General features: G+C 69.7%; 28 protein-coding genes and 9 pseudogenes (2 of these 37 cut by a window edge). 19 read left to right on the top strand and 18 right to left on the bottom strand.

Annotated features, from left to right (window positions below; translation table 11 throughout):
* The 5 genes and pseudogenes from secG to QEG98_RS14800 all read right to left on the bottom strand — a co-directional run.
* Window positions 1-398, bottom strand: the 5' portion of a protein-coding gene (secG, locus tag QEG98_RS14820) for a preprotein translocase subunit SecG (protein WP_316567147.1). Its footprint begins 91 nt before the window's first position; only the first 398 of its 489 coding nucleotides appear in the window; its start codon is at window positions 396-398; the stop codon falls past the left edge of the window.
* A 95-nt stretch (window positions 399-493) separates the two neighbouring features.
* Window positions 494-1,264 (bottom strand): triose-phosphate isomerase, encoded by a 771-nt coding sequence (gene tpiA, locus QEG98_RS14815; protein WP_316567146.1) that lies wholly within the window; start codon window positions 1,262-1,264, stop codon window positions 494-496.
* 39 nt (window positions 1,265-1,303) lie between these two features.
* Window positions 1,304-2,491 carry a phosphoglycerate kinase gene (locus tag QEG98_RS14810; RefSeq protein ID WP_316567145.1) on the bottom strand — a complete coding sequence of 396 codons (1,188 nt, stop codon included), beginning with the start codon at window positions 2,489-2,491 and terminating at the stop codon, window positions 1,304-1,306.
* A gap of 39 nt (window positions 2,492-2,530) precedes the next feature.
* A complete protein-coding gene (gene gap / locus QEG98_RS14805) occupies window positions 2,531-3,541 on the bottom strand; it encodes a type I glyceraldehyde-3-phosphate dehydrogenase (protein ID WP_011552882.1) in 1,011 nt (336 codons plus the stop codon).
* Between the two features lie 94 nt (window positions 3,542-3,635).
* Window positions 3,636-6,501, bottom strand: a pseudogene (locus QEG98_RS14800) (N-acetylmuramoyl-L-alanine amidase).
* A gap of 78 nt (window positions 6,502-6,579) precedes the next feature.
* Here QEG98_RS14800 and mprA point away from each other — a divergent pair.
* Window positions 6,580-7,233 carry an MprA protease, GlyGly-CTERM protein-sorting domain-containing form gene (gene mprA / locus QEG98_RS14795; protein ID WP_090488818.1) on the top strand — a complete coding sequence of 218 codons (654 nt, stop codon included), beginning with the start codon at window positions 6,580-6,582 and terminating at the stop codon, window positions 7,231-7,233.
* Between the two features lie 133 nt (window positions 7,234-7,366).
* Here mprA and QEG98_RS14790 read toward each other — a convergent pair whose 3' ends face one another.
* Window positions 7,367-7,570: a hypothetical protein gene (locus tag QEG98_RS14790; protein WP_244171607.1), complete on the bottom strand. Its 204-nt coding sequence runs from the start codon at window positions 7,568-7,570 to the stop codon at window positions 7,367-7,369.
* Window positions 7,571-7,872: 302 nt separating this feature from the next.
* Here QEG98_RS14790 and QEG98_RS14785 point away from each other — a divergent pair, with 302 nt between their 5' ends.
* The 5 genes and pseudogenes from QEG98_RS14785 to QEG98_RS14765 all read left to right on the top strand — a co-directional run bounded on the left by QEG98_RS14785 (window position 7,873) and on the right by QEG98_RS14765 (window position 14,642).
* A complete protein-coding gene (locus QEG98_RS14785; RefSeq protein ID WP_090488822.1) occupies window positions 7,873-9,468 on the top strand; it encodes an NAD(P)/FAD-dependent oxidoreductase in 1,596 nt (531 codons plus the stop codon).
* A 22-nt stretch (window positions 9,469-9,490) separates the two neighbouring features.
* Window positions 9,491-9,859 (top strand): hypothetical protein, encoded by a 369-nt coding sequence (locus QEG98_RS14780; protein WP_090488824.1) that lies wholly within the window; start codon window positions 9,491-9,493, stop codon window positions 9,857-9,859.
* A gap of 158 nt (window positions 9,860-10,017) precedes the next feature.
* Window positions 10,018-11,157, top strand: a complete 1,140-nt coding sequence (locus tag QEG98_RS14775; RefSeq protein WP_090488826.1) for a class I SAM-dependent rRNA methyltransferase — start codon at window positions 10,018-10,020, stop codon at window positions 11,155-11,157.
* Window positions 11,158-11,204: 47 nt separating this feature from the next.
* A complete protein-coding gene (locus tag QEG98_RS14770; protein ID WP_316567144.1) occupies window positions 11,205-12,653 on the top strand; it encodes an OB-fold nucleic acid binding domain-containing protein in 1,449 nt (482 codons plus the stop codon).
* A gap of 8 nt (window positions 12,654-12,661) precedes the next feature.
* Window positions 12,662-14,642 (top strand): annotated as a pseudogene (locus tag QEG98_RS14765) (HD domain-containing phosphohydrolase).
* Here the strand turns inward: QEG98_RS14765 and QEG98_RS14760 are convergent.
* The 3 pseudogenes from QEG98_RS14760 to metG form a co-directional block, all read right to left on the bottom strand.
* Window positions 14,629-15,404: pseudogene (locus QEG98_RS14760) on the bottom strand (TatD family hydrolase). The pseudogenes QEG98_RS14765 and QEG98_RS14760 sit on opposite strands and share 14 nt — an antisense overlap.
* Window positions 15,401-16,376 (bottom strand): annotated as a pseudogene (locus tag QEG98_RS14755) (HEAT repeat domain-containing protein). Before QEG98_RS14755 ends, QEG98_RS14760 begins: the two co-directional pseudogenes overlap by 4 nt.
* 1 nt (window position 16,377) lies before the next feature.
* A pseudogene (metG, locus tag QEG98_RS14750) lies at window positions 16,378-18,488 on the bottom strand (methionine--tRNA ligase).
* A 115-nt stretch (window positions 18,489-18,603) separates the two neighbouring features.
* On the opposite strand from metG, the gene QEG98_RS14745 reads away from it, so the two are divergent.
* Entirely contained in the window at window positions 18,604-19,404 is an 801-nt protein-coding gene (locus QEG98_RS14745; protein ID WP_316567143.1) for an NRDE family protein, read from the top strand.
* Between the two features lie 24 nt (window positions 19,405-19,428).
* On the opposite strand, the gene QEG98_RS14740 is transcribed toward QEG98_RS14745, so the two are convergent.
* Genes QEG98_RS14740 through holB form a run of 3 tightly spaced genes read right to left on the bottom strand, consistent with a single transcriptional unit; the run spans window position 19,429 to window position 22,264 of the window.
* Window positions 19,429-19,887 carry a hypothetical protein gene (locus QEG98_RS14740; protein ID WP_316567142.1) on the bottom strand — a complete coding sequence of 153 codons (459 nt, stop codon included), beginning with the start codon at window positions 19,885-19,887 and terminating at the stop codon, window positions 19,429-19,431.
* 11 nt (window positions 19,888-19,898) lie between these two features.
* Window positions 19,899-21,233 carry a DNA polymerase III subunit delta gene (holA, locus tag QEG98_RS14735; RefSeq protein ID WP_316567141.1) on the bottom strand — a complete coding sequence of 445 codons (1,335 nt, stop codon included), beginning with the start codon at window positions 21,231-21,233 and terminating at the stop codon, window positions 19,899-19,901.
* On the bottom strand, window positions 21,230-22,264 hold the full coding sequence (holB, locus tag QEG98_RS14730; protein ID WP_316567140.1) for a DNA polymerase III subunit delta': 1,035 nt from the start codon (window positions 22,262-22,264) through the stop codon (window positions 21,230-21,232). Before holB ends, holA begins: the two co-directional genes overlap by 4 nt.
* Window positions 22,265-22,347: 83 nt before the next feature.
* On the opposite strand from holB, the gene QEG98_RS14725 reads away from it, so the two are divergent.
* From QEG98_RS14725 to QEG98_RS14685, 8 genes and pseudogenes are all read left to right on the top strand, one after another.
* Window positions 22,348-23,841, top strand: a complete 1,494-nt coding sequence (locus QEG98_RS14725; protein ID WP_228557861.1) for a mechanosensitive ion channel family protein — start codon at window positions 22,348-22,350, stop codon at window positions 23,839-23,841.
* A 127-nt stretch (window positions 23,842-23,968) separates the two neighbouring features.
* Window positions 23,969-26,809 carry a type I polyketide synthase gene (locus QEG98_RS14720; RefSeq protein ID WP_316567139.1) on the top strand — a complete coding sequence of 947 codons (2,841 nt, stop codon included), beginning with the start codon at window positions 23,969-23,971 and terminating at the stop codon, window positions 26,807-26,809.
* Window positions 26,788-27,882, top strand: a pseudogene (locus tag QEG98_RS14715) (SDR family NAD(P)-dependent oxidoreductase); the annotation flags it as partial. The gene QEG98_RS14720 and the pseudogene QEG98_RS14715, both read left to right, overlap by 22 nt.
* Window positions 27,883-28,079: 197 nt before the next feature.
* A pseudogene (locus QEG98_RS14710) lies at window positions 28,080-29,758 on the top strand (thioesterase domain-containing protein); the annotation flags it as partial.
* Window positions 29,759-30,001: 243 nt separating this feature from the next.
* Window positions 30,002-30,229: a hypothetical protein gene (locus QEG98_RS14700; protein WP_316568094.1), complete on the top strand. Its 228-nt coding sequence runs from the start codon at window positions 30,002-30,004 to the stop codon at window positions 30,227-30,229.
* Window positions 30,230-30,315: 86 nt separating this feature from the next.
* Window positions 30,316-30,678 carry a hypothetical protein gene (locus tag QEG98_RS14695; protein WP_316567138.1) on the top strand — a complete coding sequence of 121 codons (363 nt, stop codon included), beginning with the start codon at window positions 30,316-30,318 and terminating at the stop codon, window positions 30,676-30,678.
* Window positions 30,663-32,405 carry a formyltransferase family protein gene (locus QEG98_RS14690; RefSeq protein WP_316567137.1) on the top strand — a complete coding sequence of 581 codons (1,743 nt, stop codon included), beginning with the start codon at window positions 30,663-30,665 and terminating at the stop codon, window positions 32,403-32,405. The genes QEG98_RS14695 and QEG98_RS14690 overlap by 16 nt, the downstream gene beginning before the upstream one ends.
* On the top strand, window positions 32,402-35,794 hold the full coding sequence (locus QEG98_RS14685) for a MupA/Atu3671 family FMN-dependent luciferase-like monooxygenase (RefSeq protein WP_316567896.1): 3,393 nt from the start codon (window positions 32,402-32,404) through the stop codon (window positions 35,792-35,794). Before QEG98_RS14690 ends, QEG98_RS14685 begins: the two co-directional genes overlap by 4 nt.
* Before the next feature lie 203 nt (window positions 35,795-35,997).
* On the opposite strand, the gene QEG98_RS14680 is transcribed toward QEG98_RS14685, so the two are convergent.
* Window positions 35,998-38,247 (bottom strand): excinuclease ABC subunit UvrA, encoded by a 2,250-nt coding sequence (locus QEG98_RS14680; protein WP_316567136.1) that lies wholly within the window; start codon window positions 38,245-38,247, stop codon window positions 35,998-36,000.
* A 166-nt stretch (window positions 38,248-38,413) separates the two neighbouring features.
* On the opposite strand from QEG98_RS14680, the gene QEG98_RS14675 reads away from it, so the two are divergent.
* Window positions 38,414-39,193, top strand: coding sequence for a TetR/AcrR family transcriptional regulator (locus tag QEG98_RS14675; protein ID WP_316567135.1), 780 nt, complete (start codon window positions 38,414-38,416; stop codon window positions 39,191-39,193).
* A 30-nt stretch (window positions 39,194-39,223) separates the two neighbouring features.
* On the opposite strand, the gene QEG98_RS14670 is transcribed toward QEG98_RS14675, so the two are convergent.
* Window positions 39,224-40,345, bottom strand: coding sequence for a hypothetical protein (locus QEG98_RS14670; protein ID WP_316567134.1), 1,122 nt, complete (start codon window positions 40,343-40,345; stop codon window positions 39,224-39,226).
* A gap of 78 nt (window positions 40,346-40,423) precedes the next feature.
* Window positions 40,424-41,596 (bottom strand): DUF6068 family protein, encoded by a 1,173-nt coding sequence (locus QEG98_RS14665; RefSeq protein WP_316567133.1) that lies wholly within the window; start codon window positions 41,594-41,596, stop codon window positions 40,424-40,426.
* Between the two features lie 433 nt (window positions 41,597-42,029).
* On the opposite strand from QEG98_RS14665, the pseudogene prtB reads away from it, so the two are divergent.
* The 3 genes and pseudogenes from prtB to QEG98_RS14650 all read left to right on the top strand — a co-directional run bounded on the left by prtB (window position 42,030) and on the right by QEG98_RS14650 (window position 45,282).
* Window positions 42,030-42,825, top strand: a pseudogene (gene prtB, locus QEG98_RS14660) (M57 family metalloprotease PrtB).
* Between the two features lie 3 nt (window positions 42,826-42,828).
* Complete coding sequence (locus QEG98_RS14655) at window positions 42,829-43,656, top strand: serine protease (protein WP_316567132.1); 828 nt, start codon at window positions 42,829-42,831, stop codon at window positions 43,654-43,656.
* Between the two features lie 213 nt (window positions 43,657-43,869).
* Window positions 43,870-45,282 carry an MATE family efflux transporter gene (locus QEG98_RS14650; protein WP_316567131.1) on the top strand — a complete coding sequence of 471 codons (1,413 nt, stop codon included), beginning with the start codon at window positions 43,870-43,872 and terminating at the stop codon, window positions 45,280-45,282.
* 9 nt (window positions 45,283-45,291) lie between these two features.
* Here QEG98_RS14650 and QEG98_RS14645 read toward each other — a convergent pair whose 3' ends face one another.
* The 3 genes and pseudogenes from QEG98_RS14645 to hppD form a co-directional block, all read right to left on the bottom strand.
* On the bottom strand, window positions 45,292-45,672 hold the full coding sequence (locus QEG98_RS14645; RefSeq protein WP_316567130.1) for a Rieske (2Fe-2S) protein: 381 nt from the start codon (window positions 45,670-45,672) through the stop codon (window positions 45,292-45,294).
* Between the two features lie 7 nt (window positions 45,673-45,679).
* Window positions 45,680-46,914: pseudogene (gene hmgA / locus QEG98_RS14640) on the bottom strand (homogentisate 1,2-dioxygenase).
* Between the two features lie 132 nt (window positions 46,915-47,046).
* Window positions 47,047-47,926, bottom strand: partial view of a 4-hydroxyphenylpyruvate dioxygenase gene (hppD, locus tag QEG98_RS14635; RefSeq protein ID WP_090488868.1) — the 3' portion only. The gene runs 185 nt beyond the window's last position; 880 of the gene's 1,065 nt are visible here — the last part of the coding sequence; its start codon lies off the right edge, out of view — the gene reads right to left on this strand; its stop codon occupies window positions 47,047-47,049.

Here is a 47,926-nt window from a genome sequence, read left to right as displayed (position 1 = left end):
CTGCGTCGAGGAGCGGACTCACCCGTCGCCGGGTTGCCACCACCCTCGGCGGGCGGAGTCGACTGCTCACCGCGCGGCTGCTCCATGCTGCCCGGCGCCGCGTCACCCGAGGTCGCCGGGGCCGACTGCGCCGGAGGCGAAGCCACCGAGCCACCCGCCGCCACCGAGGAGCGCAGCCCCACGAAGGACAGGCCGAGCGAGCTGAAGAAGAAGAGCGCGGCGAAGACGCCGGTCAGCTTGCTGAGGAACGTCACCGCACCCCGGCCGCCGAAGGCGCTCGTGGCGGCACCACCGCCCAGCGCGGAGCCCATACCGGCGTCCTTACCCGGCTGGAGCAGAATGACGAAGATCATGAACACGCACACCAGGACGTGCACGATCGTGACGAAGGTCAGCATGTGGACTCTTTCAGACGTTCCGTGAAAAGGAGGCGCACCCTACACCAAAGTGGTGGACGGGTGACAACATCTTCCAACCGCCTCCAGGATCAACTCTAAGTGGCCGCCTTGACGATGGCCGCGAAGTCGCCCGCCTTCAGGCTCGCGCCCCCGACAAGCGCCCCATCAACGTCCGGCTGGCCCAGCAATTCCGCGGCGTTGTCCGGCTTCACGCTGCCGCCGTACTGGATGCGCACCCGCCCGGCCGTCTCCCCATCATACAGGCGCTCGATCAGGCCCCGGATCGCCGCGTGGACCTCCTGCGCCTGCGCCGCCGTGGCGTTGCGCCCCGTCCCAATGGCCCACACCGGTTCATAGGCCAGCACGAAGCCCGCCACGTCCTTGGCCCCGAAGCCCTCCAGCGCCCCACGCACCTGACGCTCCACCACCGCCAGCGTCTGGTTCGCCTCGCGCTCGGCCAGCGTCTCGCCCACGCAGATGATGGGCGTCATCCCCGCCGCGCGGACCGCCTTCGCCCGCTTGTTCACCTGCTCGTCCGTGTCCCCGAAGAGCTGCCGACGCTCGGAGTGCCCCACGATGACGTAGGCGCACCCCAGCTCGGCCAGCATCGGCGCGGAAATCTCACCCGTGAAGGCGCCCGAGGACTCCCAGTGACAGTTCTGCGCCGCCAGCGCCAGCGGCGCGCCTTCCAGCGCGACATGCAGCGGCTGCAGCGCCACGAACGGCGGCGCCACCACCACCTCCACGGTGTCCCCCAGGGAAGCCACCTGCCCTCGCAGGTCGCGCACCAGGGCGAGCGCCTCCGGTACCGACTTGTTCATCTTCCAGTTGCCAGCAACGATCTTCCGACGACGCGCGGTGGCCATGGTGTCCCCCAGGGGTGTGTGGTGTGTCGGACGCGGAGCCTACCGCGTCTCCAGCGCCTTGATGCCCGGCAAGTCGCGTCCTTCCAGGAATTCCAAGGACGCACCTCCACCAGTGGACACATGGCTCATCTTGTCCGCGAAGCCCATCTGCTCCACGGCCGCCGCGCTGTCCCCGCCGCCGATGACGGTGGTGGCCTGCGTGTTGATGGCCATGGCCGCGGCGACGGAGCGGGTGCCCTCGGCGAACTTGGGGACCTCGAACAGGCCCATGGGCCCGTTCCACACCACCGTCCTCGCATCGCGGATGTGCTGCGCGAAGATGGCGCGCGTCTTGGGACCGATGTCCAGGCCCATCATGTCCGGCGGAATCGCGTTGTCCGGCGTCTCCGTGGCGGGGCTGTTCTCCGTGGGCTCGGTGCCCACGATGTGGTCCACCGGCAGGACCAGCTGCGTCTTGAACCGGTGCGCCGCCTCCAGCAGGCGCGTGGCCAGCGACAGCTTGTCACCCTCGACGCGGGACTTGCCCACCTCGACGCCCTGCGCCTTCAGGAAGGTGTAGGCCATGGCGCCACCGATGAGCAGCGCGTCCACCTTGGGCAGCAGGCTCTCGATGACCTTGATCTTATCGCTCACCTTCGAGCCACCCAGGATGGCCACGAAGGGCTTGTCCGGGTTCTTGAGCACCTTGCCCAGGTACTCGACTTCCTTCCGCATCAGGAAGCCGGCCGCCTTCTCCTTCACGAAGGGCACCATGCCCGCGGTGGACGCGTGGGCGCGGTGGGCGGTGCCGAAGGCGTCGTTGACATAGACGTCCGCCAGCGCCGCCAGCTCGCGGGCGAACGTCTCGTCGTTGGCCTCCTCTTCCTTGTGGAAGCGGAGGTTCTCCAGGACGACCACCTGGCCTTCCTTGAGCTCCTTCACCTGCTTCTTCACGCCGTCACCGACGCAGTCGTCGGTGAGGATGACTTCGTGCTTGCCGCCGAGCAGCTCGGCGAGCCGCACGGCAACAGGCTCCAGCGACAGCTTCGGGTCCGGTCCCTTGGGGCGGCCGAGGTGGGAGGCCAGGATGACCTTCCCGCCCATTTCGAGCGCGCGCCGGATGGTGGGCATCGCCTCGCGGATGCGGGTGTCGTCGGTCACGCGCCGTCCTTCCATCGGGACGTTGAAGTCCACGCGGACGAAGACGCGCTTCCCGGTCAGCTGCAGATCATCGATGTAACGGATCATCTCGGTCCTTCTCTCTCGGTGCCCTGAACGCCCTTGGGACTAGACGCCCTTGGAGACGAGGAACTTCGCCGTGTCCACCATGCGGTTGGAGAAGCCCCACTCGTTGTCGTACCAGGCCATGACCTTGAGCAGGTTGTCGCCCATCACGAAGCAGTTGGTGGAGTCGAAGATGGCCGAGTGCGGGTTGCCGTTGTAGTCCACCGACACCGTCTGCGCGTCGCTGAACTCCAGCACGCCCTTGAGCGGGCCTTCGGCGGCCTTGCGGAAGGCCTCGATGACGGCCTCGGCGGTGACCTTCTTCTCGGTGTTCACCGTCAGGTCCACCAGGGACACGTTCGGAGTCGGCACGCGGACGGCCAGGCCGTGCATCTTGCCCTTGAGCTGCGGAATCACCTCACCAATGGCCTTCGCGGCGCCGGTGCTGGTGGGAATCATGGAGAGCGCGGCGGCGCGGGCGCGGCGCATGTCCTCGTGGGTGAGGTCCAGGATGCGCTGGTCGTTGGTGTAGCTGTGGACCGTGGTCATCAGGCCCTTCTCGATGCCGAAGTTGTCCACCAGCACCTTGGCGATGGGCGCCAGGCAGTTGGTGGTGCAAGAGGCGTTCGAGATGACGTGGTGCTTGGCCGGGTCGTACTCGTTGTGGTTGATGCCGTAAGCGATGGTGATGTCCGGGCCCTTGGCCGGGGCGGAGATGATGACCTTCTTCGCGCCCGCCTTCAGGTGCTTCTCCGCCGCGTCGCGCGCGGTGAAGCGGCCGGTGCACTCCAGCACCACGTCCACATTCAGGCTCTTCCAGGGCAGCGCCGTCGGGTCCTTCTCCGCGGTGACGGTGATCTCCTTGCCGTCCACCACGATGCCCTTCTCCGTCGCCTTCACCTCACCCGGCCAGGTGCGGTGCACGGAGTCGTACTTGAACAGGTGCGCCAGCGCCGCGGGCTTGTCGAGGTCGTTGATGGCGACAATCTCGAGGTCTTCCTTGCGGCTGAGCACCGCGCGGAGGATGCAGCGACCGATGCGGCCAAAACCATTGATGGCAATCCGGGTAGCCATGTTCGTCGTCTCCTTGAGCAGTGGGTGCCAGGCACCCACGGGTCGTCACGTCAAAATCGAGGGCGGCCGACCGTAGGCATCGCGACCGGCCGAGTCAACGCCCGGCGACATCCCCGCGACGACGCGCACGCCGAAGCTGAACAATCACCCCGAGCAACAGCCAGACGGCGGTGCCCGTTCCCCCACCCGCCCCGCAGCCACAGCCGGAATCTCCCAGCGGATAGAACTGCGGCAGCACCCCCACCACAAGGGGCTCGGGTTCAGGCTCCGGCTCGGGCTCCGGTGGCGGGTGCGGGTCCACGCCCCGCGCCGCCACACAGGCGGTGAGCAGGCTCGCGGCGCCGGATTCCTCGGCCGGCGGCGGAGGCAGCTCCGTGAGCAGGCCCGTCTGCACCAGGAATGAGGACATGAGCCCGGCGCGCTGCACCGGACTGACGATGCCCTCGAAAGGCACGCCCAGCAGCAGCACCCGCCCGTTGGGCGCCGACATCACGCCCGCCGCCAGGTCCGTTCCCAGATAGCGAAGCACGGACGTGCCACCCGACGCGGGCGTCAGCACGTCCGTCACGCCCACCGCGTAGCCGCCCCGCGTGCCGTCATCCAGCGCCACCCCGGTGAGCTGGGCCAGCCAGTCGCCCGGCATGCCCTCCACGGTGAATGGGGGCGTTCCGCTGCCCGGCGCCGCGCGAAGAATGTCCGCCAGGAAGGCCTGGTCCTCCGCCGAGCCCACGGCCAGCGCCGACGTCACGTGGCTGCCCGACAGGAGGAGGTGCCCCCTGCATCACGAACCCGCGCAGGGCGTCCTGCGCCTCACGGGTAGGACGGGCCCCTCCCGCCCCACCCCGGCCGGTGAACCAGTCCACCAGCCGGTACGGCGCGCCCACCGTCACCAGGTTCGCCGCCACCGCCGCGTGCGTCGCGCTGTCGAAGGCGGTGCCCGCGTGCGCCAGCGCGGCGCCGTGGCGGCGCACGTAGGTGCCGTCGTTCATCGCCTCCACCAGCAAGCGGACAGGCGCCTGGAGGTCATAGGCGTCCAGCGGCTCGGCGCACGCCTGGGAGGCATCCAGCCGCTCGAAGCCGTTGACCACCAGCACCGGGGACTCCGCGCCGCCCGGCGTCCGAACGCCCACGGTGACGGACGGGAAGCCCTCTCCGCCCGCGTTGTGCGCGGCCACGCGGAAGTAGCGCACGGTGCCCGGCGCCAGCGTGGTGCGGAAGGACGTGCCCGCTTCATCCGTGCCGTCATCCCAGCCCAGCCCATCCGCGCTCTGGTAGACGCGGTAACCCGTGGGCGCGTCGCGGCCCTCCTCGTCCGGGTTGGCCGGCGGCGCCGCCCAGCGGAACTCCACCGTGCCGCCGCTGCCGTTGAGCGCGGCCACCGCCTCGGGCGCCTCGGGCGGCAGGACGACAGGCACGCTGTCCCGGGCCGCGTAGTACTTGATGAGTCCCTGGAGGATGGCGCGCGCGGCCACCCGGCGGAACGCGGGCTCCTTCAGCCGGTTCGAATCCGTCACGTTGTCGTGGTAGGCGACCTCCAGCAACACGGACGGCATCTCGTTGTTGTGCGTGGGGTTCACCTCGCCCAGGTTCGCCGAGCGCAGGTTGCGCACCCGCCAGCTCGGGTCCACCTCGCGGCGCATGTCCTGCGCCAGTTCGTCCAGCAGCGCCCGCGCCAGCACGTCACTGCCCGGAAAGCCGGTGAAGTTGAGCGTGCCGTCCACCGGGTTGGGCCCGTACACGTAGGCCTCCGTCCCCGACACGTTGCCCGTGGTGGACGCGTTGGTGTGCCACGCCACGTACACCGCGTCCTCGCCCTCCTCGTGCAGCCACGCGGCGAAGCGAGGACGGGCGGTGACGTCCGCGTTGCGCTCGTTGGACAGCGCGTTGGCCCCCGTGGGCGCGTACACCGTGAAGGGCGCGCCGCTGAACTGCACGTGGTAGCGCGCGGACTCCTCGTAGCGGGGCCGCGCCAGGGGCGCCATCGCCGCGTCACCGATGACGCCGCTGCCACCGCCGAAGCGCACCGCGTCCAGCGACAGCGTGCCGCCCTCCGCGGTGTCGTTCAGCGCCACCACCGCGCCGGACTCCGGGTGCTGCCCCGCCTTGAAATAGAAGCGACCCAGCAACACCCACGTCCCGCCGTGACGGCGCTGGTTGACGCGGAAGTGGCTCTCACCGCCCGCGTGCTTCACCACGTAGTGCGCATCCGGCGCGCGCGTGGGGTCGGCCGCGTAGGAGACGTAGACGTGATAGCTGCCCTCCGCGGGAATCTCCGGCGTCCATGTCGCGCTCGCGGTGGCGCTGCGCGCGGAGGCCATCACCCGCGTCGTGCCCAGCGAGAAGGGCTCCACCCCGTTGCCCATGGGTGTCGGCGGTGTGCCCCAGCCGGGCTGAGCGGAGGACTCGAAGACGTCGCCGTCCTCCGAATAGCCGGCCTGCCCGGCGTCGACGATGGCCATGTGTCCGTTGAGGTCCGGCTCCCGCAGGGGCACCACGGTGGCGCCGGCGCCCGTCAGCATGGGCAGCAGGTACTGGTTGAGTACCTCGGCGGAGATGAGGTCCTCCACCACGGCCCAGGTGTTCGGCCGCTGCGTGGCCCAACGGTTCAGCGGCGCGCTGCGCGTGAAGCCGTGGCCCGGGCTCAGGTACACCACCTTGCCGGAAAGCGCGCCCGTGCGCTGCCGCGTCTGCGGCACGCCCGACTTCGTCCCGGAAGCCCCCGTCCGGAGCTCGCGCCGGACGACCGGCGGCTCCGCGGCGGACAGGCGGCGCGTCTCATGCGGACGGGGCCCGGGCATCGGCACGTACTCCACGCCCGGCGGCTCCAGGCCACACGCCCCTTCATCCAGTGCAGGGTCGTGCGCGGCGTGGGGCTCGGCGCGGGCCAGGGAGGAAGTCAACAACAGCGCGAGAAGTGCGCCACCCAGACGGACACGAAGAGAGTAGGAAGGGGCATTCACAGGGTCGGACCATACCCCTTCACGACGAAGGGGCAATCCGTCCCGCGGGTGTTAGCCTCCCCCGCGCTTTCGCCATCGATGAACGCACCTCCCCGGCCACCCTCGTCCTTCCCTCCCCGTCACGGTTCGGGGCTGCTCGCCTCCTTCGGTCACGCGTGGGCGGGGCTCATCCACACCGTCATCTACCAGCGCAACATGCGCATCCACCTCATCGCCGCCGTGCTGGTGGGGCTGGTGGGCAGCGGCATCGCGCTGGGGCTCGCGGAGAAGGTGACGCTCATCTTCTGCGTCCTGCTCATCTTCTTCGCGGAAATCCTCAACAGCGCACTGGAGCACCTGGTGGACCTGGCCGTCCAGCAGTTCGACGAGAAGGCCCGGCTGGCCAAGGACGCGGCCGCCGCGGGCGTGCTGGTGCTCGCGCTGGGCACGGTGGTCATCTTCGCCGCCATCCTGGTGCACAACTGGGACACGGTGCGCACGAGCACCGACGCCATCATCCGCCAGGTGGCGCTAGGACTGCCGCTGACGGCCTGCATCCTCGTGCTGGTGCTGCCGCAGCGCCGTCCCGCGTGGGTGGATGTGGCCGCCTTCACCGCGGGCGGCGTGCTGATGGCGCTCCAGGCCACGCAGACGGCCAGCAGCGTCTTCAGCGCCCTCACCGCGGGTCTGCTCTTTGTCGCCGGCGCGGCTGCGTACCAGCGGAGGCGGGAGCAGAGGGCGCCCCGCGCCTGACTTCTCAATCAGTCGAAACGAAAAGACCGGCCAGGGCCGGTCCTTTCACCACCTCGCTGCCTCCACACGCGAGCGGGCGCCCCGGAAACCCGTCCGGAGCCCGCGCGCCCGCGGGGAGAACCCGCTGCGAGCCTCAGGCGTGCGGGCGACGCTCCGGGGCCTGCTCCTGCGCCGCCTGGACGGCTGTCGCCTTCTCGCCTTCCTTGATGTCCGTCGTCACCAGCTCGAGCAGCTCCGTGGCGATGCCAATCACCTGCTGCGGGGTGTAGCCGCTCGCGCGCAGCTGGTTGAAGAACGTGCGCGCCAGGATCCGGGTGCCCTTTTGATCGGTGCTCAAGGTCAGTGCCTCCATAAAGAACGCGGCCGGGAAGGAGCGACGCCGCCTAATCACGAGACAGCCCTGTTTCAACCCCCGTGCCAGTCGTTCTCTTCCTCACGGATTCCTCAACATTTCCCAAGGGTTGAAGTAGACCAGGGCCCCGAACGGCCCTGGAGGGCAGTGCGAACGCGCTTGCGCAGTCCTCGGCGGTACGGGGGATTGGCGTGAGGGGGTGCATCAGCGGGTTCGCACCCGGATTTCAAGGGCTTGCAATCTTTCAACAGGGCGGCGAGATACGCGCCCCACCAGGAGCGGATGCGATGGCGTATCGGGTGAACAACATCGGGCTGTGGCTGGACGAGCCAGAGGAGCTGCTCGGTCAGCGCGCCGCGGAGAAGTTGGGCGTCACCCGCTCCGACCTCGCGTCCGTGCGGGTGGTGCGCTCCGTGCTGGACGCGCGGAAGAAGGGCAGCCCGCGCTACATCTACACGCTGGAGGTGGAGCTGGCCCGGGGCAAGAAGCCGGCGAAGCTGCCACCGGACGTGGGTGAGACGCCCCCTCCTCCCGAAGCGCTGGGCCCGGTGAAGGCGCCGGAGCAGTGGCCCATCATCATCGGCACGGGCCCCGCGGGGCTCTTCGCCGCGCTGGGCCTGCTGGAGCGCGGGGTTCGCAGCATCCTGCTGGAGCGGGGCCGCGAGGTGGTGTCGCGCCGCAAGGACGTGGCGAAGCTCATGCGCGACGGGACGCTGGACCCCGAAAGCAACATGAACTTCGGCGAAGGCGGCGCGGGCGCGTACACGGACGGCAAGCTGTCCACGCGCATCAACCACCCCATGGTGCGCAAGGTCATCGAGGCCTTCGCCCGCTACGGCGCGCCGGACCACATCCTCATCGAGGGCAAGCCGCACATCGGCTCGGACCTGCTGCCCGGCGCGGTGGCGAAGCTGCGCGAGGAGCTCATCGCCGGCGGCTGCGAGGTCCACTTCAGCACGCGCGTGGACGACCTGCTCTACAAGGACGGCCACATCGCGGGCGTGAAGCTGTCCGACGGACGCACGCTGGAGAGCAACCGCGTCATCCTGGCCCCCGGCAACTCCGCGCGCGAGCTTTACGAGCGCTTCGCCGCCGACGGCCGGGTGATTGTGGAGGCCAAGCCCTTCGCCCTGGGCTTCCGCGCCGAGCACCCGCAGACGCTCATCAACAGCATCCAGTACGGCAACGCGGCCAAGAACCCGCGCCTGCCCCCGGCGGACTACAAGCTGGCGGAGAACCTGGAGGTGGACGGCGAGGTGCGCGGCGTCTTCTCGTTCTGCATGTGCCCCGGCGGCATCGTGGTGCCCACGCCCACGCAGGACGGGCTCCAGTGCACCAACGGCATGAGCAACTCGCGGCGCAACGCGCGCTACGCCAACTCGGGCATCGTCGTGTCCGTGTCCGTGGCGGACTTCGAGCGCGAGGGCTTCCGCGGGCCGCTGGCGGGCCTGGAGTTCCAGCGCCACTGGGAGAGCAAGGCGTATGAGCTGGGCGGAGGCCGCTTCTACGCGCCGGCCCAGACGATTCCGGACTACCTGGCCGGGCGCGTGAAGAAGGACCCGGGCGGCACCAGCTACCGTCCCGGCCTGGCGCACACGGACCTCAACCAACTCTTCCCGGAGCGGCTCACCGAGGCGCTGAAGCAGGCCCTGCGCACCTTCGAGCGGAAGATGCGCGGCTTCATCAGCGAGGAGGGCAAGCTCATCGGCATCGAGAGCCGCACGTCCTCACCGGTGCGCATCACCCGCGGCGAGGACCTGCAGTCGGTGTCCATGAAGGGCCTCTACCCGGCGGGCGAGGGCTGCGGCTACGCGGGCGGCATCGTGTCGTCCGCCGTTGATGGATTGCGCGTCGCTGAGCAGATTGCCACCGAACTGTCCTGACGGACGGCCGGGAGGAGGGCTCATGGGATACGTCGTGCGGACGCCAGAGGGCGAGCTGGTCTACCCCAGCCTGCTGGATGTGGAGCGGGCCTACGTCCAGGGGCTGGTGGACGCGGAGGACGAAGTCCGGGAGGAGACCGCCACCACCTGGCGCAAGGCGGCGAGCATCCCCGTTCTTGCCCAGGCGAAACCCGCGCGCTCAGGGGCATTGCAGCGGGGGCAGGTGCTTCGCGTGGCGGCCGTGGTGCTGCTGAGCGCGCTGGCCCTGTCCCTGGTGTTCCGCGACGAATTGCGGCTGCGCGGCATCGGCATCGTCCTGGCGCTGGCGGCCAGCACCCTGCTCTTCCAGGTCACCACCAAGGCCTTCAAGCGCCCGCCCAGTGGGGGCTGAAGCAACGGGGCGACGGCGCACGGGCCCGCCCGCCCGGCTGCCCCCCGACGTGGCGCTCTGGGACGGGCAGCCATCCGCGGGCCAGCACCCCATGTTCTTCCCTGGCAGCACGCCCCGGGCGCCGGTGCCCTCGGGTCGCCGCGAGAGGAGAACCCACCGTGCTCAGCACCTATCTGTCCCGCGACGCCGCCCGCCGACTGCGCCATGGCGCGCCATGGGTGCGCCGGGAAGACATCATCTCCATGGAAGGCACGCCGCAGCCCGGAGAGCCCGTACAGCTTCGGGACGAGGACGGTTCGGTGCTGGGCCTGGGAGATGTGGATTTAGAGGCGTCCTACGCGGTGCGGCGGCTCGGCCAGCCGGACGAGGTGGTGGAGGGACTCATCCCGCGCCATCTCCGCCGCGCCTTCGAGCGGCGGGCACGGCTGGTGGACGACCCGCGCTTCTGCCGCGTCGTCAACGATGACGGGGACGGCCTGCCCGGCCTCATCGTGGACCGCTACGACACGCACTTCGTGGTGCAGACGCTCACGCGTGCCATGGACGCGCGCATCGAGGAGCTGACGCGCGCGCTGGTGGAGGTGGCGGGCGCGGGCGCGGTGCTGCTGCGCAACGACACCCCTCGCCGCAAGGCGCTGGGCCTGCCCACGCAGCGCCCCCATGTCCTGTACGGCACCCCACCCCGCTGGTGCCGGCTGCTGGAGATGGGGGCCCGCTTCACCGTGGACCTCACGTACGGCCAGGGCACGGGCTACGCGTATGACCAGCGCGAGGTCCGCCGCTTCGTGGCCCGCATGTCCCAGGGCTCGCGCGTGCTGGACGCCAGCTGCAACGTGGGAGGGCTCTTCGTCCACGCGGGGGTGCACGGGGCCCGGCACATCCTCGCCTTCGACGCCGACGCGGACGCCGCAGACCTGGCGCGTGAGAACGCGGAGGCCAACGGCCTGCTGGGCCGGGTGATGGTGGAGACGGGCAAGCCCCTCCAGGCCCTCCGTGCGGTGCGAGACACCTTCGACCTGGTCCTCCTGGACACACCGGCCGTGGCGACCGACGAGGAATTCGTGGAGTTGCTGCGTCACGCGCTTCGCAGGACGCGCCACGGTGGCTGGTTGATGGTCACCGGGTACCATCCACCCCTCCCCCAGGACGGCTTTGACGACCTGGTGGCCACCGCCTGCGAGGGCGAGGCCCGGATCGCCACCCGGCTGGCCCGCCCGGGCCTGCCGCCGGACCACCCGACCCTGGCCGGCTCCCACGGGGCCGAGCACCTCCACGCGATGGCGTTGGAAGTCAGCTGAAGCGGTCCACCCGCGCGGCCGATGGAGTGCTAGTGTCCGCCGCCGCAATGACCAACGAAAACGTGCCCGAGTCCGCGCCCCCCGCCCAGGAAGGTTCCGTGGAGACCGTCCGCAAGGTGTATGCGGCCGACCTGCGGGAGAAGGACCGCGTCCATACCGTCTTCCGCGTCACCAAGAAGGAGAAGGTGACCGCCCGCAGTGGCAAGGTGTTCGTCGCCGCCACGCTCGTCGACAAGAGTGGCGAGGTGGACGCGCGCATCTTCGACAAGGTCGACGCGCTCGAGCCCGTCTTCCAGCCGGGCGACTTCGTGCTCGTCCAGGGCAACGTCATCCAGTTCCACGGCCGCACCCAGGTCGTCGTCGAGGCCCTGGAGCGCCTGGACCCCGAGCCCCTGGATCCCAAGGAGTTCGAGCCGCCCCCGGCCCCGCCCGCCGCCGAGGCGAAGCCCGCGCCGGAGGCCAAGGCCGCCCCGGAAGCCAAGGCTGAGAAGCCCGAGAAGGCCGACAAGGGCGAGGCCCGCGGCAACGAGGGCCCGGGTGGCGCGCGCGCCGCCGGCCTCATCCGGGAGATGGTCACCGAGCGCATCGGCGACACCTTCGTGAAGCAGCTGCTGCTGGCCTTCCTGGACGACCCGAAGATTGCGGCCGGCCTGCCGGTAGCCCAGGGCGTCCGGGGCACGCACCACGCGTGGCGTGGCGGACTGGCGGAGCACATCCTGTCGGTGATGCGGCTGACGCTCCGCGTGGCGGACCAGTACCCCATGGCGGACCGCGACCTGCTGCTGGCCGGCGCGCTGTTGCAGCAGGTGCTGAAGGCGGCGGACGCCTCCGAGTCCTCCGACGAGGGCCGGCTGGTGGGCAACCTCGTCCTGACGGCGCAGAAGCTGCGCGAGAAGGCGCTGGCCATCCCCGGCTTCCCGCCGCTCCTGGAGCAGCACCTCACGCACCTGGTCATCTCCCAGCACGGCGACGCGCAGCACGGCAGCCCGAAGTCGCCGGTGACACTGGAAGCGCAGATCATCCACTCGCTGGAGTCGCTGGACGCGCGCATCGCCTCGTGGCTGGAGGCCATGCAGCGCGACTCGCACGACAAGTGGACGGACGTGGTGCGCCCCTACGAGCGCCAGCTGTGGAAGGGCCCCTCGCCCACCTCGCGGGGCCGCGCCCCGGTGGAGGGCGGTGGCCGCCGCAAGGGCCGCGAGGAGAAGCGCAAGGCCCGGGCGGAGAAGCAGCAGCAGCCGGGCACCCCGGCCGAGGGCGCCCCGCAGCAGGAGCAGGCCCAGCGCCCGCCCCGCAAGGAGCGTCCGCCCCGCGAGGAGCGCGCGCGTGAGGAGCGTCCGCGTGAGGAGCGCCCGCCCCGTCCGCCCCGCGAGGAGCGCCCGCCGCGTGACGCGAGCTCGCTGCCCAAGGAGCTGACCTTCAAGCCGTTCAGCGCGCTGACGTCGTTACCGTCCGATTCCGGCAACAAGGGCGGTGAGGGTTCCTCGGAGAGCTGAGGCAGCACATGGCGAAGAGGTTGGGAGAGCGCCTCATCGAGGCGGGACTCGTCAACGCCGGGGCCGTGGAACAGGCCCTGGAGCACCAGAAAATCACCGGCCACAAGGTCGGTGATTGTCTGGTGGAGCTGGGACTGCTCCAGGAAGCGGCGCTGCTGCGCTTCCTGGCGGCGGAGTTCCAGACGCGCTTCGTCAGCGCGGACAAGCTGGCGAAGGCGCGCATCGCCACCGAGGTGCTGGACCGGCTTCCGGTGCGCCTGGCCGAGGCGCAGAACGTGCTGCCGCTGGCGGTGGACCCGGAGCGCAAGCTGCTCTCCGTGGTCGCCGCCGAGCCGCAGAACAAGTCGCTGATGGACGAGATTGCCCTCGTCACGGGCATGTCGGAGGTCTACGCGTACGTGGGCCTGCGCAGCGCCATCTCCGCCGCCATCCGCAAGCACTACTACGGAGATCCCACCGCCTTCGCCGCGCTGCTGGAAGGCGCCAACGCCCAGGGCCAGGCCCCGGCCGCGCCGTCCCGCACGGGCGCCCCGGAGCACGGACGCACCTACGCTGGCAGCGCCACCGGGACGAGCGCGGGCAACCGTGGCGGACTCAGCCTCAACTTCCGCGTGGAGACGGACGCGCGGATGCGGCTGCAACGCGGCAGCAGCACCGGCACCCCCGCGGTCCGCCCGTCCACCCAGCGGCGCGAGCCCGGCGGGCCGCGCGGGCTGGTGAGCGACAGCGACTACGTGGAGACGCTGGGCATCATGGTCGGCCTGCTGGAGCAGGACCGGCAGCGCCACCGCGGGCACTCCGCGCAGCTGGCGCGGCAGGCCGGCATCGTGGGCCAGCGCATGGGCATGCCCCACAAGGAGCTGGCCGCGCTGACCATCGCCGCCTACCTGCACGACCTGGGCAAGCCGGCGGAGCGGCACTTCTCGCTGGCGAGCAACGCCGTCAACCCGGAGTGGAAGGCGCAGGCGAAGCTGGCCTGCCGCATCCCCACCCGCATGTTCGAGACGGTGCACCTGCCCGCGCAGACGAACACCATTCTCGCGCAGATGTACGAAGCCTGGGACGGCTCCGGCACGCCCCAGGGCGCCAAGGGCGAGGACATCACCCTGGGCGCGCGCATCCTCGCGGCGGTGGACAGCTTCCTGGAGCTGACGAAGAACCCGGGCAATGCCCTGGGCCGCGTGCTGCTCAAGGAGCAGGCCCTGGAGCACCTGCGCAAGTACGCGGGCGTGCTCTATGACCCGGTGGTGGCGGACATCGTCATCCAGCTCCAGAGCGGTGAGCTGCTGCGCCACCGGTTGGAGAGCGAAGGCCGCCAGGTGCTCGTGGTGGAGCCGGACGAGACGGCGCGCGGCGAGCTGCTGGAGGCGGTGCTGAAGCAGGGCCTGGTGGCGCACGCGCTGTCCACCGTCGAGGGCGCGCAGGACGGACTGGCGCGGCAGGACTGCGACGTGCTGGTGGTGAGCCTGCGGCTGGGGCTGCAGGACGTGACGGACCTGCTGGCGCAGGCCCGCTCGGCGCCAGAGACGGCGGGTCTGCCCATCGCGGTGGTGGGCGAGCCCGACAATGCCACGCGGGAGCGCTTGCTCATGGCGGGCGCCACGGACGTGCTGTCGCCCGCGGACAAGCCCGCCATCGCGAAGACGGTGCAGGCCCTCTACGACGACCGGGTTCAACACAATGGCCCGGGGCGCGTGGTGCGCGGCAGCTTCGACGAGCTCCCCGCGCGAGCTGTTGCGCACGCTGGGCGGTGGCCACAAGAGCGGCCGGCTCAACCTGCGCCAGCACACGCTGGAGGGCTACCTGCACCTGGAGCGGGGCCGCGTCGTCTTCGCGTCCTTCGGTGGTCACTCAGGCGAGCCCGCGCTACAGGCGCTGCTGAAGCTGAAGCAGGCGGACTTCCAGTACGACCCGGACGCGTTGCTGCTGGACGTGCCGCAGATGGACCAGGACCTCGCGGCCCTGGCCGGCGGCCTCAACGCAGGTTGAGGTTGAAGAGGGCGGCGGCGTTGGCGGTGGTGACCGCGGCTACCTCCTCCAGCGTCACGCCCTTGAGCTCGGCGACCTTCTTCGCCGTCTCCACCACGTGCGAGGGCTGGTTCTTCCGCCCCCGGTGCGGCACCGGCGCCAGGTACGGGCTGTCCGTCTCCACCATCAGCCTGTCCAACGGCGCGAAGCGCACCGCGTCCTGGAGCGCCTCCGTCTTCTTGTAGGTGATGACGCCCGACAGCGACAGCAGGAAGCCCCGGTCCAGGTAGCGCCGGGCCGCGTCCGTGTCGCCGGTGAAGCAGTGGATGACGCCCTTCGCTACGCCCGTCTCGCCGAGGATGGCGTCACAGTCGTCATGCGCGTCGCGCACGTGCACCACCAGCGGCTTGCCCAGCCGGAGCGCCAGCGCGCACTGCCGCCGGAAGACCTCCGCCTGCGCCTCACGCGGTGAGTGCTCGTAGTAGTAGTCCAGGCCCGCCTCCCCCACCGCCCGGACCTCGGGACGCGCGCAGGTGCGCTCCAGCGTGGCCGGTCCTCCTCGGTGGCCCGAGCGGCCTCGTGTGGGTGGATGCCCAACGTGGGCGACAGGAACTCCGGGTGCGCCGCCGCCACCTCCAGCGCGTTGCCCCAGTTGCCCGGGCCGTGGAACTGCCCCACCACGACGGCATGGACCAGCCCCGCCGCGCGAGCCGCATCGAGCACGGCCACGACGTCCGGGTAGTCCTTCACCTCGAGGTGACAATGGGCGTCGACGAATTTCATGGCTCCTCCTGCAACAGCTCTTCCAGTTCGGCGCGGGCCTCCGGTGAGGGAAAGGTACTCACCGCGTTGCGAACGGCCTCACGCGCCTCCGCCCCGCCCAGGCGCCACAGCCCGTCAGCGGCGTCCAATCGGCTGTCCTCGGAGGCCTGCGCGTCCTGGAGCAGCCCGACCAGCCAGGGCAGCGCCCGCGCATCGCCCAGCCGGCCCAGGCCTCTCGCGGCCGCGCCCCGGCAGGGGTCCTTCACGTCGTCCAGGACTTCCTTCAACCGCTCCAGCGCGCCGGGCACCTTCACCTCGCCGCAGAGCTCCACGGCCAGGGCCCGGTCCGGGCTCCACCGCTTCTTCGCCATCCGCTGGATGAGGTACGCCGAGCCGTCCGAATCGCCCAGCTTCGCCAGCACCCCGGCGGCCTGCGTCTTGTCGAAGGCGGGCAGGAGCCACCGGCCGAACAGCTTCTTCACCTGGGGCAGCGCGCGCGCGTCCCCCAGCTCCGCCAGCGCCCCCAGGGCCCGGAAGCGCAGCAGGTCCGCGTCCAGCGCCTCCAGCAACACCTCCAGCCCCGCGGCGTGATGGAGGCTGGCGATGCCGCGTGCCGCCTCGAAGCGGACCTCGAAGGTGCCGTCCTCCAGCATGGAGGCCAGCGCCCCACGCAGCTCCGGCCGGGCCGGTCCGCCAACCGGCCGGTGGCCTCCAGGCGAATCTGCCACTCCTCGTCCCGAAGCCGGGCGATGAGCAGGTCCGGCAGCTCCTCCGGAGGCACCACCACGGAGGCCGGCTCACCCCCGCGCGGCGCACCTCCACCTGCTTGTCCGCCAGCAGCCGGGGGAGCGCCTCGAGGAACTCGGCGGCGTGCTCGGGAACCTCCGACGCGAGGTGATAGAGCTGGAGCGCGGCTTCCGTCCTGAACGCCGGGCGCTTCTCGCGCTCCAGCGTCAGGAGGGCCCGGTCCCGGTCGGCACGCCAGTCCGTCACCTCACTTCACCTCGCTGCCAGGGGCCACATCGCCCGGGTCGAGCAGCGACAGCTCCTTGCCGCCCGGCCCCGCCGTCAGGAGCATGCCGCGCGACTCGATGCCCTTGAGCTTGCGCGGCTTGAGGTTGGCCACCACCACCACGTTGCGCCCGGTGAGCGCCTCGGGTGCGAAGGCCTCCGCGATGCCGGAGACGATGGTGCGCGGGCTCCCCTCGCCCACGTCCACCGTGAGCTTGAGCAGCTTGTCCGCCTTCTGGACCTTCTCCGCGGCCAGCACCTTGCCGGCCTTCAGCACCACCTTGGCGAAGTCGTCGTACTCGATTTCACCCGACGACTCGGCCGCGCCAGCGCTCGGGGCCGCCGCCTGCGTCGCGGCGGGAGCCTCGGCGGGCTTCTTCTCCGCCTTGGCGCCCTTGGCCGGCCGGCCTCCGCGGCCTGCGGCGCAGCGGCGCCTTCCGGCAGCTTGATGATGGCGTTGACGCGCTCCTCCTCCAGCCGCGGCAGCAACGGCTCGGGCGTGCCAATGGGACGCCTGCGATCCAACAGCGGGTACTTCGCGCCCTCCAGGGCCTGGAACGTCAGCGGCTCCGCGCCGAGCTGGGCGAAGAGCTTCTCCGACAGGCGCGGCGTCACCGGGGCGAGCAGCGCGCCCAGGAGGTAGGCCACGTCCGCGGCGTCGGACAGGTCCGCGCGAGCGACCTCCGCGTCCTTCTTCACCTGGGCCCACGGCGCGGTCGTCTGGAGGAAGCCGTTGGCGGCCGAGGCAATCTCGGTGATGACGCGGATGGCGGACCGGTACTCCAGCTTGTCGAACGCGTCGCGAACCTCCGGCACGCGGGCGAGCGCGGCCTCCACCAACTCGCGGCCCGGGCCCTCGGCACGGCCGGGCGCGAGACGCTTCTCCAGCGGACCGGCCAGCAGCGACAGGGCGCGGTTGGCCAGGTTGCCCACGTTGTTGACCAGCTCGCCATTCACGCGCTGGCGGAAGTCCTTGAGGTTGAGGTCCAGGTCTTCCACGCCCGGGCCCAGGTTGGCCGCGTAGAAGTAGCGCAAGTAGCTGGGGTCCAACTGGTCCAGGTAGTCGCGCACCGGCACCATGGTGCCGCGGCTCTTCGACATCTTCTCGCCGTTCACCGTGAGGTGGCCGTGGACCTTGATTTCGCTGGGGATGTGGAAGCCCGCGACGTTGAGCACGGCCGGCCAGAACAGCGCGTGGAAGTAGACGATGTCCTTGCCGATGAAGTGGATGATGCGGGTGTCGGCGTCCGCGCTCCAGTAGTCCAGCGCGCTCTTCGCCTTGCCCGTCTCCTTCGCCCACTTCTCCGTGGTGGCGATGTACCCGATGGGCGCATCCAGCCAGACGTAGAAGAACTTGTCCGTCTCACCCGGAATGGCGAAGCCGAAGTACGGCCCGTCACGGCTGATGTCCCAGTCCGCCAAGCCCTTCTCGAAGAAGCCCTGGAGTTGGGTCGCCAGGCCCGGGTGGAGGAAGCCCGGCTTGCGCAGCACGTCCTGGAGGAAGTCCGCGTGCCGCGAAAGCTTGAAGAACAGGTGTTCGGAGTGCTTGCGGACCGGGGGCGTGCCACACAGGGCACAGCGCGCGTCGATGAGGTCCGTGGGGTCGTAGGCCTTGCCGCACTTCTCGCAGGCGTCGCCGTACTGGTCGGCCGCCTTGCAGTTGGGGCAGGTCCCCTTGATGAAGCGGTCCGGCAGGAAGCGGCGGTCGTTCTCGCAGTAGGTCTGCTCGATGTTCCGGCGCTCGATGTCGCCCTTCTCCTTCAGCCGCCCGTAGATGAGCTCCGCGTACTGGCGGTTCTCCGGCGAGTTGGTGGAGTGGAAGTAGTCGAAGCGGACATCGAGGTCGCGGAAGTCCCGCTGGTGCTCCTCGTGGAAGCGGGCGATGAACTCCTCGGGCTTGAGGCCCTGCTTCGCCGCGTTCAGCTCGATGGGCGTGCCGTGGGTGTCATCGGCACAGAAGTAGACGACGTCCCTGCCACACGAGCGGAGGAAACGAACGTAGATGTCGGTCTGCACGTACTCGACGGCGTGGCCGATGTGGACCGGGCCGTTCGCGTAGGGCAGCGCGCTGGTGACGAGAATTCTCTCAGCCATGGACTCTCCTGAGGGCGGCGGACCTTAGCCGCTCGGATGGCCGAGGTCATCGACGGCGTGAGGACCGCAGGCACGAATGCGCCACGGAGCCGGAGATGTTATCGACCGGATACGCATGTGCACCATCATCATCCTGCGCCACGTCCACCCCGAATGGCCGCTGGTGCTCGCGGCCAACCGGGACGAGTTCTACGCCCGCCCCGCCACCGGTCCCCAAGTGCTTCTGGAGTCCCCGCTCGCCGTGGGCGGCCGGGATGAGGAGCGCGGTGGGACGTGGATGGGTGTAACCCACGGCGGATTGTTCGTCGGCCTGACGAACCAGCGGGGCGAGCGAGGCCAGGGCCCGGCCCCTCGCTCGCGGGGCGAGGTGGTGCTCAAGGCCCTCCAGGCCGGCAGCGTGGAGGCCGTGGACCGGTACCTGGATACCCTGCCAGGGGATGCGTTCATGCCCTTCAACCTCCTCTATGGAGACGCCCAGCGCCTGCGCGTGGCCTACGCCCGGAGGACGGACCGGCAGCTGCGGCGGGAGGATGTCCCCCCGGGGGTGCATGTCCTGCCCAATGACGTCCTGAACGCCCCGGAATTGCCCAAGGTGGAGCGGGCCCGGCTGCTGACCACCGAGGTGGCGAAGAAGCCCTGGCCGGAGCTGGAGGCGGGCTTGAAGGCGGTACTGTCGGACCCGACCCTCCCCGCCGAGGAGCTGATTCCGCCCCCTGGCGCCGGTGAGGACCTGCCCCGCGACTTCCTGCAACGGCTCCAGGCGCTCTGCATCCACACGCCGCTCTACGGCACGCGCTCATCCGCCGTGGTGGCGCTGGCGCCGGGGCGCGTCGGGCACTACCTCGCCTCGGACACGCCGCCCTGCCAGGGGCCGTGGAAGGACGTCACGGGCCTGCTGGCCGGGCCCACCGAGTGACAGGCGGCGGGAACTCCGACGCCGTCAAGACACAGCGGCGCCGTGCTCGCCCACGAGGACCCGGGCCCGCCCGTCCATCGAGAGCTTCACCTCCTCCACGGTGGTGAAGCCCGACTCGCGAGCCAGCTCGGCCAGGTGCCGCATCCACGGGTTGTAAGGCATGCCGTTGTCCGAACAGCACGGCACCACGGCGAAGGGCAGCCGGTGCGCCGCCGCGTACTGGATGATGATGCGGGTGGCGCCATCCGGGTGCATGCCCACCACCAGCTCCGCCTCGCACGGCTCTTCCAGCGTGAAGATGCGCTGGGCGTAGGTGACGGGCAGGTGCTTGTGCCGCAGGTCGAAGGTGGTGACGGCACGGCCCCGCTTCGTCAGCGCCTCGTTGAGCTTGCCCTGCCCGCCCGCCACGTCGAAGACGCGCGGCGCGTTGAAGCGCTCCACCAGGAAGTCCGCGAAGAGGTCGAAACGACGCTTGTCCGCCATATGCGCCTCCTCTAATAACCCGCGCCTTGCTGGCGCACACACACCGTGGCCAGCAGCCGCTCGATGACCAGCCGGCCGTTCGCTGACGACTTCAGCGCCAGGTCCGCCTCGGCGCAGGCCACCAGCGCGCCCAGCAGCTCCCGCCGCTCATAGCCCGCCGCGGCCTTCATGCTGAACGTGAGCGCCCACGCGTTGGGCAGCTTCCGCTTGCTGCCCTTCAGCTCCGCTTCCAGCCGGGGGAAGACGCGCGCCTCCACGTCCTTCGCGGTGCGAGGCGGATTGCCCCCCGCGTAGCGCCACAGCCACTCATGGCTCTCCAGCAGGCTCCGGACGATGGAGGCCACCGCCCCCAGCAACTGCAACGCGTGGGTCCCCTGCCCCATGGCGTCGTCCGCGTAGGACAGCGCTCCGCCGAAGTCGCGCTTCTGGAGCGCCTCGGACAGCTCGAAGAACTCCTCCTCGCGCGCGTGGTGGACCAGCGCGGCCACGTCCGCCCGCTCAATGGCGGGCCCTTCCGAATACGTGGCCAGCTTCTCCAGCTCCGACTGAAGCAGACGGATGTTCCCGCCGATGCGCTCCTTGAGTTCGTCCAGCGCGCCGGGGCCCAGCTTCTTCTTGAAGGGCGCCAGGAACTCCTTGGCGATGTCGGTCAGGTCCAGGTCCTTGTGACGCGCCGCCACCTTCCGCTCGACGACATGGCCCTTGTCGTGGGCCAGCTTCACCAGCGGATTCTTGGCGTCCACGTCGGACGCGGCCAGCACCAGCGCATGGCCCGCCGGCACGCCCTTCTGGATGAGGTCCAGCAGCGCCGAGGCATCCCCCTCCGGCGCGGAGATGCGCTCCTCGCGGCAGAAGGCGGCGGCCTCCTTGAGGAAGGCCACGTCCGCGTCGGCCAACTCCACGTTGAGCTCGTCCTTCCACTGCTCCACGGACGGCGCCCCGGGAGTGCCCGGGTCCAACTGCTCCACGCCCCAGCCCGCGCGGGCCGCCAGCGCCAACAGCCGCCGCGCGCCTTCCTTCCGCTTGCCCGCCTTCCACGCCTCGCGTGCCTTGCCCAGCGCGTCCCCTCGCCCCTTCTTGGGCGCCAGGAACTCCGGGTCGCGGACCAGCACCACCTTGCGGCCGGGGAACAGCGGCAGCGTGGCCAACTCCTGCGCCACCTCGCGCGGGCTGCCCGCGTCCAACACGGCCAGGTTGAGGCCCATGGCCGCGTCAGGGACGAGCAGCTTCACCAACTCGTCAGCACCCTTGCGGACCAGGAACTCCTCGCCCACCAACAGGTACACCGGGGCGACCTTGCCCCCCTTCACGCTGGCCAGCACGTCATCCAGGTCACTGGCGCTCATCGCGACGTCTCCGTGAACAGGTCGATGAGCATCCGCTCCAGTTGGAGCCGGGGCGCACCGTTCCGGGCAATGGCCGCCCGCGCCGCCTCCAGCAAGGAATGCCGGCGGTGCAGGAGGATGTCAGACGTGCGGGCCGCCACCTGCCGGGCCAGCTCCACCAGGTCGCGGTTGGCCAGGCCCGACTCCAGGCCTGACTTCACCAGCGCCACGTCGCGCGTCCACAGCGCCAGCAGCTCCAGGGTGCTCTCCGCCTCCTCGCGCGAGCCGCCATGGGCCTCCGCGAAGCGCAGCAGGCCGACGGCGTCCTCGCCGCGCAAGGCCTCGAAGGCGGTGACGGTGTCCTTGCGCCGCGACAGCGCGTCCACGTCCAGCGCCATGGCCCGGCCCAGGCTGCCGCCCGCCATGACGGCCGCGAGCATGGTCGTCTCCGCGTCCAGCTTGCGCGCCTCCGCCACGCGCCGGGCCACCAGGTCCACCGGCAGTGGGCCGAAGTGCACCTTTCCGCACCGGCTGCGAATGGTGGGCAGCAGGCGGTCAATCGCGCTGGCCACCAAGATGATCGTGGTGTCCGAAGGCGGCTCCTCCAGCGTCTTGAGGAACGCGTTCTGCGCCTGCACGTTCATGGTCTGGGCGGAGACGATGAGCGCCACCTTGCGGCGCGACTCCAGACCGCGAAGGGCGATGCGCTCCTGGAGCTGGCGCACCTGCTCCACGCGCAGCTCCCGGCTGGGCGTCCCGGTGAAGTCGGACCGGCCCGCCAGCCCCCGGGACACCCGTTCATCGTCAGGCATCACCCAGGTGACGTCCGGGTGGAGGCCCCTCTCCACCCGCTGGCAGCTCGCGCAGGCGCCGCAGCCCACGTCTGGCTGCTCGGGACACGTGAGCGCCTGGGCCAGCCCGACGGCCGCCAGCTCCTTGCCCACCCCTTCCGGCCCGGCGAAGAGGTACGCGTGGTGGACCGCGCCGCTGCGCAGGGCCGCCTGGAGGGCGTCCACCGCGCGAGGCTGTCCCAGTACCGTTGCGAGCGTCATGGCGCGTGTATCCCCGCTCACGCGGCACGCGTCAACGGCCGCCTTGACCCCCATGGAGATGGCGGGAGACATTCCCCCTCGCCTTGCTGCCCTTCCTTCAGAGCAACCTGTCCCTGGCCGTGGGTGCGCTGCTCATCGTCGTGCTGATGGGGGTGCGCGCCGCCTCCCATGACGGCGACCTGCGACAGGATTTGAAGAGCGCCATCCGGCTCCTCATCGCGTTCATCGTCCTCCGGCTGGCCACATGGGCCCTGCCCGCGACGGCGCCGGAGGGCATGCAGAAGGCGCTCCAGATCAGCTGGATGCTGATGTTCACCTTCGGTGGCATCCGCGCCAGCGTGGCCCTGGCGTTGAAGGTGATCCGGCTGCGCGCGCCGGCGGTGGGCACACCGAAAATCCTGCGCAACGTCATCGACTTCACGCTGTACCCACTGGCGGTGCTGCCGCTCCTGCGCACCCAGTTCAACGTGGACCTGGCAGGCCTGGTGGCCACGTCCGCGGTGCTGTCGGTGGTCATCGGTCTGGCGCTCCAGGAGACGCTGGGCAACCTCTTCGCGGGCCTGTCCCTCCAACTGGACCGCCCATTCGAGGTCGGCCACTTCATCCGCATCGGCACCCACACCGGACGCGTGGTCTTCATTGGCTGGCGCTCCATCCGGCTGGCCAACTTCCGCCGCGAGGTCATCACGCTGCCCAACAGCATGGTGGCCAAGGAGCTGGTCCTCAACTTCACCCAGGACCCCAACCCCGTCGGCATCGATGTGGAGTTCCGCCTGTCACGGGACGCCGCGCCCAACCAGGTCAAGCACGCGCTGCTGGAGACGATGCGGGAGACCCCCCTCATCCTCCCGGAGCCGTCGCCCATCGCGCGCACGCTGAGCTACGAGGATTCCGCCATCCGCTACATGGTGCGGTTCTTCATCGGCGATTACGGCCTGGCCGACGCGGTGAAGGAGGACCTCCACACCCGCCTGTGGTACCGGCTGCGCCGGGCGAACATCGAGATTCCCTACGCCCAGCGCACGGTGCACGTGCGGCAGGAGATGGCGCGCACGGAGCTGTCGGAGGACACCATCCGCAGCCTCCTGGGCGCCGTGGACCTCTTCCAGTCCCTGGACACGGAGGAGCTGGACCGGCTGCGCCAGGAGTCGCTGGTGCGCCGCTTCGGCGCCGGCGAGCGCATCATCCAGGAGGGCGACGAGGGCCGGACCTTCTACGTGCTCGCCTCCGGAGAGGTGAGCGTGCGCACGGGGAAGTCGCAGTCGGAAGTCACCCGCCTGGGTCGGGGCAGCTACTTCGGAGAGATGTGCCTGCTGACGGGAGAGCGCCGTTCGGCCACGGTGGTGGCGGTGGAGGACTCACTGCTCCTCGAAGTAGACCGTCCCACCTTCGCCCGTCTCTTCACGGAGTATCCCGGCCTGGCCCGGCAGCTCTCCTCCATGCTTGCCCAACGGCGGACCCAGCTGCGCGCGGTGGCCGAAGCGAGCGGAACGAGCAACGACGCCATTCCCGCCGAGGTCGGCCGTATACTCGGACGGCTGCGCCAGATATTCGGGCTCAATGCCACACACGAGTAGGCTGGGCGCAGCGGGGGGATGTCGTGACAGACCTTGGTACGCCGGTTCCAAAGCTGGGGCGGGTTCGACCCTCCTCAAACTGTGCTGATTTGAACTGCTGGAAGCGGTACTTTCCAGGACTACTGTCATGACGGAAGACGTTGAAGGGCTTGCGGATTCACCAGACATCGCGGTGGTCGGGATGGCCGCGCGACTGCCTGGTGCGCGCGATGTGGACACGTTCTGGCGCCGCGTGCGCGACGGCGTCGAGTCCGTCACGCACTTCAGTGACGCGCAGCTCTTGAGCGCGGGCGTGGACCCGGCGCTGCTCCAGGACCCGAACTACGTGAAGTCGGGCATGGTGTACGAGGGCCTGGAGGACTTCGACGCGGGCTTCTTCGGCTTCAGCGCGCGCGAGGCGTCCCTCATGGACCCGCAGCACCGCCACTTCCTGGAAGTGTGCTGGGAAGCGCTGGAGCACAGCGGCCATCCGCCGGAGCGGTTCAAGGGGCCCGTCGGCGTGTTCGGCGGCTCGGGCATGAACGCATACATGCCCTACAACCTCTTCACCAACCCGCAGCTGATGGAACAAGTCGGACTGTTCCTCGTGCGGCACACGGGCAACGACAAGGACTTCCTCACCACCCGTGTCTCGTATTGCCTGGACCTGCGCGGGCCCAGCCTCAACGTGCAGACGGCGTGCTCCACGTCGCTCGTCGCCATCCACTCCGCCTGCCAGAGCTTGCTGGCGCGCGAGTGCGACCTGGCGCTGGCGGGCGGCGTCACGCTGGAACTGCCGCACTACCGCGGCTACCTGTACCAGGAGGGAGAAATCCTCTCACCGGACGGGCACTGCCGCGCGTTCGACCACCGCTCCCAGGGCACGCTCTTCGGCAGCGGCGCGGGCGTCATCGTGCTGCGCCGCCTGGAGGACGCGCTGGCGGATGGCGACACCATCTATGCGGTGGTGAAGGGCAGCGCGGTGAACAACGACGGCGCGCGCAAGGTGGGCTACCTGGCGCCGTCCGTGGACGGGCAGGCGGACGCCGTCGTGGAGGCGCTCAACGTCTCCGGTATCAGTGCCGACTCCATCGACTACATCGAGTGCCACGGCACCGGCACGCCGGTGGGCGACCCGATTGAAATCACCGCCCTCACCCAGGCCTTCCGCACGCAGACGCAGAAGAGCGGGTTCTGCCGCATCGGCTCGGTGAAGACGAACATCGGCCACCTGGACACGGCCGCGGGCGTGGCGAGCTTCGTCAAGGTCGTCCAGATGCTGCGCCACAAGCAGATGGCGCCCACGCTGCACTTCGAGAAGCCCAACCCACAGATCGACTTCGCGCGCTCGCCCTTCAGTGTGAACGCCGCGCTGCGCGACTGGCCCGCCGCCAAGGGCCGGCCGCGCCGTGCGTCGGTGAACTCGCTGGGCGTGGGTGGCACCAACGCGCACGTCATCCTGGAGGAGGCGCCCGCGCAGCCGCAGACGTCCGCCGCGCGTCCCTTCGAGACGCTGTGGCTGTCCGCGCGCACCGCCGCCGCCCTGGAGCGCGCCGCGCAGCGGCTGGCTCAGCGGCTGGGTGAAGCCGACGCGCCGAACCTGGGTGACACCTCGTACACCCTGCTCGAGGGCCGCCGCCGCTTCGCGCATCGCCGCGCCGTGGTGGCATCGTCCCGCGAGGACGCCGTGCGCCTGCTGTCGCAGCCAGAGGCCGCACGGACGGCCCAGGCACAGACGGAGGCGGAGGGCCGCTCCGTCGTCTTCCTCTTCCCGGGCGGCGGCGCGCAGTACCCGGGCATGGCGAAGGGCCTCTACGAGCAGGAGCCCGTGTTCCGCCGCGCGCTGGATGAGTGCCTGTCGCTGCTCGAACAGCACCAGTCGCTGAAGCTGCGGCCCCTGCTCTTCCCGGAGGCCGGCGCCGAAAAGGAGGCCCGCGCCCAGTTGGAGCAGGCCACGTACGCGCTGCCGGCGCTGCTATCCGTGGAGCTGTCGCTCGCCGCGCTGTGGAAGGCGCGTGGCCTGACGCCGCAGTCGTGCATGGGCCACAGCATGGGCGAGTACGCCTGCGCGCAGCTCAACAGCGTGTTCTCGGTGAAGGACGCGCTGGGCATCGTCGCCTGCCGTGGCCGCCTCTTCGACCAGCTCCCCGCCGGCGCGATGCTCAGCGTGGAGATGCCCGAGGCGGAGCTGAAGCCGCTGCTGGGCGAGGGCCTGGACCTGGGCGCGCACAACGCGCCGGGGCTGTGCCTCGTCTCCGGTGAAGTGGCCGCCATCGAGGCGCTGGAGGCCCAGCTCAAGGCTCGCGAGGTGGAGGCGCGGCGGCTGCACATCCGCGTGGCCGCGCACTCGCGCATGCTGGAGCCCATCCTCGCGCCCTTCCGTGAGTTCCTGGGCACGGTGCGCTTCTCCAAGCCCACCGGCCCGTGGATCTCCAATGTCACCGGGACGTGGGTGACACCGGAGGAGGCCACGTCGCCCGACTACTGGGTGCGGCACCTGCGTCAGCCGGTGCGCTTCGCCGAGGGCGCGGGCGTGCTCCTGGCGGACAAGGCGCGCGTCTACCTGGAGGTCGGTCCCGGCCAGACCCTGACGCAGCTGCTGCGCGCCCAGGTGGAGAAGCCGCAGGCCGAGCAGCTGGTGCCGTCACTGCGGCACCCCAACGACACCGTGGCGGACCTGGCGTTCTTCCAGCTCGCGCTCGGCCGCCTCTGGGCCGCGGGCGTGGACCTGGACGCCGCCGCGCTCTTCGATGGCCAGAAGCGGCGCCGCGTGGCGCTGCCCACGTATGCCTTCGAGCGCGAGCGCCACTGGGTGGAGCCGGGCAGCGGCACCTTCATGGCGCGGCGTGAGGGTGAGCGCCCGCTGGTGCGTGAAGAGAACGTGTCGCGCTGGGGCTACGTTCCGCGCTTCCGCGAGCAGGCCGGCGCGGCGCCGGAGGCCCCACGGAGAACGAGCGCTGGCTCCTCGTGGGCGAGCAGCACCTGCTGATCAGCGAGCTGGCTCGCGAGCTGTCGGCGCGTGGCGCCCAGGTGATGCGCGTGCTGCCGGGCGATGCCTTTGGCCGCGTGGACGCGGGGCACTTCACCCTGCGGTTCGACGCGCGCGAGGACTGGGAAGCGCTCTGGGATGCGCTGGGCGCCGAGGGGCGCGTGCCACCTCGCATCGTGGACATCACCGGCCGGGACATGGCCCCGCTGGGGTGGGAACGCGCGGTGTCGCGGTACTTCCTCACGCCGCTGGCGCTGATGCAGTCCCTGACCTCCGAGTCGCTGCCTCCGGGCCTGCGCTACATGCGGGTGACCCAGGAGGCCCTGCCCGCCGAAGGACACGCCACGAGCCCCGAGCAGGCGCTCAGCTTCGGTCCGCTGCTCGTGGGCCCCAAGGAGCTTCCCGAGCTCAAGGCCCGCGTGGTGGACGTGCAGCTGGTGGTCAACGTGATGGGTCAGGCGCGGGAGCTCGCGGACGAGCTGCTGCGCCCGGACGTCGAAGCGCCGGTGGCGCTGCGAGGCGGGCGCCGGCTGGTGCAGGTGGTGGAGCGGACGGCGCTGGACGAGGGCCCGTCGCCGCTGCGTGAGCAGGGCGTCTACCTCATCACGGGTGGCCTGGGCGGCATCGGCCGCACGCTCGCCGAGCTCTTCGCTCGCAAGGTGAAGGCCCGGCTCGCGCTGGTGTCGCGTTCGGCGGCCAGCGCGTCGCACGTGGAGCTTCAGCGCACGTTGGAAGGACTTGGCGCGCAGGTGCTGCTGCTCAAGGCGGACACCACTGACGCCGGCCAGTTGCGCGCGGCCATCGCCCAGGTGCGAGAGCGCTTCGGCGCCTTGCATGGCGTGGTGCACGCGGCGGGTACGCTCGAGGACGGGCCGCTGGAGGCGAAGACACGCGACTCCGCCCTGCGGGTGCTCGCGCCCAAGGCGATGGGGGCGCTCGCGCTGGAAGAAGCGCTGCAAGGCGCGGCCCTGGACTTCTTCGTCAGCTTCGCGTCGACGAGCGCGTGGCTCGGGCCCCCGGGGCAGGTGGACTACGTCGCCGCCAACGCGTACCTGCTGGCGCAGGCGACACGGCTGGAGGCCACGGGCATCGCGAAGCGCGCACTCGCGTTGGGCTGGGGCGTCTGGCAGGAGGTCGGCATGGCCGCGGCGCAACTCGCGCCGCAGTTGCCGCCCGGTGAGTCCGTCAGCCACCCGCTGCTCCAGCGGCGCGTGGAAGCCCCGAAGGGCACCACGTCTTCCGCGCCATCTACGACGCGAAGGCCCACTGGGTGCTGGATGAGCACCGGATGCGCGGCGGAGGCCCCGTCCTCCCCGGCACGGCCTATGTCGAGCTGGCCCGCGCCGCCTGGGCGCTGGCGCGTCCTGGCGAGCCACTGGAGTTGTCGCAGCTCTCGCTGGTGTCACCGCTGGACGTCCCGGACGGCGAGGTACGGGAGGTGGAGATCGGGCTGGCGCCGGAGGGCGACGGCTTCACCTTCCGCGTGCGCAGCCGCGCGGCCGGAAACGCATGGACGGAGCACGCCACCGCGCGGCTCCACCAGGCCACGGGCCAGCGTCCCGCGGCGCTGAGCGTGCCCGCGGCGAAGGTTCGCTGCGGTGAGCGGCCGCTGACCTTCGGCGAGGGTGAGCAGTCCCTGCCGCAGGACGCGCTTATCGCGTTCGGTCCGCGCTGGAAGGTGCTGCGCGACGCGGGCTTCGGCACGTCCGAGGCCCTGGGCCGTCTGGAGCTGCCCGCCGCCTACCGCGAGGACCTGTCGACGTACGGGATTCCGCCCGGGCTGCTGGACATCGCCTCCGGCTTTGCCTTCTCCCTGCTCCCCGACGCGGGCCAGCCGGGCAAGCTGCACGTGCCCGTCTCCTACCGGCAGCTTCAGGTCTGGGGCCCCTGGCCTCAGGTGGCGCTGAGCCACGTCCGCGTGCGCCAGGAGGAAGGCCGCGGCGCGCTGCTCGACGTCACGCTCACCGACACGGACGGGAATGTCTTCTGCGCCATCGAGGGCTACCTCGTCGCGTCCGTCGAGGCGCGGCGTTTCGGCCGCTCGCCGCAGAAGAAGGGCTCACTGCTGGAGAGCTGGCTGCCTTTGGGCATCAAGCCGGCGGAAGGCCAGGACGCCTTCCTGCGCGCGCTGGCCCTCCAGGGCACGTCCGCGCTCTTCGTCAGCTCCATGGACCTGCACACCCTCGCGGCCCGCATGCGCCCGAAGCAGGAGGCGAAGCCCGCGGCGGCTCCAGCCTCGGTCCAGGCAGGCGCGCCGTCCGGTGTGGCGGCCGCGGACGCACCGCGCGACGACGTGGAGCGCAAGCTGGCGGAGCTGTGGCAGCAGCTGCTCGGCGCGCCGAAGGTGGGGCTCAAGGACAACTTCTTCGAGCTGGGCGGACACTCGCTCATCGCGGTGCGCCTGTTCGCGCGCATCAAGAAGACGCTGGGCGCGGACCTGACGCTGGCCACGCTGTTCGAGGCCCCCACGCTGGAGCAGTGCGCCGCGCTGGTGCGTGAGGCCGCCGGAATTCCCTTCACGTCGGACGCGGGTCCGGGTGACGCGGCGCCCGCCACGCAGGCCCCGGGCGCCAAGGCGGCGCCGAAGAGCTGGTCTCCGCTCGTCACCATCCAGAAGGGCGGCAATGCCCTGCCCTTCTTCTGCGTTCACGGCGCGGGCGGCAACGTCCTCAACTTCCGCGAGCTGGCGCAGACGCTCGGCAAGGAGCAGCCCTTCTACGGGCTCCAGGCGCGCGGCGTGGACGGCAAGCTGCCCCCGGCCGACAGCATCGAGGAGATGGCGTCCATCTACCTGGAGAGCATCCGCCGGTGCGGCCCCACGGCCCCTATCTGCTCGGCGGCTACTCCGGCGGCGGCGTGGTCGCCTACGAGATGGCGCAGCGGCTGCGCGCGCTGGGCGAGCCCGTGGCCCTGGTCGCGTTCCTGGACACCTTCCACCCGGCCACCCAGGAGCGGCGCCAGTCGCTCAACGAGCGCCTGCGGGAACTCCGCCGGGAAGGCGCGACCAGCTACGTCAGCCGGAAGCTGCGCACCAAGGTGGAGCGCGACGGCACCCGACTGTGGAGCCAGCTCAAGCTGCGCTGGTACGAGCAGCGCGGCGAAGCGCTCCCCATCGAGCTGCGCAACCTCCAGCTCACCGAGCGCTTCCAGCTCCTGGCCAGCCGCTACGTGCCGAGCCCCTATGCCGGCCCCGTGACGCTGTTCCGCGCGCAGGAGATTCACGCCATCTACGCGCACATGGGCACCAGCCTGGGCTGGGAGCCGCTGGTGCCGCTGCTGAACATCCGCGAGGTGCCGGGTGACCACGACAGCCTGGTCCGCGAGCCCAACGTCCACGTCCTGGGGCGGCTGCTCCGGGAGGCCCTGGACGAGGCCCAGCGCGAAGCGAGCGGAGAGGTTCGATGGACTGGTTCGAGGTAAAGACATCGAGCCGCGAGGTCGGGAGGTGGAACGCTCGGAACGCGACCCCCGCAACCGCCGTCATACTGTTGGTGGGGATCATCATCATGGGATGGCCTCGATTCGACCCTGAATTCCCGGGCCCGTTCCCGTACACCGGCACACCGCTGACCGCGGAGGAACGGAGCGGGCTGACGTCCGACGGATGGACCCTGACGGGCCCGGACGCGGCGCCCTGGAACCTCGCGCTGACGCGCCCTCCCGCGGCCGGTGAGACACGGTGGCTGGTCTACTTCGGCGGTAACACCCCGGGGTATCTCGCCGAGGCGAAGTCCGTCCTGCTCACACTCGACCAGGGGCGCGCGTGGGGCCTCGCCGCGTTCGCGCCGCCCGGCTTCGACGGTTCACCGGGAGAGCCCTCCCCGAGGCGCTCCGCGACAGCGCCGCGAACGCCATGCGCTGGTTGGTGACGGCGCATCCCGCCGCGGCCCAGGGCATCCATCTGGTGGGCTTCTCCATGGGCAGCATGGCGGCGCTCAGCGCGGCTGGCACGTTGCAAGAACGCGACACCCCCGCCAAGGGCCTGGTGCTGTTCGCGCCCTTCCACCGGATGAAGGTGAGGCCCGCGGGCTTCATGGGCCGCGTCTTCGGACGGCACGAGTACGACAACCGGACGCTGCTGCGGACCCACCGGAAGGTTCCCACCCTCGTGCTGCACGGCGGTGCCGACAGCGCGCTGCCGCTCGTCCAGGGCGAGCTCGTCAGCCGTGGGCTGGGCGCGCGGTTGATGACGTATCCCGGCATCGGGCACGCCGAGCTCTTGAAGCATCCCCCGCGCTCGCTGACGCCCGGCAAGGCCTGGGCTTGTGAGCCGGGGGCCCCCGAATCGCAGCACCACAGGAGGCACAGCATGAGCGCGGCTCCGGAGTCGCCCCGTTGTTTCATCATCGGCGAGGGCACCCTCGTCGTCCCCTGCGCGCAGGCCCTCACCGAGCGCGGCGTCCAGATTCTCGGGCTCGTCACGCGCGAGCCCGCGCTCCAGAAGTGGGCGGAGGAGCAGGGCGTGCCGCACGTGCCGCCCGGCGAGCAGGTGCTGCCGTTCCTGTCCCAGGCGCCCTTCGACTGGCTCTTCAGCATCGTCAACCTGAGCATGGTGAAGGAGGACATCCTCCGCCTGCCCCGGCGCATGGCCATCAACTTCCACGACGGCCCGCTGCCCCGCTACGCCGGCCTCAACGTCACGTCGTGGGCGCTGCTGAACCGGGAGCCCCGGCACGGCGTCACCTGGCACGAGATGACGACGGGCGCGGACGAGGGCCGCGTCCTGAAGCAGCGCCTCTTCGACATCGCCCCCGGCGAGACGGCCTTCAGCCTCAATGCCCGCTGCTACACGCTGGGCATGGAGACCTTCGCGGAGCTCGCGGAGGAGTTGGTCGCGGGCACGTCCGAGGCGAAGGCGCAGGACTTCTCGCAGCGCAGCTACTTCGGCCTCGCGCAGCGCCCGGAGGCCGCGGCCGTGCTGGACCTCCACGGCGACGTGGACGTGGCGCACGCGCTGGTGTCGGCGCTGGACTACGGCGGCTACCCCAACCCGCTCGCCTTCGCGAAGGTGTGGCTGGGCAACGGGCCGGTCGCCATCTCCGAGGCGCGGCGCGCCGAACCCGCCTCCGAGGCGGCCCCGGGCACCGTGCTCGACATCGAAGGGGACGCGCTGACTGTCGCGCTCCAGGGCGGAGACCTCACGCTGAAGGGCCCCAAGGGCCCGTGCGGCGCGCCACTGTCGTGGGCCGACCTGCTTGGGGCGCGGATGCTCGCCCGGGGTGACGTCCTGCCCCCGGCCCCACCAGAGCTGCGCGCCCGGCTGACCGAGGTGAGCGCCCAGGCCGGCAAGGCGGAGTCCTTCTTCCTGCGCCGGCTGGAGACGCTCTCCCCGCCCGACCTCCCCTTCCTGGGCGGCAGCTCCAAGGACGTGGGCACGCACACGCTGAAGTTCGAGGCCACGGACGTCCCCCTGGGATGGGCCACCGACCTGCCCCCGAGGACCGGCTGCTCTTCACGGCTGCCGCCTTCCTGGCGCGTCTGTCCCCCGAGCCCCGCTTCGACGTGGGCTACGCGGACGCCTCCACGCGCGCCCGCATCACCGGCGCGGAGGGCTTCTTCGCCTCACAGCTCCCGCTGCGCGTCGAGCTGCCCATGAAGGAGGCGCCGGAGCTGGCCGCGGGCACCTTCCGCAAGGCGCTGACGCAGCTGCGCGACAAGGGAGTGCTCGCCCGGGACGTCCTGGGCCGCTCCGCGCAGCTGTCCAACCTCCAGCGCCACGCGGGCGAGGTGGCGTACCCCGTCGCGCTGCGCATCAACGCGCCGGGTGAAGCAAGCGGCCCGGTGGGCGGCGCGGCGCTCGTCATCGAGGTGGACGCCCAAGGCCGTCACGCTCACCTGCACTTCGACGCCACGCGCGTGGACAAAGCCCGCGTGGACGACGTGGCGCGGCAGCTTGGCGCGTTCCTCGCCTCGCTCCGGGACGCGCCGGGCAAGGCCGTGGGCGAGCATGACCTGCTGGGCGCGGAGGAGCGCCAGCTCCTGGCGCGCTGGAACGACACGCGCCGCGACTTCCCCCGTGACGCCACCCTGGCCTCGCTCTTCCAGGCGCAGGCGCGGCGCACGCCGGACGACACCGCGCTCATCTGCCGGGGCGCCTCGCTGACCTACCGCGAGCTGGACGCGCGCGCCGAGGTGCTCGCACGGCACCTGCGCGGCGCGGGCGTGGGCCGCGACGTGCGCGTGGGCATCTTCATGGAGCGCTCGCTGGAGATGATGGTGGGCGTGCTGGCCACGCACAAGGCGGGCGGCTGCTACGTACCGTTGGACCCGGCCTATCCCGCCGAGCGCATCGCTTTCATGGAGGAGGACGCGGGCTGCCACCTGGTGCTCACCCAGGAGCGGCTGCTGTCGCGCGTGCCGTCCGCGGCGAAGGCCGTGCTCGCGGTGGACCAGCAGTGGGAGCGCATCGCCGCCGCGCCGGAGGCCCAGACGCCGCCGGCCACGCCGGACAGCCTGGCCTACGTCATCTACACCTCGGGCAGCACGGGCAAGCCCAAGGGGGTGATGATTGAACACCGCAACGTCGTGAACTTCGGCGTTGGCATGGACGAGCGCCTGGGCACGGAGCGCGGCACCTGGCTGGCGGTGACGAGCCTCAACTTCGACATCTCCGTGCTGGAGCTGCTCTGGACGCTCACGCGCGGCTTCACGGTGGTGCTGCACGCGGAGCGGCACGATGCGGTGCAGGCTGGCAAGCACGCCTCGCGCGCCATGGAGTTCAGTCTCTTCTACTTCTCCAGTGATGAAGGCGAGCGTCCCGAGGGCCGCTATGACCTGCTCATGGAGAGCGCGCGCTTCGCGGACACGAACGGCTTCTGCGCCGTGTGGACGCCGGAGCGGCACTTCCACGCGTTCGGCGGACTCTTCCCCAACCCGGCGGTGACGTCGGCCGCGCTGGCGGCGGTGACGCGCAACGTGCAGCTTCGCGCCGGCAGCCTCGTGTCGCCGCTGCACCCTACGCTGCGCATCGCCGAGGACTGGTCCGTGGTGGACAACATCTCCCACGGCCGCGTGGGCATTTCGTTCGCCGCGGGCTGGCAGCCCAACGACTTCGCGCTGCGTCCGGAGACCTTCCCGGACCGCAAGCGCATCATGTTCCAGCAGATTGAGGACGTGCGCCGGCTGTGGCGTGGCGAGGCGCTGGAGACGAAGAGCGGCACGGGTCACACCGTGAAGCTGCGCACCCTGCCCCGCCCGGTGCAGAAAGAGCTGCCCATCTGGGTCACCACCGCGGGCAACCCGGAGACCTTCGAGGAAGCGGCGCGCGCGGGCTGCCACGTCCTCACCCACCTGCTGGGCCAGTCGGTGGAAGAGGTGGCGCAGAAGATTGCCCTCTACCGGGAAACGTGGGCCAAGGCCGGTCACCCCGGCAAGGGCACCGTGTCGCTGATGTTGCACACCTTCGTCGGTGACTCCGAGGCGTCCGTGAAGGAGGTCGTTCGCGAGCCGATGAAGTCGTACCTCAGGTCGTCGGTGGGCCTCATCAAGGAGGCGGCCTGGAGCTTCCCGGCCTTCAAGGCACAGACGACGCTGGCCAACGGCAACTTCGGCACCGACCACCTGTCCGCCGAGGAGATGGACGCGCTGCTCGACTTCTCCTTCGAGCGCTACTTCCAGTCTTCCGGCCTGTTCGGCAGCGTGGATGCGTGCGTCGCGATCGTGGACCGGCTCAAGGGCCTGGACGTGGACGAGATTGCCTGCCTCGTGGACTTCGGGGTGCCCACGGAGCTGGTGATGAAGCACCTGCCGCTGCTGGCCGAGGTGCGCCAGCGCGCCAACTCGGGCGTGGGCCAGCCGGGCGCCGAGCCCGAACTGGACGGCTCCATCCCCGCGCTGCTGGAGCGTCACGCGGTGACGCACCTCCAGTGCACGCCGTCCCAGGCGAGCATGCTCTTGGCCGAGGAGCGCTCGCGCGAGGGCCTCAAGCGGCTGAAGAAGATGATGGTGGGCGGCGAGGCCTTCCCCGTCCCGCTGGCGCGTCAGCTCTCCGAGACGGTGTCCGGCGACGTCATCAACATGTACGGCCCCACCGAGACGACCATCTGGTCCTCCACCCAGCCGGTGAAGAACGTGGGCGAAGGCGTGCCTATCGGTACGCCCATCGCGAACACGCAGCTCTACATCCTGGATGCGCAGCAGCGTCCGCTGCCCATTGGCGCGGCGGGTGAGCTGTACATCGGCGGCGAGGGCGTGGTGCGGGGCTACCACCACCGTCAAGAGCTGGACCGCGAGCGCTTCGTGCCGGACCCGTTCTCCTCCCAGCCGGGCGCGCGGATGTACCGCACCGGCGATGCCGCGAGATGGAGGCAGGATGGCCTGGTGGAGTTCATCGGCCGGCTGGACCACCAGGTGAAGGTGCGCGGCTTCCGCATCGAGCTGGGCGAAATCGAATCCCGGATGGGCGAACACCCCGCGGTGCGCGAGACGGTCGTCATCGTCCGCGAGGACATTCCGGGCGACAAGCGGCTGGTGGCCTACCTCATCGCGAAGCCGGGCGAGCCGCCCGCGGCGGACGCGCTGCGCGAGTTCCTGCGCACGAGGCTGCCCGAGTACATGGTGCCGCAGGCCTTCGTGACGCTGAGCACCTTCCCCCAGACGCCGAACAAGAAGGTGGACCGCAAGGCCCTGCCACCTCCGGAGCAGGCGCAGGCGCGCGGGGAGCTGGTCCGGCCGGAAGGCGAGACGGAGGCGCTGATTGCCAGCATCTGGCAGGACGTGCTCAAGCTCGACAAGGTCGGCGTGGAGGACAAGTTCGTCGACCTGGGCGGCCACTCGCTGCTGATGGTGCAGGTGCTGGAGAAGCTCAAGGCCCAGGTGGAGAAGCCCCTCACGCTGGTGGACCTGTTCCGCTACCCCACGATCCGCGCTCTCTCCGGGTTCCTGTCGGGTGACAGCGGCGAGGAAGAAGCGCTCAAGGAAGTCGCGGCGCGCGGTGAGGCCCGGGCCGCAGCTCGCCGGGCGATGCAGCAGCGCCGCCGCCGGTAGACGTTCGTTGCCGCGAGACTGACACTCCAGGAATGGCCTGAAATCAAAGGCAGGCCGTTTCCACGATTCCTGGAGTGCCTCATGCGTTTCAAGGTTGCGGTGTACCGCCTCGTTCCCTGGAAGCTGGAGCCCGTGACGGCCTGAGTCGCGCTCCTCGACCGGAGCGGTGCGAGGTGTCTCGCGCCGCTCCGGCGGGCGCGCCGTTACGCCTTGCCTCGGCGGGCCATGTGCTGCCCGGTCAGCGAGCGCGGGTGCGTCGCGAGCTGAGCCGGGAGCCCTTCGAAGACGACCTGTCCGCCCTCATGCCCGGCGCCGGGCCCCAGGTCGATGACCCAGTCCGCGCGGGACACCACGTCGAGGTTGTGCTCGATGACGATGACCGTCGACCCGGCATCCACCAGCCGGTCGAACAGGCCAATCAACGTGTCCACGTCGTTCATGTGCAGGCCCGTGGTGGGCTCATCGAGCACGTAGATGTTCCCGGAACGGCCCAACTCGGCGGCGAGCTTCAACCGCTGGCGCTCACCGCCCGACAGCGTTGACAGCGGCTGCCCCAGCGTGAGGTAGCCGAGCCCGACGTCATCCAGCCCCTGGAGGATTTTGGCGATCGCCGGCTCGGTGAAGAAGGCCACCGCGTCACTGATGGCCATCTCGTAGACGTCGCTGATGGACTTGCCGCGCAACCGGTGCGCCAGCACCTCCTCGGTGAACCGCTTGCCCTCGCACGTCTCGCAGACGGTCACCATCGGGTCCAGGTGCGCCAGGTCCGTGTAGATGACGCCCAGGCCACTGCAGTCCGGGCAGGCCCCCTTCGAGTTGGCGGAGAACAGCGCGGCATCCACCTTGTTCGCCTTGGCGAAGGCCTTGCGGACGTTGTCGAGGATGCCGGTGTACGTGGCGGTGTTGGAGCGGCGCGAGCCCCGAGCCAGGTTCTGGTCGATGATGATGGTCTCCGGGTACGCCTTGGGCAGGCAGCCCTGAATCAGCGACGACTTCCCCGAGCCGGCCACGCCCGTCACCACCGTGAGCACACCCCGCGGAATCGAAACAGACAGGTCCTGGAGATTGTTGAGCCGGGCGCCCTTGATTTGAAGCTGCCCCGTGGGCTTTCGAGGCGTGGTCTTCAGCGGCTGGTGCTTCTTCATGTGGTTGCCCGTGAGAGTGCCCGAGGTCAGCAGCCCCTCGTAGGTGCCCTCGAAGACGACCTGTCCACCCTTGTTGCCGGCCTTGGGCCCCATGTCGACCACATGGTCCGCAATGGCAATCATGTCCGGCTTGTGCTCCACGATGAGCACGGTGTTGCCCTTGTCGCGCAACTGCTGCATCAGGCCCGCGAGCCGACCTACGTCGTGTGGGTGGAGCCCCACGCTGGGCTCATCGAAGATGTACGTCACATCGGTGAGGCTGGAGCCCAGGTGCCGCACCATCTTCACCCGCTGGCTCTCTCCACCCGACAGTGTCGAACTCTCGCGGTCGAGGCTGAGGTACCCCAGGCCAATGGTCACCAGGTTGTCGAGCCGGTGGGCCAGGGCCTCCAGCATGGGCCCCACGGACGGAGCGGCAATCTTCCGGACGAACGTGGCGAGGTCCGACACCTGCATCGCGGAGCACTCCGCGATGTTCTTGCCCTGGATGTGGCTGCCGAGCGCTGCCTGGTTGAGCCGCCCACCCTTGCAGGAAGGACAGGTGGCTCGAGTGAAGATGCGCTCGTATTCGGCGCGGACGTGCGGCTGGACCGTCTCAGGATCCTTGGAACCCAGCGTCCGGCGCAGCTTGGGGACAAGGCCCTCGTAGGTGAGGTTCATCTTGTCGAGCTTGATCTTCCGGCCGTCGTCCAGGTGGAGGAGCTTCTCCATCTCCTCCTTCGTGTACTTGGACAGCTTCTTGTCGACGTCGAAGTAGCCCGAGCGTGCGTAGATGGCCCAGTACCAACTGTCGACCGCATAGTCCTTGGGCAGGATGGCGCCCTCGTTGAGGGACTTGGACTTGTCGATGACGGCGTCCATGTCCATGGACGCGACCTGACCGATGCCCTCGCACTCCGAACAAAGCCCCCGGGGGTCGTTGTAGGAATAGAAGCCCGGGCTGCCCAGGTGCGGCTCGGCGAGGCGTGAGAACACCACGCGGAGCATCTGCGCGGCGTCGGTGACGGTGGCGACCGTGGAGCGTGAGTTCCCGCCCAGCCGCTGCTGGTCCACGATGATGGCGGCGGAGATGTTCTCCAGGCTCTCCGCGTCCGGCTGGCCATAGTGCGGCATGAACTGCTGCACGAAGGCCGGATAGGTCTCGTTGATGAGCCGCTGGCTCTCGGCCGCGATGGTGCCGAAAACCAGGGACGACTTGCCCGAACCCGAGACGCCCGTGAAGACCGTGATCTTCCGCTTGGGGATGTCGAGCGAGACATTCTTCAGGTTGTTCTCGCGTGCCCCGCGAATCTTGATGGAGCCGTACATGGTTGGCTTCTCCTTGGAGTGACGCCCTGCCCGCGGACGCGGCGCGTCCACAAGCGGGCTTCCCGTAAATCGCTCGACATCTTTTCAGCCGCGCCGTAACTTCGTACGGCGCACGAGGTTTAGCATAACAACCCCGTACGCTGTAAATAGTTATCCTGAGGTACGGATGAGCGACGAGATTTCCGGCCGGGGCGACCCGTTGAAATCACTGCAGTTGCTATGGGGACGGACCGAGGCACCAAAGCGCGGCCCGAAGGCGAAGGCCAGCGTCGCGGAGCTGGTGTCAGCCGCCGTCACCATCGCGGATGCCGAGGGGCTCGAAGCGGTCAGCACGCGTCGCGTCGCGGAGGCGGTGGGCATCTCCCCCATGTCATTCTACACGCACATCCCCGGCAAGGCCGAGCTGTTGGACTTGATGATGGATGTCGTGTCCGGCGAAATCCTGAAGGACCGGCCCGTCTTCAAGCCCGCCGACTGGCGCGCAAACCTGACACGGGTGGCGACGGACTATCGCGACTTCTACCTGGCCCACCCGTGGGTGATTCCACTCGCGACCCACCGCACCGTGCTGGGCCCGAACACCTTCCGCTCCGCCGACATCGCGTTGAGTGCCATTGAAGGCCTGGGGCTCACGGACCTCGAGATGGACCGGATCATCACCCTGGTCCTCGACTACGTCCACGGCGCGGTCCGCAACGCGGCCCGGGAGAAGATGGTCAAGGACCTGACCGGCATGACGGACGAGGAGTGGTGGTACCGCGTCGCCCCCTTCCTCGAAACCGTCGACTTCACGCCCTACCCCGTCCTGTCCCGCGTCGGGCAGACCGCGGGAGAGACCTACGGGGCACACGACCCCAAGGGGGCGTTTGCATTCGGTCTCGAACGAGTGCTCGATGGACTGGCGGTATTCATCGACGGAAAGGCACCGGGAAAGAAGCGGCGCTGAGCCCCCAGGGTGAGGCAGACGAGCGATTCGTCACTCAATCGTGGAGCTCGTCACGACGATGGGCGTGTCATCGTGATTCGAAATCTGTGGATGCGTCGGGTACCACGAGCCGCCCGTATTGTTCCGAATCACGGAGCGGTCGATGCGGATATCTCCCGAGTGGTCATTGCTCACGAAGAAGATGGCGCTGCCGTGAGCATTGACCTCGTTGTGCTCAATCCGGGTGCCACACAGTGACAGCGTCATCGTGTTTCCATCGTTGTAGATGGCCCCGCCACTGCCCCCACCGGGAGTCCCCGGCCGCGCGGGATTGGCGCCGTTGCCGACAGCCCGGTTGTGGGAGAACAGGCTGTTGATGATGGTCCACGACACGCCGATGCTGCTGATTCCACCGCCGTTGGAGCAGGCACCGCCATAACCGGCCTTGCCACCGAAGGTCGTGTTCACCACGTACACGGGCTGGTTCCGGTGCTGGCTGAACGCACGGAGCGCGGCGCCGCCCACATCCGGCCCCACATCCGCGCAGACGTTGTTGAAGAACCGGGAGTTGATGACCTTCAAGCGCCCGCCGCGCACCCAGACCGCGCCGCCGCCGTCGAACTCGGCCTCCGTCTTGGAGCTGGCATCCACGAACGTCAGGTTCTGCAGCGTCAATCGAGGGTGGTCCTGGTCCTGGCAGTGCGCCGTCGTCCACACCTGCTCCCGGTCGCAGGTGTTCATGTACAGGATGCGATGCCGCCCCGCCCCGCTCAGCGTCACCAGCCCCTTGCCGTCGATGACGATCTCCGGCCCCGTGTCGTTGAAGATCTTCGCCGTCCGCTCCAGGGTGATGGTGACGGGCTCGGGACCGCAGTCGAAGGTGATGACCCCGCCCCGCGCCACGGCCTGGATGAACGCGTCACTGGTACAGCGCTCCGGACTGCCCGTGCCGACGACCGTGGTGGGCCGGGAGACGTCCGCGAGGCCAGCCTCGGCCGGGATGGCGCACGTGGCCTCCGGGTTCTGATTCCCGGCGGGAGGCCCATCCTTGGGATTCGTCAGGGGGTTGGGCGTGTCCACGCCCCCGTCATCCTCCGAGCACCCCATCCCACCGGCGAAGGAAAGGCCGAGAAGCACGAGCGCGGGCAGCCGACGAAATCTCTCAAGGTGCATGAAGCCTCCAGTCCGCACCCAGTGTAGCTCCGCTCGGCAAGATGGCCCCGGGACCTCTTTCTGGAGGCTACCGAACCGTCACGGCTGCCCGCCGAGCCACGGACCCCACTGGACGATCCGACTGCCGCCCGCGGACTCACGCTGCCCTCCGGGGCTCACGCGCTCGGAGCCGCTGGAGAGCGACTGGAAGCGCGCTTCATACGGCAGGCCCGCGAGCCCCGGCGCCCAGGGCTCCGCCGCGTAGGTGTCCATGAAGACGTGCTGCGTGCCCTCCAGGTCCTCCGTGCGTTGGTCCGTGATGGAGGGCACGTTCCGGTCTCCCACGGTGAACGTGCCACGGGCGCCGTCCTTGGAGGGAGGCCACTCGCCCGAAACCAGCGCCTCCCAAGGAAGGCCCATCACCACCTCCTCCAGGGACTCAGGCTCCGCCTTGGAGAAGTCGGCGCAAGGCTCGCTCCCAGTGCCCAAGGGGCCCTCCGCGCGCAGGATGTAGCCGCGCTCCGCGGTGAAACACACGCGCAGCACCTCGTGCGTGGGCGCCATGTCCACCTTCCTGTCGTAGTACGCGCCGGGCCCCAGGGGCCGCTCCAGCGCGGGCGCGGGGGCGCTGGCCTCGGTGGAGCCCTCCTGGAACTCACGCAGCGACAGCCTGATGCCGCCCGGCGTCCGGAACCCGGCTGACTCCGTGCTGGCCTCCAGCAGGCCGCGCGTCAGGTAGAGCAATGCCGAATCATTGGCATACACGCGCGTGCGCAGCGGACCGTCCACGGGCCGTTGATCGCTGACATAGCGAGTGGCCTCCCAGTTGCGCCCGGAGAAGGAAGGACGCTCCGCCGTCACCTGCCCTGGACGCGGCACGTCCAGCGAGCGCGTCATGTCCGAGCGCACGGGAACCACCAGGTCCTGCGCCAGCCGCGTCTGCGTCAACGGATGGCCCGCCGCGTCCGTGAAGGCCACCCGCACATAGACCCAGGGCTGCTGGACGGACACGACCTCCAGCGTCAACTGGCCGTCGAGCGTGCGCGCGGCGTCAGCCGCACCGGGGGTGGGGCCCTGGGTCGCGGAGAAGGCATAGGTGACGCGGTCGCCCACGCGGGCACGCTTCCAGGCCTCCGCGGCCTGCTGAGAAGTGGAGGCCTGGCTCTGAGCCTCAATGGGCGAGGGATTGCTTGACATCGTGCTCCCACAGCCAGAAAGGAACGACAGGGCCGCGCCTAGCAGCGCGGCGACAGGACAAGTGACGTGGCGCATTTGCATATGCGACTGAATACACCGACAGTGTATTCTCGTGCACCTCTCGTCAGAGGGGAGTGTCCTTTCTCACCCCATTACAGGGCCGTAGTTTGTTTTCACTTGCGCCAGATAATGCCTGGGGTGTCTTTGCCCCACGGGGCAAGTGACCGATAAACAGACATCACTGTGTGGTTTCGAAACGCCCTGCCGTCTCCAGGGAATCTGAAGCAATCACGCGGGCTTGTGGCGACTGGCGTCAACTCTATTTACGCGCCCGTGACACGGGCCTGGAGCGCAGGCACTCCACGCTAGTCAACTATTTCTGGTTTCTCGCTCTACGGGACTCATTGGCCTACCATTTGCTCATGGGCCGGGACGCGCCTCGCCGCGGCTGGTGGATACCAGGCGGACGGCGCGTCCCCCCGCAGTCAAAACGGACGAGGAATCTCCGATGCCCATGTTCCAGAAGATGTTCAAGGGAGCTGCAGTCCTCGCGGTGACCGGTAGCATGATGCTGACGGGCTGCGGCACTGACATGCAGGCCGATTCGCAACACGAGCATGAAGAGATCATCTCCAACCTGGTCGAGGCCGGCTTCCCGGCGGACGACATCCTGGTCTCCGACGGCCAGGTGTACGTGGGTCGCGACTCGCACGTGACGCTCGAGGCGTCCCGCGAGATGCTCCAGACGGACCTGAAGACGCAGGAGCAGTACCGCACGACGAACCTCGTCTCCTCCTCCATCACCCGCATCTGCATCGTCCCGAACTCCGCGTACGCCGCCAACTCCACGCTGATGTCCGCCCTTGACCGGGCGATCGCCAACTACAACGCGCTGGGCCTGTCGTTCACCATGCAGCGCGGCGGCTCCGGCTGCAGCGCGACCATCTCCGCGCGCACCATGTCCGGCGCTGGCGGCTCGGCGGGCTTCCTCCGGCGGCCGTCCCTACGGCATCATCAACATCGGCACCGGCACCGCCACCTACGGCGTGGCCGTGGTCGAGCACGTCGTGACCCACGAGCTGGGCCACGCCGTGGGCCTGCGTCACTCTGACTACTACAACCGCAGCATCAGCTGCGGTGGCGCGGCCACCAACGAGGGCAGCGCGGGCGTTGGCGCCATCCACATCCCGGGCACGCCGACCACGGCCACCCGCGGCGGCTCGCTCATGAACTCCTGCTTCGGCTCGTCCGAGACGGGTAACTTCAAGAGCTCCGACGTCACGGCGCTCCAGTACCTGTACTGAGTCATGGCGCGACACCCCTCAGACATCCACGTGACGCTGTGGGGTTCGCTCCTCGCTGGGACCGTCTTCCTGGGCCTCACCGCCTGCGGAGGACGGTCCGAGCCCACCGAGCCTGCGGTCTGTGAGCCACCCGCCAGTCCGGAGGTTCGTGCTTTCGCGCAGTGCGGTCCGACGCTCGACTTCACTCCCATCAACAGCTACGTCGGCGAGTTCTCGGACGTCATCCAGGACCGGGAAGACGCCGTCGTGCTCATTGACGGGCGCTGCACCGGAACGCTGATTCAAGCAAGCGCGGGCCCCGTGGTGCTCACCGCGGGCCACTGTGTCAACCTCGGGGACATCCCGCTCATCGTCTTCAACTTCGAGGACGACGCGGACGGCGACCCTTTGATTACGGAGGGCACCGTCATCGAGCAGTCGATGGAGCCGGACTACGCGCTCATCCAGCTCGACGTCCTCCCGGACGTCAGGCCCATCCGGCTGACGGCCCAGGCCACCGAGCAACTGGCCATCATCCAGCACCCCCGCGGACGCCCCAAGGTCATTGCCGAGGGCCGGTATCTGGACGCGTGCAACAACCTCTTCTTCTACGGGGACCTGGACACGCTGGTCGGCAGCTCCGGCGCCGGCGTACTCAACCAGCAAGGGCACCTGCTGGGCGTCCACACCGACGGAGACTGTGAGGTCAACGGCCGGGGCTCCAACCGGGGCGCGCCCGCGGAGGTCATCGTCGAAGCCTCCGCGTATCTGCAAATCGAAGACATCGCCGTGCCGTCCACGGTGACGCGCACGAAGGGGGCGGACGCCCCATCCGCGCGGCTCGCACCCTGAGTGCCGGGCCGCGGCTGCGCCGGAAGGGTGAGGGTCATCTTCACCGAAGGGTGCGTTGGCCGTCGGGCAACCGAGCAAAAGGCTCCTGCTGTTTGAACACAAATCAAGCAGCGGCGCCCACACCTCGATGTCACTCGACGCGCTCGGCGCGACATGCGAGACGCTGGCGCGAGCCGAGGCATTGCCGCGCCCGCCTCTCGGAGTCGACGCCCCATGGAAGTCGCAGCATCCCCGAAAGCCGATCCACACGGCGCACCGTCGCTGGGGCTGTTCCGGCTCACGTGGCCCATCTTCCTGGAGCTGCTGCTCTTCATGATGATGGGCACGGCGGACACGCTGATGCTCAGCGGCGTGTCGGATGACGCCGTCGCCTCGGTGGGCGTCGTCAATCAGTACGTCTTCATCTGCATCCTCATCATGGAGGTCGTGGGTCACGGCGCGGCCATCGTCGTGGCCCAGTACCTGGGCGCGCGCAGGCAGACAGAGGCCGCGCGCATCTCCGCCATCGCCGTCACCCTGAACCTCGCGCTCGGCATCACCGTCAGCGCGGGGCTGCTGCTCAGCGGGGATGCCATCCTGGGCGGGATGAACCTTCAGGGCCACATGCTGGCGTACGCCAAGACGTACCTGCACATCGTCGGCGGCTTCCTGTTCCTCCAGGCCCTCATCAACGTCTTCGCCGGGCTGCTGCGCACCTACGGCTTCACGCGCGCGTCCATGTTCGTCTCGCTGGGAATGAACGTGCTGCACGTGGGTGGCAACTACGTGCTCATCGCCGGCCACTTCGGCTTCCCCGCGATGGGCGTGGCGGGCGCCGCCATCTCCACCGTCGTGAGCCGGGCCATCGCGCTGGGCGTCTTCGTCTACGTCCTGTACCGGGTGATGCCGGTGAAGATGGCGCCGCGCGACTACGTGACGTTCTCCAAGGACTACGTCCGCAAGATTCTCAAGGTCGGCCTGCCCTCCGCCTTCGAGCAGGCCACGTACCAGGGCTGCCAGACGGTGTTCCTGTACTACGTGACGTTCCTGGGCGCGGTGGCGCTGGCGTCCCGGCAGTACGCACACGCCATCTCCCAGTATGTCTTCCTGTGCAGCCTGGCCATTGGCATGGGGACGTCCATCATCGTGGGCAGGCTTGTGGGCGCCAACCGAGCCGACGACGCGTACCAGCAGGCCCTGCGCAGCCTGAAGTGGGGCCTGGCCATCACCCTGGTCGTGGACGTGGCCGTCGTCCTCCTCCGCGTCCCCATCGTCTCGCGCTTCACCGAGAACGCCGACATCGTCCGACTGACAGCGCAGGTCATCGTCATCGGGCTCGCGCTGGAGACGGGGCGCTGCTTCAACCTGGTGCTCATCAACGCCCTGCGCGCCGCGGGTGACGCGACGTTCACCGTCTACATGGGCATCGCGTCCATGGTCTGCATGAGCCTGCCGCTGGGCTACTACCTCGTCTTCCACATGGGCCTGGGACTGGCCGGCGTGTGGATGGCGGTGGCCGCGGATGAATGGGTGCGCGGCATCACCATGTGGCTGCGCTGGAAGAGCCGCGCCTGGGAGAAGCAGGTCCTGGTCTCCCTCGACGCGGAGACGGAGGCGGAGGCCGCGCCGGTCGCAGCGCCCGCCTGAGCCGCGTGCTCAGCCGGTGACGACCATGCCGTCGCGCACCGTCACCGGCCACGGCGTGAGTCGCCCGCCCGAACACGGCCCGCCCACGCACAGCCCGTCCTCCACCTGGAACAGGGCCCCGTGCCAGGCACAGACGATGAGCCCCTTGTCCGGCGTCAGGTAGCGGTCCAGCTCGCGTGCGAGTGGCAGACCCGCGTGGGGACACCGGTCCACGTAGCCGTGGACCGCGTCACCCTTGCGCACCAGGAAGCCGTGGAAGAAGGCGTCCCCAATCTGGAGGACGAGGTTGCGCGCCCCGGGGTCCTCCAAGGCGCTCACCGGGAGCAGCTTCACGTTGGCCGGCGTCGACCAGACGCGCTTGCGCCCCGCCGGCTCTCCTCCCGCGCTCACGCGGCCCTCAAGGCAACTTCGCCTTCTGGAAGCCCACCCAGCACGCGTCGTAGTCCTGCTGGAGCGCGGGCGTCTCCATGGCGAAGCGAGTGGGACGGATGACCCAGCGCGACTCGAACATGAAGGCCAGCGTGTCCTTGATTTTGTGAGGCTTCAGATCTGCCTGAACGGCCTGCTCGTAGCTGGTCCGGTCCGGGCCATGGCCGCTCATGCAGTTGTGCAGCGAGGCGCCGCCCGGAGCGAAGCCGCCCGCCTTCGCGTCGTAGACGCCGTGCACCAGCCCCATGAACTCGCTCATCACGTTGCGGTGGAACCAGGGCGGCCGGAAGGTGTGCTCGGCCACCATCCAGCGCGGCGGGAAGATGACGAAGTCGCAGTTGGCCGTGCCCGGCACCTCGCTGGGCGACGTGAGGACCGTGAAGATGGACGGGTCCGGATGGTCGAAGCTCACCGTGTTGATGGTGTTGAAGCGGGCCAGGTCGTACTTGTACGGCGCCAGGTTCCCGTGCCACGCCACCACGTCCAGCGGTGAGTGCGAATACCGCGCCGACCACAGGTGCCCCTGGAACTTCTGCACCACCTCCGTGGGCCGGTCCACGTCCTCGAAGGCCGCCACCGGCGTCAGGAAGTCGCGCGGGTTGGCCAGTCCATTGGCCCCAATGGGCCCCAGGTCCGGCAGCCGGAAGAACGCACCGTGGTTCTCACAGACGTAGCCGGCGGCCTGGCCCTCCGGCAGCTCCGCGCGGAAGCGAACCCCGCGCGGCACCACCGCGATTTCGCCCGGCGCCACGTCCAGCACGCCCAGCTCCGTCACCAGCCGCAGCCGCCCCGCCTGCGGGACGATGAGCAGCTCGCCGTCCGCGTCGAAGAACACCCGGTCCACCATGGAGCGGTTGGCCGCGTACAGGTGGATGCTGATGCCCGCGCCCGACGCCGCGTCCCCGTTGCCCGCGTAGGTGACGAGCCCGTCCACGAAATCAGTGGGCTGGGCCGGCGGGGGCTGGGGACTCCACCGCAGCCGGTTGGGCGAGGCGGGCACCTCGTCGAAGGGCCCGCTGCGCAAGCGCCCTGCGCCAGCGGCTGGAACGCAGGGTGGTTGGCGCTGGGCCGCAGGCGGTACAGCCAGGAGCGCCGGTTCTCCCGGCGCGGAGCCGTGAAGGCCGAGCCCGACAGCTGCTCGGCATAGAGGCCGAACGGCGCCCGCTGGGGTGAGTTCTGTCCCTCGGGCAGTGCGCCGGGCACCGCCTCGGTGGCGAACTCGTTGCCAAAGCCAGACAGATAGGCGCCGGGAGCCGTCTTGAGGACGCTCCCCGGCGACACCTCGGAGGAAGACTGGGTGGTCACCGGATTCTCCTCGCAAGCGCGGCGCGCGGACTAGTCGACCTTGATGACGCCGCGGCGAATCTGGTCCAGTTCGATGGACTCGAAGAGCGCCTGGAAGTTGCCGTTCCCGAACCCCTCGTTGCCCTTGCGCTGGATGATTTCGAAGAAGATGGGCCCGAAGAGATTCTCGGTGAAGATCTGGAGCAGCAGGCCCTCTTCCTCGCTGCCGTCGATGAGGATGCGGTTCTTGCGCATCCGGGCCAGGTCCTCGCCGTGGTTGGGGACGCGCTTGTCGACCAGGTCGTAGTAGGTTTCCAGCGTGTCCTGCAGCGCCACGCCGCGCGCGCGCAGCCGCTCCACGGTGTCGTAGATGTCCGGCGTGGTGAGCGCCAGGTGCTGGATGCCCTCGCCCTTGTACTGGCGGATGAACTCTTCAATCTGCGACTTGTCGTCCTGGCTCTCGTTGAGCGGAATCCGGATGGCCTTGTCCGGAGCGATCATCGCCTGGCTGAACAGGCCCGTGGCCTGGCCCTTGATGTCGAAGTACTTCTGCTCGGTGAAGCCGAAGATGCGGTTGTAGAAGGACGACCAGGTGCGCATCTGCCCGCGGCGCACGTTGTGGGTCAGGTGGTCCAGCGTCTCCAGACCCACGCTGTTCTTCGCCTCGGCCGCCTCGGCGCCAGGAATCTCCTGCCAGGAGTCGTAGAGCGTCCCCTTCTCCCCGTGGCGGTCCACCAGATACAGCAGGCTGCCACCGATGCCCTCCAGGACATAGGAGCCCTCGCCCAGCGAGCCCCGCTCCGGGTCCGCCGCCTTGGCGCCGCGCTCCAGGGCCATCTCGTAGGCGGTGCGCGCGTTCGCCACGCGGAAGGCCATGCCGCTGGCGGACGGGCCGTGCTCCGCGCGGAACTCAGCGGCCTGCCCGGAGGCA

The sequence above is a fragment of the Myxococcus sp. MxC21-1 genome, from assembly GCF_032612255.1.
Lineage (GTDB): Bacteria > Myxococcota > Myxococcia > Myxococcales > Myxococcaceae > Myxococcus > Myxococcus virescens.
This window is presented reverse-complemented; position numbering and strand designations above follow the sequence as displayed.

What these genes read in the sequence shown, in the direction of transcription:
- QEG98_RS14655 (WP_316567132.1), top strand. Translation starts at nt 42,829, where the DNA reads ATGGCGCGACACCCCTCAGACATCCACGTGACGCTGTGGGGTTCGCTC.
- QEG98_RS14680 (WP_316567136.1), bottom strand. Translation starts at nt 38,247, where the DNA reads ATGTACGGCTCCATCAAGATTCGCGGGGCACGCGAGAACAACCTGAAG.
- QEG98_RS14650 (WP_316567131.1), top strand. Translation starts at nt 43,870, where the DNA reads ATGGAAGTCGCAGCATCCCCGAAAGCCGATCCACACGGCGCACCGTCG.
- QEG98_RS14785 (WP_090488822.1), top strand. Translation starts at nt 7,873, where the DNA reads ATGGCGTATCGGGTGAACAACATCGGGCTGTGGCTGGACGAGCCAGAG.
- QEG98_RS14770 (WP_316567144.1), top strand. Translation starts at nt 11,205, where the DNA reads ATGACCAACGAAAACGTGCCCGAGTCCGCGCCCCCCGCCCAGGAAGGT.
- QEG98_RS14695 (WP_316567138.1), top strand. Translation starts at nt 30,316, where the DNA reads ATGGGATGGCCTCGATTCGACCCTGAATTCCCGGGCCCGTTCCCGTAC.
- QEG98_RS14740 (WP_316567142.1), bottom strand. Translation starts at nt 19,887, where the DNA reads ATGGCGGACAAGCGTCGTTTCGACCTCTTCGCGGACTTCCTGGTGGAG.
- holA (WP_316567141.1), bottom strand. Translation starts at nt 21,233, where the DNA reads ATGAGCGCCAGTGACCTGGATGACGTGCTGGCCAGCGTGAAGGGGGGC.
- mprA (WP_090488818.1), top strand. Translation starts at nt 6,580, where the DNA reads ATGAACGCACCTCCCCGGCCACCCTCGTCCTTCCCTCCCCGTCACGGT.
- gap (WP_011552882.1), bottom strand. Translation starts at nt 3,541, where the DNA reads ATGGCTACCCGGATTGCCATCAATGGTTTTGGCCGCATCGGTCGCTGC.
- QEG98_RS14810 (WP_316567145.1), bottom strand. Translation starts at nt 2,491, where the DNA reads ATGATCCGTTACATCGATGATCTGCAGCTGACCGGGAAGCGCGTCTTC.
- QEG98_RS14665 (WP_316567133.1), bottom strand. Translation starts at nt 41,596, where the DNA reads ATGCGCCACGTCACTTGTCCTGTCGCCGCGCTGCTAGGCGCGGCCCTG.
- QEG98_RS14685 (WP_316567896.1), top strand. Translation starts at nt 32,402, where the DNA reads ATGAAGGAGGCGCCGGAGCTGGCCGCGGGCACCTTCCGCAAGGCGCTG.
- holB (WP_316567140.1), bottom strand. Translation starts at nt 22,264, where the DNA reads ATGACGCTCGCAACGGTACTGGGACAGCCTCGCGCGGTGGACGCCCTC.
- tpiA (WP_316567146.1), bottom strand. Translation starts at nt 1,264, where the DNA reads ATGGCCACCGCGCGTCGTCGGAAGATCGTTGCTGGCAACTGGAAGATG.
- QEG98_RS14690 (WP_316567137.1), top strand. Translation starts at nt 30,663, where the DNA reads ATGCGCTGGTTGGTGACGGCGCATCCCGCCGCGGCCCAGGGCATCCAT.
- QEG98_RS14675 (WP_316567135.1), top strand. Translation starts at nt 38,414, where the DNA reads ATGAGCGACGAGATTTCCGGCCGGGGCGACCCGTTGAAATCACTGCAG.
- QEG98_RS14720 (WP_316567139.1), top strand. Translation starts at nt 23,969, where the DNA reads ATGACGGAAGACGTTGAAGGGCTTGCGGATTCACCAGACATCGCGGTG.
- QEG98_RS14745 (WP_316567143.1), top strand. Translation starts at nt 18,604, where the DNA reads ATGTGCACCATCATCATCCTGCGCCACGTCCACCCCGAATGGCCGCTG.
- QEG98_RS14670 (WP_316567134.1), bottom strand. Translation starts at nt 40,345, where the DNA reads ATGCACCTTGAGAGATTTCGTCGGCTGCCCGCGCTCGTGCTTCTCGGC.
- QEG98_RS14780 (WP_090488824.1), top strand. Translation starts at nt 9,491, where the DNA reads ATGGGATACGTCGTGCGGACGCCAGAGGGCGAGCTGGTCTACCCCAGC.